Below are 53,116 nucleotides of genomic sequence, written 5' to 3'. Positions count from 1 at the left end.
CGTGGAAGACGACCACGTCGATAGGCCGGGGGTGCAAGCGCGGCGACGCGTTGAGCCGACCGGTACTAATCGCCCGATTGGCTTGATCGCTCTCGTGATCCGTGTCCGGACTGGTTCGGCAGCCGCAAAGGCTGGCGAAGCCAGAGACACACGAAACAGAAAGACCCGCAGCGGATCCGCTGCCTGCTTGCCGAACTGAGCACTCGCCGGCGCAGCACCCTGCGCCGCCCAGTGCCAAACACTTGCGTTGCGCCGGTCTGGTGGCCTGAGCGGCGTGCCCAGAACCCGATCCCATCTCGAACTCGGCCGTTAAACACGCCAGCGCCCATGGTACTGTGTCTCAAGACACGGGAGAGTCGGTCGCCGCCAGACCCGCACAACGCAAGACACACATTCCCTCATCACCATCACCGATCCGACCCCGGATACCGCCTACGCTCACAAGAGCCGGCGCGCCCGGACCAGCCGAACACACTTGCGGATCATCCGCAGACACTTGGCGCGGGGTGGAGCAGCCCGGTAGCTCGTCAGGCTCATAACCTGAAGGTCACAGGTTCAAATCCTGTCCCCGCAACCAACGATCCTTGCGACAGCGAGTCATCCAGAACCCCGGCCTCCGACAGGAAGCCGGGGTTTTTCTTGTTGGCCGCAAACCGCAGGATGCCGGCGAGATCGCCGCGCAGCCCAATTCGTGGCGCTTGCTCTCGAGGTCGGTTCCGCGCTCGATCCGCATCCGGTTGACCTCGCGGGTGAACTCGGCACCGAATTCCTTGAACACCTCCGGCTCCATTAAATGCGTGCGCAGCCCGCTCAGGATCGACGTGACCAGATCTGGCTATCCGACTGCCCATGGCAGCGGACGTGCAGTAGCCTCTCAATCGGCGCGGTCCAAAAGACCGGTCAGGTCAGCGTGAAATCTCGAGGGCGTGGGTGATCGCTGTCGGCCCCTCCCGTGCTGCGTGGCGGCGGCAGTTCTCCTCCTGAGGCATGAAGCGCAGCCGGCCCTTGCCCGCGCAGACGCCGGCGGCCTTGACCGCCTCCATGCCGCCGCGCTGACGCTCCCGGATAAACTTTTGCTCCACCTCCGCGACCAAGCCGAGAGCGGTGACGACCAGGCCGACCGGTGCGCCCCCGGGTGGCCGACACGAGCCGAGCGCGCTCGGGTGTTTCCTGATCGATGAGCGCGGCCTGCGTTCCGGCGATCGTGCCGCCGACGGCGGAGACGAGCGTCGCGGTTTGCGCGTTCACGCGCACCTCGACACCCTGACACCTCTGAGCATGCGCCGGTCCAGGCAGCGCGGTCAGCACCAGTTCGGTGACGGTGGCAGCTCTCACGGCGCGGATCCCTCCTGGGTGCGGCGCGAGACGGTGGAGCATCCCTTCGGCACGCTCAGAGGCCAGATTGGGGTTGACGCACTTCCTGACGAAGAACCTGCCGCGCGTCTCGGGCGAGATCGCGCTGCACGTCCCGACCTATAACCTGACTCGGGTGCTCAACGCCCTGCGTGCCCGGACCCTGCTTGCCGCGATGAGGGCCTGAGACCCCGCTCGTCCATCGTCCTCAGCGCCGCTACTGCCTGTTCCTGCGCGACAGCGTTTCCGCACAGCCAGGACCCGACCAAGTCGTGCTCGGGCGATCGCACGATTCTCGAGAGAGGACATACCCGCCTTTGCCTCGTCAGCGCGGTGCCCATACCGGCCGTTCGACGGTCCCCGCCTCACTCTGAGAGTAGACGGGGCCTGGTTCGCTGGGCGACTGACTTTCGATCCTCGCGATAGTTCCGAATGGTCTCGATTCCAGGGCCGCCTTGCAAGCTTCCTCCGTGCGGGGATCCGCGCGGACGAGGGTTGTGCCTGTCCTGGAACGATGCGATAGCCCGCGCAGGGTGCGCGGTCCGGAGGTCGGACCGGCAGGTCGAGCGCTGGTCGGGCCGCCAGCGCCGGAGACCTGCGCCCGTGTCGTCCCCCTCCCGTGTCATTCCGCGGCCGCCTCGCCCGCGCCTGTCGGCTTTGCGCGACATGCTCGTCAGCGAGGCCAGCGGCGGCCTCGTCCTGATGGCCAGCGCCGCGCTCGCACTGGCCGTGGCAAACTCGCCTCTGGCGGACGCCTACTTCGCGGCCCTCAAGGCCTATCTGGGCCCGCTCTCCGTCCTGCACTGGATCAACGACGCGCTGATGGCCGTGTTCTTCCTGCTCGTCGGCTTGGAGATCAAGCGCGAAGTGCTCGACGGGCGCCTGCGCACATGGCCCGACAGGGTGCTGCCGGGCCTGGCTGCGCTCGGCGGCATGGCCATCCCGGCCCTCGTCTACGGCGCGGTGAACTGGAACTCCCCCGCGACGCTGCGGGGCTGGGCCATCCCGGCCGCCACCGACATCGCCTTCGCCCTCGGCGTGCTCGCGCTCCTCGGCCCGCGTGTGCCGGTCTCGCTCAAGATCTTCCTGACGGCGCTCGCCATCATCGACGACTTGGGGGCCGTGCTGATCATCGCCCTCTTCTATACTGCCGACCTGTCGCTCCCGATGCTGGGCGGGGCCGCGGCGACGCTCGCCGTGCTCTACGGCCTCAACAAGGCCGGCGTGGCGCGCCTGTGGCCCTACCTGCTCCTCGGCGTCGTCCTCTGGATGTTCGTGCTTGCGTCGGGCGTTCACGCGACCGTCGCCGGCGTGCTGCTCGCGCTCACCATCCCTCTGCGCCTCAGCGTCGGCAAGCCGGACGACCCGACCTCACCGCTGCACATCCTGGAGCACGCGGTCCATCCCTGGTCGTCCTTCCTCATCCTGCCGGTCTTCGGCTTCGCCAACGCGGGCGTGTCGCTATCGGGGATCACGCCGCGGATGCTCCTCGATCCGGTGACGCTCGGCGTGGCGCTCGGCCTGTTCGCCGGCAAGCAGGTCGGCGTGTTCGGCTTCCTCCTCGCCGCCGTGAAGCTCGGGCTGGCGCAGCGCCCGGCCCATGCCGGCTGGTGGCAGCTCTACGGCGTCTCGCTCCTGTGCGGGGTTGGCTTCACCATGAGCCTGTTCATCGGCCTGCTCGCCTTCGCGAACGCACCCGAGCTGGAGGCCGAGACCAAGGTCGGCGTGCTGCTCGGCTCGCTGGCCTGCATGGCCGCCGGCGCGCTGGTCCTGCGGCTCGCCCCGGCCCGTCCGTCCCATCGCTGAGCCGGGAACGGTCGCGCTCGATCAAGCTGCGGCGAGCACCTTCGGCCTGCCAGAACCGCGTGAAGTACCATGCCTCGTCAGTTCCCTAGGCGTCGTCCCGGCGCCATCGACGGCCGTCTCTCCGACCTCGTCCTCGCCCTCACCGGGGTCCTGCTCCTCGGAATGGGCGTGCTGATGCTGCTGTCGTGGCTGTCGGGTGATGCCGAAGGCGCCGTGGCGGGCTACGCCATCGCGCGGGATTCCTGAGATCCAGCCCCTTCCGGCCATACGACCGATGACGACGTTCACCGCGACGCTGCGCGAGCTCTACGAGGAGGACACCGGACGCGCGCACCGCTTCCGTTACGCCCTGCTGGTGTTCGACGTGGCGACCATCGCCTTCGTGGTCGTCACCTCGTTCCTGCCCCTGATACCGTGGGTCGTCGCCTGCGACGTGGCGGTGGGCCTGTGCGTCCTGCTCGACTTCGCCGCCCGCCTGTTCATCAGCCGCGCGCCGCTGCGCGAGTTCCGCCACCTCAGCACTTGGACGGACCTTGTGGCGGTGGCCTCGTTCCTCGCTCCCGTGCTGGTCGAGGGCGTCGGCTTCCTGCGCATCCTCCGCACGCTGCGCCTGCTTCGGACCTACCACTTGCTGGAGCGCCTGCGGCAGGACAGCGACCTGTTCCGACGCAACGAGGACGCGATCCTGGCCGCGACCAACCTCGTGGTGTTCGTGTTCACGATGACGGGCATCGTCTACGCCACGCAGCACGCTCACAACCCGGCCATCCAGACGCCGGTCGACGCGCTGTACTTCACGGTCACGTCTCTGACGACCACGGGCTACGGCGACATCACCCTGCCGGGGCCGACCGGCCGGCTGCTCTCGGTCTTCGTGATGATCTGCGGCGTGACGCTGTTCTTCCGCCTCGCCCAGGTGGTGTTCCGACCCTACAAGGTGCGTTTTCCCTGCCATGCCTGCGGGCTGCAGCGCCACGAGCCCGACGCCGTGCACTGCAAGGCCTGCGGCAACCTCCTGAACATCCCCGACGAGGGATCCGACTGACGGCGCGAGCGCGGCAAACCTTCCCGTTGGTCGCAGGCCTCGATGGCCCTCACGGGACGATGGCTGCAGGGGCCACGACGCGCCGCTCCAGGGCCGCGACGATCGTCGACGACAACAACTCCGCCGCCGGCGAGACTTGGCCCGGCGCTTGGTAGAGGACGATCTCCGTATCGGGCAGCTTAGGCAGTGCTAGGCGGCCGGAGACCGTCACCATGTCGGCAGGGATCATTTCCGTCGGCAACACCGTCACCCCGAGCCCGGCTTGCACGGCGGCCTGCAATCCGGCCAGGCTCGGGCTGGTGTAGACGATGCGCCAATCGCGTCCGGCGGCATCGAGGGCCGACAGCGCGCGCTTGCGATAGACGTCCGGTGCCGGTGAGAGGACGAGCGGGATCGGGCCACCGGCTTCCGCGACGAGACGCGGTGACGCGACCCAGTCGAGCACCTCCCTCCAGACCCTCGTCCCGCCGCCCGGACCCTGCGGCTCGCGCTTGAACAGGATCAAATCGTATTTGCCCCTCGAGAAATCGTCGAGCAGGTTGACGGTGAAGTCGCAATTCACTTGGAGCGCGACCTGCGGATGGGCGCGGGCGAAACGCGCCAGGACCTCCGACAGGTGGGTGGTCGCGAAATCCTCCGGCGTGCCCAGCCTGACAAGGCCCGTCAGTTCCGGCGTGACGATTCGGGTTAGGGCCTCGCCACCGAGCTTGAGCATCTGCCGCGCATAGGTGAGCAGAACCTCGCCTTCGGGCGTCAGCTTGAGCTCCCGGCCGTCCCGGTCGAACAGGCGGCGGGAGATACCGTCCTCCAAGCGCTTGATCTGCAGCGACACGGTCGACTGCGTCAGGCCCAGTCTACTGGCCGCGCGCGTGAAGCTCCCGTTGTCGACGATGGCGACGAAGGTGCGCAGCAGGTCGAGGTCGAATGGCAACGGCGGGCCCGGCATCGTCGTCACATCAGCTCACCGGGTTCGGATCTCAAGCTCCGGCTTAAAGCTCCCGCCAAATCGTCACGGGCGGCAGTGCAGGAATGTGACGGAACACACATCGGTGTTTGACGGCGTGTATCCGACAGGGATTAAATATCGACAGTCTTGATCGGTGCGTTTCTTCGCATTTATTTTCGCAATGGGCGCCATTGATCCCGCGAGATTGTCCATCGAACCGTCAGACTCCAAACTATCTGCGTGGATGAGGCGGAACTGCTCCGCAAAGCGGCGGTGTTCAGGCCAGCCTCGATCCACGGACAGGTCGTCACGACCGTAAATCTGATTGGAGAAAAGCGATGAAGGCGTCGAAGAAGTTATCCCTCGTGACGGTCGCGGCCGTGCTCTGTGTCGCGCCGCTCTCGAACGCATTCGCCGACCTGCGTGCGGGCACTCCGACGCGGTCCCTTCCGCAGACGACCTGGGACGGGCTGTCGACCGGCTCGACCTTCGCGCAGGACGTCCTGACCACCACCGTCGGCGGCTGCCGTCGAAGCTCGGCTCAGGAAGGCAACGCCGACCAGCAGCACTTCCCGGTGCAGCAGTACGGGCAGACGTCGGGCGGCTACCGCTGTTGAAGCGGGAGCATCGCCTCGACGCGACGGCCGGTCGGCTGGCTGTCCAGCAAACGTCGGCATCAACACGGTCCGCCGTGCACCTCTGTCATGGCGGACCGCGCGTGCGATCTCGGACCTGAGTGCATCTCGCCGGCATCCGCCACACGCCCTTCATCGGACCGCCGGTCGCTTCGATCCAACCCCATGAGGCTCGAGCCCGCATGAGCCGGGTGTTCCGGGTCGGCCCCGCGCTCCTGCGCCATCCGCGCCGCGAGGGTTTCCCGCGTCTTCAAGCCATGCCCCGCACCCTGTCGGAGCCGTGCCCCTTCTCGCCTGCCCGCGATCCGAATTGGAGAATCCTCGCCCCATGGATGCGAAACAGACGCCCCTGACGCTCGCGGAAGCCTGCAGGCTCATCACTCGCCTTCTGAAACCGGAGGCGGGCTTCGTCTGGACGGCGGCCGTCTACGGGGTCGCCGTGGCGCTCCTGGGCCTCGCCGTGCCGGTGTCGGTGCAGCTCCTGATCAACTCGGTGGCCAACACGGCCCTGCCGGCGCCCCTTTTCGTCCTGTCCGGGCTTCTGCTCGGGCTTCTGCTCGCCGCCGCCATGCTCAGCGCCGCGCGGCTCTACGTGCTTGCGCTGTTCGAGCGACGCGTCTTCGCGAGGATCGTCGCGGAAATCACCCTGCGTGCCCTCCACGCCAGAAACCCGCACTTCGACGACGCAGGGCGCCGCGACCTGTTCAACCGCTTCTTCGATCTCATGACGGTCCAGAAAGCGGTCCCGCATCTTCTGGTCGGCGGCTTCGCGATCCTTCTACAAGCCGGGATCGGACTCGTCCTGACGAGTTTCTATCATCCGTTCTTTCTCGCCTTCAATCTCGTCGTCGCCGCCGTGCTGCTCGGCATCGGGTTCCTCTGGGCAGGGCCGGCGGTCCGGTCCGGCGCGGCGTTGAGCCATGCGAAGCACGAGACGGCTCGCTGGCTGGAGAGCGTCGGCACCTCGAACGGCTTCTACAAGCGCGCTGGTCAACGCTCGACCGCGATGGCGCGTTCTGAAGCGACGACAGCCGCCTACCTGCGCGCGCATCGCCGTCACTTCCGCCACACCTTCGCGCAGGCCGTCGGCTTCCTCGTTGTCTACGCGGTCGCGAGCGCCGCCCTGCTGGCGATGGGTGGATGGCTCATCTTGCAGGGGCAGCTGTCGCTCGGACAACTCGTGGCGGCGGAACTCGTCCTGTCGGGGGCCTTCTACGGAATCTCGCAGCTGGGCTCCCATGCGAGGACCTTCTACGACCTCGTCGCGGCGCTCCACGAACTGTCGCTGTTCGAAGGGATCGAGCCGGCGGACGGGGATGGGTGGACCGGCCCTGGCCCCGCCAATGGAAACCTGTGCCTGCGCGATGTCGAGGCTGATGGCTGCCGCTTCGATTTCTCGGTCGAGAGCGGTGAGATCGTCGCCGTGGCTGCCGGAGACGGGGTTGAGCGGACGATCGCGGCGCTCCTCGAACGGGGGATCCGGCCTCAGCGCGGGTTGATCATGATCGGCGGAGCCGACGTCGCGGCGTTCGCTCCGGAAGGATTGCGGTCGGAGATCATCATTCTGGATCGGCCGACGCTCGTCGAGACGACCATCCGCAAGTACCTGTCGCCGGTCGATGGGCCGTGTCCCGCTCAGATCCACGAGTGCCTGGAGCGTGTCGGACTGGCCGAGCGCATCCGGCGCCTGCCCTCCGGCCTCGACACGCCGCTGTCCGCCTCCGGCTCGCCGCTTTCGGCAGGTGAGGCCGTCGCGCTGAAGCTGGCCGCCACGCTTCTGCACCCGCCGAAACTCGTCGTCCTGTCGACGCTGCTCGATCTGCTGCCACCAGATCGCGTCGCGGCGGCGCTCGCGAGGTTCCGGAAGGCAGGCACGACGGTGCTGCATGTCACCCGGCGCCCCCCACAGCCGGTCCACGACGACCAGATCCGGCTGGGCCCGCACGGCTATGTGCGCGCCACCGAGCGTGAGGACCGGCTCGACAATGCCAAGCTGCAGGAGGGGACCCGTGCTGTCGCGGCCTGAATATATCCATCACTTCCCGACCCTGACCTCGATCCGGCCTCCCCGAGTGGCGGCCGTCCTGGCCTGGATCATCGGCATCGGGATTTGCCTCGCGGTCCTAGTCCTCCTGTACGTGCCCTGGGTGCAGACCTCGGCCGGGACGGGGCGCGTCATCGCCCCCAACCCCGCCGACCGCGTGCAGACGGTCACGGCCCTGGTCCAGGGTCGTGTGGAGCATTGGTACGTCGAGGATGGCCAGCGGGTTCGCGCGGGGGATCCGATCGCCCGTCTCGTCGACAACGATCCGTTTCTGCTGAAGCGGCTCGCCGCCGAGCGGGAGCAGATCGAGGCCGAGATCGCGGCGGCGGAGCAGGCGGTGAAGGTTGCGGAGAGCCAGGTCAGCCAGACGCGCGAGGCCGCCGACAAGGGCTTCGTGACGCGGCGCAACTTCGAGGCCGCGCAGATCCGCGTGGCGGAGCAGCGCGCGAAGCTGGCCGACGCCAAGGTCAAGCTCACCCGGCTCGAAGTGGCCGTGAACCGCCAATCGGCGCAGCTCGTTCGCGCGCCGAGGGACGGCCGGATCCTGCACATCAACGCGGCGGCCGCCGGCACGCTGGTCAATGCAGGGGACACTCTGGCCACCCTCGCGCCGCTCGCGCCGAACCGCGTCGTCGAGCTGATGGTCGACGGGCGCGACGTCGCCCTGATCCGGCCCGGCCAGAGCGTGCGACTCGCCTTCGAGGGCTGGCCGGCCATCCAGTTTAGCGGCTGGCCGTCGGTGGCCCACGGCATGTTCGATGGGCGGGTGCGTGCCGTCGACCCCTCGGCGCAACAGAGCGGCCTGTTCCGCGTGCTGGTCGAACAAGACCCCGACCGGTCCGCGTGGCCCGACGCCGATTTTATCCCGCTGGGCGCAAAGGTGCGGGGCTGGATCCGGATGGAGACCGTCTCTATCGGCTACGAGCTCTGGCGCGTGCTCAACAACTTCCCGCTGGAGTTCCCGAAGCCACGCTTGAATTCACCCTGAAAGATCGGGTTGTGCGCGACGACGGAGAGGCAGACGACCGCTTCGCCGATACTCTTCTCTGAAGCAGACCGGCCGCTTTCGGCCAGACTACGTCACGCCGGATCGTCAGCTCGCGCAGGACCGGACGTTCGGCTTGGCGCCCAATCCGGCCATTCGGGGCACACCACCGTGTTCTCCGAAGCGGACGCTCCGGCCGCGCCACGCGTAAGACCGAGGATCGCGCGCACCTCCTCCTGATTGTCGAGCAGATCCAGGCCAGGAATGCCGCCCCGCTGATCCGCGCTGAGGCCGTCGCGGCGGATGCGTCTTCGTCCAGGCCTGCCTGAACAAGGTGGAGAACCACCTCGAACGCGTTCGCACCGAGGCGTTCTGGGACCGCGTCATGCAGGAAATCGCCCAACATCGGCTACGGTATCGCCTTCGGTCGGGCGATAATCGCTCTCCCGAGGAGCGACGTGGCGCAGGTCAGCCCATCGCATTGCGGAGTTTGCCTACGTGGATGTCGTCGAGATCCATCGCTCGCCGTGGCGGACCATCGGCCTCTTCCTGGCCTCCGTCGGTTTCACGGCCTTCGCCGGCTGGCTGATCTATGCGCACCCGACAATCGGGCGCACGGCCGTGACGCCCGGAAGCTTCGCCGAGTTCGAGGCCTATGCCGGCGTCGCGTTCTTCGGCCTCTGCGCGGTGCTGATCTTCCCCAAGCTGTTCCAGTCGAAACCGGTGGTGTCCGTCGGGCCGCGGGGGATCTACGATCGCAGGCTGTCGACCGACTGGATCCCCTGGGAGACGATCCGTAGCGTGATGCCGATGCAGATCCAGCGGCAGCGCATGCTGGTGCTGGAGATCGACCCGGCGGCCGACGCGCATCTTCCCTGGACGAAGGGGGCGCGCCGCAAGGCCAAACTGAACCGGGTCTTCGGGCGGTCCGGGTACTGGATGACGGCGGCCGATCTGCGCGGCGGCTTCCCGGCATTGGCCGAGGCGGTGTCCGCGGCCCGGCGCGGCGCGTAGCCTGGGGTCCGCCGGCTATTCCATCGCCGCCCGGTCGTTCGTCCAAGAACTGACCCGGTGATCGCGGCTCTACAGCCCGGCTGTCGACGAAATCACGACGTCGGACAGGCCGAGCCACGAGGCCATCAATCGCAATTCCGCGAGCATCCGCTCCATCGTAGCCGCCGGCGCACTTGGCTCTCGATGCGCGCGTAGGACGATCAGCGCCCCGGCCCGTCGGTCCGCCTTCAGGTCGACCCTGGCGACGAGCGCGCCGTCCATGAGGAACGGCAGCACGTAGTAGCCATGCTCGCGCTTATGCGCTGGCGTGTAGATCTCCGACCGATACCGAAAGCCGAAGAGCCGCTCCGTCCTCTGGCGGTGCCAGACGACCGAGTCGAACGGCGAGAGGAGGGCCGCGCCAGCGTGCCGGCGTCCGGGCCGGGCATCCTTGTGCAGGTAGGCCTGCTGCTGCCAGCCGCGGACGTGCACCGGCACGAGGACGCCGGCCTCGACGAGCTGCTCGATGGGCAGGCGGGCATCGGCCGGCGAGAGGCGGTAGTAGTCGCGCAGGTCGTTCGCGGTCGCCACGCCGAGCGCCGCCGCGGACCGTGCGACAAGTTCGCGCCGGGCGTCCACCGGATCCGGGGTCGGTCGTGCGAGGGTGGCCCGGGGCAGCACCCGCTCGGGCAGGTCATACACGCGCTCGAAGCTGCCCCGTCGATGCGTCGACGCGACCAGGCCCGCCCAGAACAGCCATTCGAGCGCGTGCTTGGCATCGCTCCAGTTCCACATGCCCTTGGATGCCTTCGGGCCCGACACGTCGGACGCCGCCAGGGGGCCCCCGCTCTCGATGCGGGTGAGCAGAGCGTCGGCCTCCGCGCGCCGCGCGCCCGCGAACGGTTCGAGCCGGCTCCAGACGCCGCGGCCGCCGCGGGCGCGTTCCATGCGCCAACGCAGCAGGGGATGCAGGCCGATGGGCAGGAGGGACGCCTCGTGGCCCCAGTACTCGAAGAAGCACTCCGACTGGGCGATCGCCAGGGTGTCGAGCGCGCCGCGATCGTACGGGCCCAGGCGCGAAAACAGCGGCATGTAGTGGGCGCGGACGAGGACGTTCACACTGTCGATCTGGAGAAGGCCCAGCCGGCCGATCTCGCGGCGCATGGCGGCGGCACCGACCGCCGGCGGACGGCGACGCGAATCGAAGCCCTGAGCCATCAGCGCGATACGGCGCGCCTCCAGATCGGAAAGTTCGGGGATCAGATCCAGTCTCCGGAGCGCGGGCGGAACGTGGCGGGCTTGCGTAGCGATGCGAAGCGCGGCAGGGCGCTTGCCCCGATCGCGCGATGGTAGCCTGATCCCAAGCGCCTCAAGAACGATCGAGGTATCTGCGCGAGGTATATAATTCCGCGACGCAGATTGCGGAGCAGTGACGGCATCAACGATGACCCGGCAGATCCCTGACAGAATAGATTTTAATTCCAAGTCGTATTTTCTATATCCAATGGTTTCCTTGCTGCCACCCGGGCACCCGTGCTGGGATTGCTGCGAATTCAGCCGGACGACCAGCACCGCAAACTACAGAGGCAACACGGCAGAGTGGGCGATCGTAGGAGAGAATCTCTACCTCCACGGGTTCGGCGGAGAGGCGGAAGACGATTTTGGCCCGAGCATCAAGAGCAAGCGACCGAGGCGGCAGATCGGGATGCTCGACGTCCATGAGGTCGACACGCCTGTGCCGGCCTCCTGGTTCTCCGGCGATCTCTACTGTCCGTCGGGCAACGCCCCAGGCACCCGATGGGATGATTTCACCCCCGAGGAATTCCTCCTGTTCAGGATCGTGCGAGGCAGGTTGGTCGCGCACCTGACGGTGCCGAACGCCGGGGAGGTCGCGGACGGGAGTTTCGGTGACGCGACCGCCTTGCTGGATCGGTTCATCGACGTCGGCACCGGGCCGGAGATCGCCCCTGGACCGGTCGCAGGGCTTGGGGAAGCGTTGCACGATGCCGGAGAAGCGGTCGACCATCGACGGCTCGCCGGCCTGCTATGGCATGCGGGCGCGGCAGATCTGGAAGTCTTGGCAGCCGCCCTGACAGCGGTCCGGGATCCCGACGTCCTCCGGTGGGGCGGATATGCTCTGAACAGGATCGGACCCGACGCTGCGGTCGCGATCCCCGGCCTCATGCGCGTGCTGACCGCGGCCGACGATGCGGAAGTCGCGAGGTCCATGGCGTACGCGCTATCCCAGGCGGCGGCGATGAAGGCCTCCTTGCTCAGCGCGGTGATGCAGGCGGGCGTGGGGAAGCGATCTAGGCAGGCGAAGAACCAGTCCGAGCGGCTGTTGTGGCGGAAGCGGTCGACCTCCGGAAAGTATAGCGGCAGGTAGTGGGTCAGGATCCGATGCAGCACCTCGGTCTTGGCCCGCGAAACGGCGTCGTGCGTCTTGGACAGTTCCTGCACGTCGTTGATGCCGGCGGCGAGCGGGTCGTGGTACACCTGCGAGGCGCCGATGCGGATCATGTGCAGCATGACCTGGGCGTCCTTCGGGTCGTTCTTGTCCCAGCCGTTGTGCAGGGCCTCGCGGGTGCGGGCGAGCCCCACGGAGGAGATCAGGCGCACGGCAAAGCCGGCCTGGAGCAGGCGCCAGGCGATCGGGCGGTGATAGTTGCCGGTGGCCTCGAAGCCGCAGGTCACCGGCTGACCGAGGTTCGACAGCAGCGCGATCAGACGGTCGTGCTCGGCGCGGGTGTTGAGGACGCTCAACCGGCGTCGTCGGCCGGAGCCGGGCACCTCGATCAGGACCTCGTTGCGGGCCTTGGCGATGTCGATGGCTACGAGAACGCCGGCCGGCGGCGTAAGCTTTGGTCTGGTCATGGTCGATCCGTCTCCGGAATGAGGCTTCGAACACCGTCACTCTAGAGACCTGCCGGTCGGCCATGACCGCCCAGGGCGGCGCGCTGCGCTCAGCATGGCTTCGCGCGCCGCCCCAGAACCGTCGAGCCATCTTCCCGATGTGCTATGGACCGGAGTTTGCCGGGCGCATGCTCGACCAGTGGGCGTACCTGAACGGGGTCGAGATCGACTTCTCCCGACCGGGCAAGCCGACCGACAACGCCTACATCGAGTCGTTCAACGGCCGCCTACGGGCAGAATGTCTGAACGCCTCGTGGTTCCTGTCGCTAGCCGATGCCCGCGAGCGTATTGAGGACTGGAGGTGCCACTACAACGAAGATCGACCTCATACGGCCCTGGGCGGCTTGACGCCCCCAGCCTTCGCCAACCAAGCTGTCGCAGCCCGAGAACTTGTATAGGCCGTGGACCACAAACAGGGTCAACTCCAGATGCCCGAAAAACTTGCGCTCAGCGCGGACCAGTTTGCTGGGTCAAGGTCAGCCCCGTCACCGGGCGGGCTGGCCAAGATAGGCTGCGACGCTGGCGACGCGGGAGCCGACCATCCGCACGGCCTTGCGCAGGCGTTCCTCTGTCACCCCAAAGCGGAGCGCCCAATGCTCACGGGCGGCGCGGTCGAAGACATCAATGTGGGCCTTATCGTGCAGCTCGGTCGGCATGGCTAAATCCAAGGGTGCTCTCGCGACGCTCCTCCAACTCCGAAGCGTCTCCCTGGTTTTGGCTATCCTCCGTAGTTCACCTCATTCTGTGTGTTGCTCAGAACCGCTCCCAAGGACAAGAGAACAGGGCCCTGCTACAGGACGGCCTCTTACCGCGCGCGCGCCCGAGTTACCGCGCGCGCGCCCGAGGCGTTTGCGACACCGCACGGCACGCAGCGGGTGAGCACGTGACGACAGGCGTTCCTGGTCCAGTTCCCCGGGGCTTGCCCGTGAAGCCTTGGCCGGGCTGTTGCGTGAGGGTCGGCGCGGTGCAGCGGGACTGGAGACCGCGGAGCGCCGGCCAAGGTCAGTTATTGTAGGTGACACGATCCGGTGTTGGCCCGGATCCAGCCAGGCGCCAGGATGTCGCCGGCCTCGGTGATGATCCAGGGCTTGGCATCCTCCGCGTCGATCGCCTCGGCTGCTGCAGGCAGCGCTGCGCGCAGGGTCGAGAAGCTACGCGCCTCCGCGATTTGGGCCGGCGCATGCCCAGGCCACACGGTGAGTTCGGCAGGCTTGTCGAGGTCGGACAGCGTCATCGGTTCGCTGGGGTTCGTGGCGGGGCGGGGCTTATGCCGCGGGGCCGTGGCTGCTGGTACCCGGTCGCACACTTGCGACCGGAGGAATGGCTATGCGCGGGCTCGCATTACCAGGAGGATCAGGCGGTCCTCGGCCCCGGCCGGGGAACACGAACCTCGACCATCTGTCCGGTGAGCGGATTGAGGATCTGCATGGCTGCGTATCTCCGGTGGATGTGCCGGTAGAACGTCGTCACATCGCGGAAGGATCGAGGCGATCCGAGCAATTGCGCTAAGTTGGTGAACCATTCGTTTACTCTCATGACGCGGCGGTCAGGGCGCGGGTGGCATCTCTCTACACGCAGGGCCAGCCGAACAGGTCTCCGATGCAAAAGGACAATCCGGTTGTAGCATGGCCCGACTGGGTCACATGACGCGTTGCGACGGTCGTGGTACCAAGCAGATCTATCCCGATGAGCAGACAATCCAATCGCCTAGATATTGTTGTGGTTGGGGCTGGCCTCGCCGGGAGCTGCCTTGCCGGGGCTCTAACTCGCCGTGGGATCCAAGTCGCCCTGATCGACGCTCAGGCCGGACACGTCGGCGAGCGTCGCGATTTCCGTGCGGAGAAGTTTGGGGCCGACCAGATGGCGTTGTTCGAGGGCCTCGGCTTCGGCCCCGCGCTGGTAGCCCACACCACCGCCACTGAGGAGGTTGCGGTCATTCGATACGGCCACCTCGCCTATCGAGAGGCTGCCTGCGAGTGGGGCGCACACTACCCTGTGCTGGTCCGCGCCGTCCGGGACGCTCTGCCCGAGGGGCTTCTGAGGCCTGGACGGGTCGCGGATCTCGACCTTGGTCCGGAACGCCAAGTGCTGTCCCTGAGCGATGGGCGCCAGATTGAGGCACGTCTCGTGGTGCTCGCCACCGGGCTGGGGCAGGCTCTGCATGCCAAGGCTGGCCTCAGCCGGCGCGTTCTCAGCCCGCGACATTCACTCGCGATCGGCTTCGACATGACGGCGCCGCGAGACAGCTTTTCCTTCCCGGCGCTCACCTACTTCTCCGAGCGGTTCGGTGGTCGCGATGCCTACCTGACCCTGTTCCCGCTCGGCAGCGTCATGCGGGCCAACCTGTTCTGCTACCGCGATCCCGGCGAAGTCTGGGTCGCGGACCTGCGGCGGGATCCGGCGGCCACCCTGCGGACGATGATGCCCCGCCTTCCCGCCGCCTGCCCCGATCTCGAGGTTGCCGGACCCCTCGAGGTTCGGCCTATCGACCTCGTCCGGACGGAGGGAGTGGAGCGCGACGGATTGGTAGTGATCGGCGACGCCTTCCAGACGGCTTGCCCGATCCCCGGGACCGGGGTCGGCAAGCTCCTCACCGATGTCGACCGGCTCACCCGCATCCACGTGCCGGCTTGGCTCGCTACGCCGGGCATGGGCCGGGACAAGATCGCGACCTTCTACGGCGATCCAATCAAGAAGGCCTGCGACGCGGAAAGCCTACGCCTCAGCCACTACGCTCGCAGCCTCGCTGTCGAAAGCGGTGCGGTCTGGCGGGCTCGGCGGCTGCGCAACCGCGTCGCCCGTACTGCAGCCTATGCCGCACGGGATGGATGGAAGGCTGTAGCGTCCGTGGCTCAGGCCTTGATGCTGGCTGGTGGTTGAAGACCCAGTTCGTGTCTCCCATGACACGTATGGGCCGCCGAACAGGTCGCCCAGCGCCTTACGCCGGAACAGTGTGCGCCAACGCCGTCGCTGATGCTCGGGCCGGTCGTGGATCATGTGGCACCGCTGACAGAAGGCCGCGAGGTTGCCGTCCGCGTTGTTTGAGGTGTTGTGGTCCCGGTGGGCAGCGGCGAGCACAACCCGGGTTCGACGGGCACGGCCGAGGATGTCAGCTTCCGCAGCGATCCGGATCCGCCTGCCCCACCCGTCGCGCCAGCAGCCGGCATCCGCATCCCACCAACGCCCGTCTCCAAGGTGGTGGACCATCCGCTCGTGCGGCCGCCCGCAGCCCTTGCAGCAGCCTTTCGCCCGCCTGAACCGGATCGCGGCCGAAAGCTGCAATCAATGGGATAGAAGAAACGGTGCTCGGGCCGGATCGGCATGGCGGGGCTGAAAACCCAGTGGGGGTCCTACTCTGCAGCGAACCGCCTACCCCATCCTGTAGCCATTCGGCCACAGCTGTCAGGCGACGTGGCGGCGGACTGAAACCAAAACGCTTCTGAGATGTTGTGGCGGCCGGCTGAGTGTCAGGCGATGTGTTTTTCCGATTTCTGGTGCGTTCATAGTCGATTTACTAAGCCGCCCCACCCCGTCGCCGAATGGTGTGTCCGTAAAACTACAGCCTTTTCTATCACGGACCGGTAGTCATACCTCCAGATCGAAATTTGGACCTTCCGTTATGACCAAACTCCTGGCCTCGCTGGCCGCCTTCACGGCCCTCACCGCTGCCGCTTCGGCCGCCGACCTACCGCGTCGCGCCGCCCCGCCGCCGATCTTCACCCCTGTCCCGGTGTTCACCTGGACCGGCGCCTACTTCGGTATCAACGCCGGCTACGCCTTCGACGCCAGCAGCCGCACCAACAACACCTTCTCGGTGCCCTTCCCCTACGCCACTCCGGGCACCGTCGCCTCCTTCCGTAACCGCAGCCAGGACGGCTTCTCCGGCGGTGCGCAGATCGGCTACAACTGGCAGATCACCCCGGGTTCGGGTGTCGTGATCGGCTTCGAGGCCGACGCCCAGTACCTCGACTTCGGCCGCAGCCGGAACAACGCCTTCGTCTCCGGCGCCGTCGCCCCCGGCTACTACGTCACCGACCCGCGCGGCCTCTCCAGTCTCGACTACTTCGGAACCGTGCGCGGCCGCCTCGGCTACGCCTTCGACCGCACCCTCGTGTACGGCACCGGCGGCTTCGCCTACGGCTCGGGCAGCGCCGACCGCTCGTTCGGCGGTTACGCCGGCAACGACAGCTTCCGCACCGGCTACGCCGTCGGCGGCGGTGTCGAGTACGCCCTGCCCACCGACTCGTTCCTGAACTTCTTCCGTTCCTCGGCCGTGACGCTCAAGGTCGAAGGCCTGTACGTGAACCTGGAGCGCGGCACCCGCAACCAGGGCGCCCTGGTGGTCAACGCCGCCAACCTCGTCCCAGTCGCCTACAGCGCCATCGGTCGCCGCGACGATGAGTTCGCCGTCGTCCGCGCCGGCCTGAACTACAAGTTCGGCTCGTATTAAGATCCGGTCGAGCTGCTCCCGGCTCTGTGCCGGGAGCTGCGGCGGCGGGCGAGGGGTAGTTGGTCCTCCTCATCGCCTTCCGTCGCCGAAGAGCAGCCGATCGGCTGACCTTCGCATCCCCAGCCCGATCAAACTGGCCGCGAGGTCGGCAGCACCCTGGGAGCGCAAGCTCCTGGGGTGTTTCTTGTTTTGGGGACCCGGCCCGGGGACGAGCCAGCTACGTCTCTCCATGACGGCACCATGATCTTTGTCGCGAGTTGGATCCCCAGTGCCCTAATGGGTGTCCGAAGTGGATTCTCGGTGCGCTGAAGGGTAAGCCTCCCGCCCTGAACAACGGGATCGCGCCAGCGCCGACTAGGATGGATACAACCGTAACGGTCTGTGCCGGCTTGGGGCGCACCGCCAAGTCAACGTCTTGGGGGGGGCATCTGAGATGGGGAGGGAGGCGCGACAACCGCAATCGCGGGTAGCGTTAGCCGTGACTGTCGCTTTGGTCATCGCCTTGGCTGGCGCAGGTACGATCGGCTGGCGTTGGTACAACTACGTCACAGCCGGCGACACGCCCTACGACGAGGTCGGGATCGAGGTGAACCGCCGCCTGCCGGAGCCGCTCCGCTCGTGGGGTTGCCAGCGCATCAGAGAGCGCTTCCCCCGCGCCGTACCGCCCTACGGCTGCCAGCCTGGACAGGTCTGAGAGCCGCCCAGTCGCCAGGCGATCCTGGGCTGTCATCGATCCTGTTCAAAGCTGTGATAGCAATCCGGACCGGCCGCGCGGCCTTCTGGATCGCGCGGCCCTCATGAACGAGGTCTCCATGCGCGTCTCTGCACTTGTCGTCGGTTTGTGCCTGGCCTCCGTGTCGCTCGGAGCGGCACTGGCACAACCGGCGCCTGCGCCCACGACGGCGCCGGATCCGACGCTGCTGAAAGCTGCCCGGGAGACCGTCGCGCAGATGCAGGGCGACCGCACCGCAACGCTCGGCTCAATGGCGGCCCCCATGGTCGGCATGATGCAGCAGATCGGGATCAAGGAGCCCGACAAGGCGCAAGCGCTTGTGCAGGAAGTCGTCATGCCGACGCTGACGGCGCACTACGACGAGTTGCTCGACATCCAGGCGCGCGGTTTCGCCACCGTACTGAACAAGGACGAGTTGCAGGCCATCGCGGCCTTCTACGCAACGCCCGCCGGGAAGCGCCTCGCCGCAGCCCAGCCGCAACTTGCTCAGATACAGCTCGCAGGCATGCAGCAATGGATGCAGTCCGTGATGCCCGAGATGCAGGGCAAGCTGACTAAGGCCATTCAAGCCCACGGATGGTCGCCAACTGGGCAGGCGAAGCCGCGCTAAGCAGGGACGCCTCGGCATTTTGGTAGGCGTGAACGGTCAGCTGATGGCCAACAACAGCGGTAGCGCGCCTGCCAGGAACAGGGCCGACGAGAGAAGCACGGCAAGGGGCTCGCGATGGTGCAGAACGAAGGCGTGAGGGCTGGCGAACATGGCAAAGCCGGATCGGGAGAGAGGTCACCACGCTGGCTCCTGAAACTTGACGGATCGGGGGCACTTCGCGCTGGCCACAAGTGATGGCCGATCCCTGTCGCTACCGAGCCACATCCTTTCGGATGTGCTCAGGCGCACCTCGCGGAGGCGGCGTCGAGCGTAACCCTTCTTCAAGGCCGCTATCGCCCCCTCGGCGGCCCGATCCAGCGGCGCAGTGACCTCACGGGTTGCTGCGCCGTTGTCGTTGGGTCTAACCGAACGCAGGTCACGCCGCCCGTACGGTGGCAAGGAAGCGTCTGACCTCGGCGGACAGGTGCTCGGACTGGCGCGACAGCTCCGAGGCGGCGCCCAGAACCTGGCTCGCCGCCGCCCCGGTCTCTTCGGCAGCGCCGGCCACGCCGGCGATGTTGCTCGTCACCTCGCCGGTGCCCTGCGCGGCCTGGGTGACGTTGCGGACGATCTCCTGCGTCGCCGCACCCTGTTCCTCGACGGCGGCCGCGATCGAGGTGGCGACGCTGTTGATCTCGCGGATGCGGCCCGTGATCGTCCCGATCGCTGAGACCGCCTGCCCGGTCACGCCCTGGATCCGACCGATCTGGGTCGAGATCTCTCCGGTCGCCCGGGCGGTCTGCTCCGCCAGTGCCTTCACCTCGGAGGCGACCACCGCGAAGCCCCGTCCCGCCGCACCCGCGCGGGCGGCCTCGATCGTGGCGTTAAGCGCCAGAAGGTTGGTCTGACNCGGGCGGTCTGCTCCGCCAGTGCCTTCACCTCGGAGGCGACCACCGCGAAGCCCCGTCCCGCCGCACCCGCGCGGGCGGCCTCGATCGTGGCGTTAAGCGCCAGAAGGTTGGTCTGACCGGCGATCGAGGAGATCAGGCCCACCACGTCGCCGATCTTGGCGACGGCGCTGCTGAGTTCCTGCACCAGGGCGCCGGTCTCGTCGGCCTCGCCGGCGGCCGAGCGGGCCAGTTCGGCCGAGCCCTGAACCTGACGGCCGATCTCCTGGACCGAGGCGCCGAGCTCCTCGGCCGCCGCCGCGACGGTGCTGACGTTCGACGCGGCCTCCTCGGCGGCGGCCGCGACCGCCCCCGACTGCGCCGAGGTCTGGCCCGCCATGGCCGACATGGAGCCGGCGGTGGCCTGCAGTTCCGTCGCGGAGGCGGAGACCTGTCCGACGATGCCCCCGACCGCGGCCTCGAAGCTGTCGGCCAGCTGGCGCATGCCGATCCGGCGCTGCTCCTCGGCGGCGAGGCGCGCCTCGGCGGTCTCGGCTTCGAGCTGACGGGTTTGGATCAGGTTGTCTTTGAACACTTGAACGGCGCCCGCCATTGCGCCGATCTCGTCGTGGCGCGCCGTCTCCGACACCTCAACCGCCACATTGCCGGATGCTAGATGCCGCATGATGCTTCCAAGGCGCTTCAGCGGCTTGAGGCTCCGGCGCACGAGGAACCAGAACGCGACGCTACAGCCAGAAGCCAGCAGCACTCCAATCAGGGCTGCTTCTGTCCGTACCCGACTGACGACAGCGAGATAATCTGATTGTTTGACCCCCGTGTAGAGGACGCCGATCGTGCTTCCGTCAGCCGCGGCGATCGGATCGTAGGCAGTGAAATACGGAACCCCGAGGATCTCAGCCTTGCCTCTAAACGGGCGCCCCTGCTTAAGCACGGCGTCGTAGACCGGGCCCGTAGCCAACCGTGTACCGACGGCGCGTGCCCCATCTGGCTTGGTGATGTTGGTGGCGATGCGTGTATCGCCGAGGAAGACGGTCGCGGTGCCGCCAATGATGGCTTGAACACGGTCGACGGCAGGATCGTCCTGGCTGATGCGGTGAGATCCGATCTGCAGATGCCCGTCTACGAGGCTGAAGCGCTCTGAGCCGCCCTCGTCGACCAGGGTTTGACGCAGCAGGCGCATGTTGCTCTCCAGCACGGTGGACGCGTGCTGAGTCATGTCGGCTTCGATCTCGCGGAGGATCAGACCAACCGTACAGATGGAGGCGAGGCTGAGTAGACCGGCTCCGACGAGGCTCAGACGAGCCGGCAAAGATACGCTAGGCCAAGCGATACGGTAAGACATCCAACGGCTCTCATGGCGGGAGGCCGATCTCATCGTGGCGAACCGACACGTCGCACCCACTTAATGTCCAGGTACCTGCCGGCCGCGACAAAGGATCGCGTAGTCGAAGTAAGAGAACTGTCGGGGGCCAATTTGCCCTAGACAATCTAGCTGTGTCCCTACCTGTGTCCGGGTTAAATACCTATTAAATCTGCGGTGATTAGGTGTTTTGTCGTTTAGAGCGCTTGTTTAGATCTAGATATCAACCTGGAATTGCTTGTTGCGCTGCTGCGCGCACCGAGAAGATGTAAAACGAACAGCGACCTATCAGTTCTGAAAAATATGCGCCTAACTGCCACCGCCTCAACCGCGGCTATGACGTTCTCCAGATCGGCGGCCTGACGTATCGCGCTCTGTGCCGTCATGCTCGGCCATAGCTAGGATCAGGGTGCGCTGCTGCGCCTTCAGGCGTTCAAGGAGGGCGTCGAGCTCTCCGGACATCGGGCGGGCTGTAGCCGCGAGAGTAAGGCTCGACAATCATTGCCTTTTGTCTGCGAAACCTCTCGCTGAAGCTGACTCTGGTTACCTCCACTCACAAAGAAGGCCAGGCCGCGGAAGGATCAAGGGCGTTCACGTCGATGCAGACGTCCTCCGGCGTAAGGACAAGCAGCAACCCTGCGAGTAGGAGAGCGGTCGCACCCACGAGCACTAAGCCGACCCGCTCCGGATCTAGCCAGCGCTCCCGTAACACTGCGCATCCGAAAGTGAAGGCAGCCGCCTCTGTCAAAGGTACGGGCTGGCTAGCCCCATGATGGTCCTCTCACTTCTGCATCGACCTCGAAGAGTCCGAATTCAGAAGGCATCGGAGGGCTGTCCATCCTCAAGATGGGCCTTCAGCGTGAGTTCTCGGGTGTCTATCCGCGTCTGGACAGCCGCCTCCAGCTTCGGCGGGCTTGTGAGCATAGTGACCCAGAATGCCCCCGTTGCCAGAGCAAAAGCGGCCGTGAATAGCCCAAGCTTCCGCATCCTGGTTCTCCCAGATCAGTGGTTTCGGGACAGACGGAAACGCGAGAGATGCGCCCCGGAGCTGAAGCCAGAGGATGCGCACAAAAATAAAATATAGACAACCAATCAAATCAATAAAATCTCGACGTCACTGTGATAGGTCAGCATTCCTGGCGGACCTAATCTATTTAGATGATCTGATGTGACAAATATGTGATCGCCGCGCACTGCATGTCGTGGACGCGTACTTCAGTCGATGATGCGTCAAGCGCACGCCCGACGGCTACAGCTCAATCTAAGATCCGCAAAGCTGGCGGCAGTATTTGCGGGCTGCCTCCATCTACCGGTCGAGGTAGGCAGCGAGATCCCGTAAACCGACACCCTTCGCGCACTTCGAACTTGCTTCGATCCGCACGACCGGCAGCGCGATCTCACCGGCCGAGACCTTCCGCAGGAGCTTTTCAGGCGTCACGTGGCTGCAGAAATCTCGGCAGACCACATCCAACGGAATGATTGGCTTTGGGCCATACTGCTCCTTTAGGAGTGAGGCCGTAGCCAGCGGATCCGTTTCACTCCGCTTGGCTCTCACGCCTCACCCCCGCTGCCGAGGTGCTTCGGTCTCGGTCCGCCTCCTCAGCGACGATGGCCTCAACCGCGGCGATCACGTTCTCCAATTCAGCGACCTGACGAAGCAGGTTTCCAGACGGCATCCCATCGTGCTCGGCCATCGCAAAGATGAGCGTGCGCTGGTGCGCCTTCAGGCGTTCGAGGAGGAAGTCGAGTTTTTCGAACATCGGACGGGCTGTAGCAACGGATCCGGGGTCCAGCAATCGCGATCGTCAGCGACGCGTTGCAGCGCTCTGTGGCTATCAAATGATAATCTGAACTAGATACTCGACTGTGGCTAATCCGCTCTCGTTCAGCTGGCTCAGACTGGTTTAGCTCGTGCGAAACGAGGGTTATAGCCATGAACCGTCATGCCGCCGAGATCTTTATGATCGCGATTGGGCTTGGTGCCTGCCAGACGGGCGCCTCAGGACCACAGCAAGCCGCCATAGAACCGAGGGGTTCGGCAGCTCTCCGGGAGGAAGTGGCTCGGCTCAAGGCTGAGCGCGACGCGCACCGCATCAGCTGCATGGAATGGGCCGAACGTACCCAGGCAGCCGCGCGAGCAAGCGTCCCCCTGAGCCCTCGGGAAGAGGAAGCGTTGGCGTATCGCAAGCAGCTGGCGCGCCATGTCGATGCCAGTGAAATGACGGAAGCGCAGTTCGAACGTGCGAGCCAGCAAGCTCTGCAGCAGTTGAAGGCCCAGCGTCGCGGAGCCTGAGGTCCGCCAGCGCGGCTGCAACAGACACGGGATGGCGGGTAGGGTCGAGATCGCCTCCAATAGGCTGGACGCCTCGACACCTATCCCGTCACTCGCCATCTTGAGCGTATGCCTGAGCAGCGCGGCCGAACCCACGAGCGACGGAAGACGCTGGCCCCGCGAAAGAGCTTGGCTGCGCACGCTCGATCTCTCGCGCTCGGTCGCCACTCTGTCGCGCGCTACGCGCTAGCCATGTTCGCGCTCGCGAGCTGCGATGTGGTCGCTGGACCGACCAAGGCGCCTGAAGCTGTGCTATCTCAAGATGCTGTTCGCCTCGATCAAGCCGCACGGATGATCGTCCGTGTGACCCTCATCGGCCGGAACTGCGCGCCGTTCTACGCTGTCGATCAAGCTCAACTGCAGGAGATCGGAACCACGCTTTTCTCGCAGTCGCTCGACCGCTTCGGCCAGGACCGGCTGCTGAAGGCGATGAATGTCGCCGAGACTGAAGACGCAGCGGCGCTCCGCGAGAGCGGTGCCGCGTTCTGGTGTCCTCTTCAGCGAGCCTACCTCAACAGCCTGAGAATGCGAGGCCTGATCGGGCGACAGAGGTAAGGGTTCGGTCCATCCGAGGCGCTTTGCGCAGCTCATCTGACGCTCGGATCCCGGCGGCAACGGCTCAGACGCCGCGCAACCCCGCATCGCGCAGCACCCGGTAGAACCTGCCCGGGTCGAACATGGCTTTGGCCTGCTGCAACCCAATGGGGCTTGGCCGCCCCGGCTGGGCGAGCTGCATCATGCCGCCCTTCTGCCCCTGCTTCTGCTGGCCTGCTGCCGCGGCTTTCAGAGCGTTGCCGATCTGGGCGTACTGGTTGCTCGGCTGCTGGGGCTGGGCGGCAGGGTCTGACGAGAACCCAGCCGGATCGGGTGCGAGCGCCGTCGGCTGGGCGGACAGCGAGGCCACGCTCGGCATAGGCGACGTCTGCCCCGGCATGGCCGCGCCCTGGCCGACGATGCCGTTCAATCCGAAGCCGCCGCGCTGCGCGGTCGACCCCATCGAGCCTTCACGAGAGGCCGCCAGCGCCGGGAAGGCTCCCCCACCACCGTCACCGAAGCTGTTCGCATAAGCCTGCGTCGTCGCCAGCCGGGGAGCGTTCTCACCGCCAGGGCGGTTGTAGCCCGCGAACTTCCACGCGTCCGCCATCAGGCGGTTGGCCTCCTGCGGGCTCTGGGCGTTCTGCAGGGCCCGCGTGAGCTGCGGGTTCTCCTGCAGCAGGAAGTTGGCCTGTGCCACTACCGGGTCGGCGGCGCCCCGGAGTGAACGCCCGCATATTGGCCAGGCGGTTAGCACGCCACGACAGGTTGCTGCCCGACCTGCCGGACTGTCCGCTCTCGCTTGGATCCGACCATGAGCCCGTGATGTTCGAGGGGCTGTAGCGGCTCTCATGCTGCGTATAGGCTGCGACGGCGCCGAGGCTGTTCGGGTTCGTTAGACCGCCCTGCTGCAGCGTCGAGATGAACCGGCTGCGGATGTCGCTCTGATCCGGGGTTGCCGCCTGCGCGCTCGAGGGCCCCAGTGCGTTCATGGCCGCGGAGGCGAAGCCCTGCGCTTCCGGTGGCACGACTGCCGTAGGGGCGCCCGTCGGAGGCCCCTGTGGCGCATACCCCGTGAAGCCAGGGGGCGTGGCCTGAGGCACGTCCTGGCTCTGCATCTGAGGCTGTGCTTGGGCCTGAGACTGCGCGAGCTGCTGCGCCTGAGCCTGCTGCAGAAGCCAGTCCTGAATGGAGGGGCTTAGTCCGAGGTCGCCGCCCGCGAGAGACGGCAGGCCGCTGTATCCACCGTCGCTCATCCGAAGTGTCCCATAGTTGCGAAATCCGGCCTGCTGACGGCGTTCGAGGGTGTGCAGCGCGGCCTAGCTGCGGATCGGCAGACGGCCCCTGAAGGTCGCTCCTGCGCCTATCGACAGAACGGAGGGGCGAGGCCACATTCTCCGGCATGCGCCGCACGGCCGAGATCCTGACCACCCTCATCCTGTTCGCCGTCGTGATGTCGGCGCTCGGGTGGGCAGCAAATGCGGCCGCTCCCTCCATCCAGGGAGGGATGGTCGACCATCTCGGTCAAGGCGGGTTCTGGGCGTTCTTCGTGGCGCTCTGGATCACGGCCGGCGTGCTCCTCTACCGCGAGAAGGCCGACAGGGCGGCCGGGAAGTAGGGCCGCACGCCCTCTGACTGAGACAGGAGCGCTGCCTGCACGCCGCGCCCTGCGGTGTTCCCGAGAGCCGCCGCCCGCTGCTGCATCGCCCCGCGCGTCTCGATGGCGTTCAACAGCATGTTCAGCCGGTCGCCCTGGATCAGGGTGACGGCATCTGCGAGCTGACGGTTTCGAGCGATGTCCGCGGCCTGTCCGGCGGCATTGATGCCGAACCGCGCTAGCCGACCGCCCTGCGCAGCCAGCCACCCGGCAGGGCCGCCGATCGCGCCCGCGACGGTGCCGACGATGTCGTTGCCAAGTGTCGTGCGCGGCGCCACCCGGTCAGCCGCCTGAGCGCGCAGAGGCCCAAGCCCAAGAGGCACCGCGGCAGAGCACCAGCGAGCGGGCGTCGACGAGCCCCCGCGAGCGCGGCCCGCGCGACGGATCCGACTTCTGGCGCACGGTCAACGACCGCGCATTGGCGAACCTGCGCGCGTGGGTGTGGGAGAAATCCGCGCTCGTGTGGTGTGGGTAGCCGCTCGGTTCTGGAGCCCGCCTATTGATCCCGCCGTTTGATCGCTGGGAGCTGTTCGCCCCGGCCATGAAGGCGGCCGAGCGCCTCGCCATCCTACTCCCGCACGCCCTGTCTCATTCTCAGGCGCCGTGCGGCCTTTCAGGCCCGCTGCATCTCTTTGTCGGTGCTCGACAGCAGGAGCTCAGCCCGACGGGCGTAGGCGATGCCACCAAGCAGGATCAGGAGCACGAAGGCGGGGAGCGGCATCAGAACCGGATCGCCGGCGAGCAGGTGGCTGCCGACCGCACCGGCCATGAGCAGCGCGAGCAGGCCCGCGCCGAGGGCGACGCACCCGCGGGTCCAGAGCAGCACCGCACCGAGCAGCTGCAGAGCGCCGACCACGTACATGAACCACAGCGGGTAGCCGAAGCGGGCGAAGCCCGCGACCTCGAACGGCACGGCGGCGAACTTCATGCCGGCCGCTGTCAAGAACATCACCGTCAGCAGGCCGCGCAGTACCGTGCCGCCGACGCGTCGCCGATCCCAGACCCTCGTCATCGCTTCCCCCTCATCATCGCCGCTTCGGGTCGATCTGGCCGGTTCACACGAAGTGAGCGGGCAGCGCCGCAGTCTGCGCGACCTGGAGAAGGGCGAGGGCCAAGCCCGACATCATCGCCCAAGCCACGATGTGGTCGGTCACGGTCATGCCCTGGGTTATCATCTTGGTGGCCATCGTTCGTCCCCTTGTCTGCGCAGCCGTGGGCCGGCTGTCCTGGGGCGGCCTTATGGTTAAGCTCCGTTGCGCTAATATTGCTTCGATTGTTGCGTTGAGTGCGCCCAAATCAGTCAATCGGTCGCACGCGATGGGCAGGCCCTCGCCTCTCTAGTTATTTGCCGCAGCATTCCAGACTGATCCGCAGCCTAATACTACAGTTGCATTTTTCGCCGGGATCGAACGTGAGCAGCCCTGGCGGCTGTCTGATGCCGTCGTCGCCAGACAGACCAAGCCAATAGCAAGGCGCGCACCGGTGCGATGGCAAGAACGAGACGGGCGAGCAGGTGCCTGATCTCTGGGACGGAGAGCGGCAACATGTGCTCGGACAATTGTCGGGGCGCACGTCGCTTCAGGCGGCCTCGACGACGGCGTCCGGACTCGTTTCGTTCGGTTTACCAGTTGCAAGGCGCACCAACTCGGCGCGCAGCCGCGCGAGGAAGGCGAGNTGCTGCGCCTGCAGGTACGCGCCGAGATCGCGTCCCCGCGCCACGATCGCCCCGCCGTAGGCGCGTCGGCGCGCGTCGAAGGACGTGAGCGCCGCGTCGACGTCGCCGCCGGCCGCGTCCAGTGCGTCCGCGAGGGCGGCGGCGTCCTCCATGGCCTTGGTCACGCCCATCCCGACGTGGGGCCGGGCCACGAAGGCGGCGTCGCCGATCAGGGCGACGCCGCGCGCCGGGATCATGGTCGGCGTCTCGATGTCCAGGATCGCCTGCAGGAACGGCTGCTGGGCGCGCAGCATGACCTCGGCGAAGGGCGGCGCGAGGATCCGCTCCGCGTCGGAGCGCATCGCCGCCAGCACCTCGGCCTTGATCCGGCCCGGCGGGATGGAGAGGGCGTGGCGGATGCCGCCGGTATCGGTCAGCAGCGCGGCGAGCGCGGTCTCCTCGGTCGGCCTGTACCAGACCGCGTTGAAGTCCCGCGCGGCCGCGGCCCCGTCCGCGCGCCCGGGAACGGGATAGCCGAGGATCTGCTCGCCGGGGGGCAGGCAGAACGCGAAGTGCCCGCCGATCGCCTCCCGTGTCGCCGGCGAGAGGGCCGCCTGGTCCACGACGGCGCGCCACGCCACGTAGCCGGCGTAGCGCGGCGCGACGGCGCTCAGGAACTGGGCCCGCACCGTCGAGAACTGCCCGTCGGCGCCGACGAGGAGATCCGCGGTGATCCGGCAGCCGTCCTCGAAACACGCGACGACGCGCTCGCCGTCGGGCTCGACCGCGGCGAGCGCCGCGCCGAAGCGGACGCCGTCGGCGGGGAGGGCGTCCAGGAGCAGGCCGTAGAGCCGGCCCCAGCTCGCGAGCACCTGCGGCAGGCTCCGTTCCGCGATCACGGCCCCGTCCCGGTCGAGGACCCTGCGGCCCTCGACCGTCACACCTAGATCCGCCGCGGCGGCCGGGCTGCCGCAGCGCGCCAGCACCGCCCGGAGGCCGGGATGCGTGACGATCCCCGCACCGCGGCCCGTGAGCGCGGCCGCCGACCGCTCGAACACCGTGACGGCGTGGCCGCTCCGCGCGAGCAGGCACGCCGTGGTCAGTCCGGCAATCGAGCCGCCGATTACGGCCACGTCCAGTCGCTTCATGCAGCCCTCGGATCGGCACGGCGGCCCCGACCGGGCCCAGAATGGACGCGCCCGGCGGGCCGGCCAAGATCGAAATCGCCGCGGAGCGCCGCCCTAGGCCGGCCGCACCAGCCGGTCGAGCCGCATCCGGGTGATCGCGCCGATCTCCTCCAGGGCCGTCGCCTCCTCGTCCGCGACCGCGCGCGCGAGGCGTTCCTCGAACAGCACGCGGATCTCGCGCAGGTCCCGGCCGCGCACGGCGACGATGAACGGGAAGCCGAACCGGCGCCGGTAGGCGGCGTTCAGCCGGTCGAACGCCGCGGCGTCCGCGTCCGTCAGCCGGTCGAGGCCGGCGCTGCCCTGCTCCTGCGCGGAATCGGCGGTCATCGCCCGGGCCCGGGCCTCCGGGCCAGCGAGTTCCGGATGGCCGTTGAGGAAGGCCAGGCGCACCTCCGGCGGCGCCGCGCGCACGGCCGCCATCATCGCCCCGTGGAGATCGGCGAGGCTGGCGAACGGCGCCGCGCCGTGGGCGGCCCGGGCGACCCAGGGCGCGTGCTCGAAGACGCCGCCGAGATGCGCCACGAAGGCGTCGCGATCGAGGGCGTTCAGGCGGTCGAGGTCGATCATGCCGCTCAGCTTCCGCGATAGGTGGTGAAGCTCGACGGGGCGCACAGCATCGGCACGTGGTAATGCTGCTTGGCGTCGGAGACGGCGAACCGCACGACCGGGTTGTCGATGAAGATGTCGGCCTCCGCGGTACCGGCGCGGCCCTGAAAATACGCGTCGACGAAGAATTCCAGCTGATACTGGCCGGTCTCGGCCTTGTCGGCCGGGAGGATCGGCGCGTCGGTCCGGCCGTCGGCGTTGGTGACGACGCTCTTCACGAGCCGCCACTGGCCGTTCTCGAGGACGGAGAAGTCGATCCGGACCCCCGCGACGGGGCGGCCGCGGTCGGTGTCGAGGACGTGTGTGGTGATGCCCGCCATGCCGGGTCTCCTTGTCGCGTCGGGGATCGGACGGGTCAGCTGCCGCGGTAGTAGGAATAGCCCCAGGGCGTGAACAGCACCGGCAGGTGGTAGCGCTGGCTCGCGTCGCGGATCCGGAAGCGGATCGGCACGAGGCCGAGGAAGTTCGGGGTCGGGAGCTTCACGCCGAGGGCCGCGAAATATTCCTCGACATGCATCACCAGCTCGTAGCGGCCCGCCTTGAAGGCCTCGTCGACCAGGAGCGGCTCGGCGGTCCGGCCGTTCGGCGCGGTGGTGACCGTCCGGATCGGCCGGTAGCCGGTGCCGTCATGCATCGCGAGGTTGCAGACCATCCCGGCGCCGGGCGTGCCGTGGAAATTGTCGATGGCGTGCAGGGTCAGCCGCGGCGAGAGGCCCGCCTGCGAGACGGGCGCGGTGCTCAGCGTGCCGGGCTTGGTCGGGGAACCGGCCGGAGCATTGGCCGGAGCCGCCGTCGAAGCGGGCGTGCCCTGCGCCCGCGCCGGGCCCGCGGAGACCGCGGCCGCGGCGCCGAGTCCGGTCGCGACGAGGCCGCGCCGCGTCAGAGCGTGTCGGTCGGATTCGTATTCCAAGACGGCCTCCCTCTCTTGCTTCGGTTCACGCCGGCTCGTGCGCCGCGCGAGCCCGGGCGCGGCGCCCCATCTCCGGCGTCGCCGGCGGAACGAAGGCCAGGATCAGGACGAGCGCCGCGGCCTCGACGGCGGCGACCAGCCACAGGCCGGTCGCGACCGAGCCGGTATGCTCGCGCAGGTAGCCCATCGCCGCCGGCGCCCCGAATCCCGCGAGGTTGGCCACCGAGTTGATCAGCGCGATGCCGGCGGCGGCCGCCGACCCGGCGAGGAAGCGGCCGGGGATCTGCCAGAAGACCGGGATCGCGCTCATGGTGCCGACGATCGCCACCCCGAGCATGATCAGCGCGAGGATCGGGGCGCCCACGATGAAGACACCCGTGAGCGCGATGGCCAGCGCCCCGACGAAGGCCGGGACACCGCAATGCAGCCGCGCCTCGCCGGTCCGGTCCGAGTGGCGGCCGTTGAGGATCATCCCGGCGCCGCCGCAGAGATAGGCCGCCGACATGATCCAGCCGACCGTGAGCGGGTCGGTGAAGCCGGCATCGCGCACCACGCTCGGTCCGAAGAAGGTCAGGGCCGAGTTCGCCGTGACGATGCAGAAGAAGATCGCGATGCATTGCCAGACGCGCGCGTCCTTCAGCGAGGCGAGGACCCGGTGCTCGCGGTGGCCGAGGGCCGCGGTGTCGCGCGCGAGGTCGGCCTCGACCAGCGCCTTCTGCTCCGGCGTCAGCCAGCCGGCCTTGGCGGGCCGGTCGGTCAGGTAGAGCAGCGTGACGAGCCCGGCCAGGATCGACGGGATGCCCTCGAGCAGGAACACCCACTGCCAGCCGGACCAGCCGTTGACGCCGTGCATCCCCGACATGATCGCGCCCGCGAGCGGCCCCCCTATGACGCCCGCCAGCGCCGAGGCCGACATGAACAGCCCGAACACCTTGGCCCGGCGCTCGCTCGGATACCAGTAGGTCAGGAACAGGATGACGCCGGGATAGAATCCAGCCTCGAAGACGCCGAGCAGGAAGCGGAGGACGTAGAAGAACGCCGGCGTGGTCACGAACATCATCGCCACGCAGCAGATCCCCCACAGCAGGGTGATCCGCGCGATCGTCTTGCGGGCGCCGATATGCTCCAGCAGAAGGTTGCTCGGCACCTCGCAGAGGAAGTAGCCGATGAAGAAGATCCCGGCGCCGATGCCGTAGACGGTCTCGCTGAACCGGAGCTCGGCCAGCATCTGCAGCTTGGCGAAGCCGATATTCACCCGATCAATCCAGGACAGGATCCAGAGGACCATCAGGAACGGCAGCAGCCGCCACGTGATCCGCCGGTAGGTGTCGTCCAGACGCGCGGTCGCCGCGATGGCCGGCACGTCGGTCGCGTGGTGCGCCTGGATCGTCATGGCTGGCCCCACATGGCTTGCCCCACATGGCTTGCCCCATCCGGGATGCGGCGTTGGACTCTGAGCGATGCAGGACGGCTGCCAGTCTCGCACCGGCGGCCGCCCGTCCCGTCTCAATCTATAGCTTGGCGCGGCGCGAGCAGCGCTCCGAGCGCGGGGCCGAGACCGACATTGTCCGCGCTGACGGCGGGCGGCCGCCGGTAGGGCGCGGAGGCGGCGGCCAGGACCGCCGTCACCCCCGACGTGACCGAGCAGAGGACCGGGACCGGCACGTGCGGCTGCACGCGGGCGGCGAGGCCGACCAGGGCGGCGCCGCCGAGGATCACCGCCTCGGCGCGATCCTCCTCGGCGCAGGCCCGGCAGGCGGCCGCGAGGTCGCACAGCGCGGCGTCCGGGTCCTTCGCGATCTCGCCGCCGGTGCGCGCGATCGTCCGGATGCCCACGAGGCCGTCACCGACGCCGAGGCCCGCGACGATCTCGCGGAGCATCGGCTTCCACAGGGCCCCGCCGGTCACGATGGCGTAGCGCGCGGCGGCCCGCCGGGCCTCGCGGCACGACGCTTCGAGCATCCCCACGACCGGGACCGGCGAGACCTCCCGCAGGGCCAGCAGGCCGGGATCGCCGAAGCAGGCGAGGAAGACCGCGTCGCAGCCTTGGCCGTGCTCCGCGAAGGCGTCGAGGGCCGCGTGGCCGGCGATGGCCAGGGCCGCCCGGCTGGCGATGTAGGCGGCGCCGAACCGCGCCGTGATCGGGACGAAGGTCGCCGGCGCGCCCGCCATCGTCCCGACCTGCGCGGCCAGGAGGTCGGTCACAGACGTGCTGGTGTTCGGATTGAGCAGCAGGATCCGCATGGCGCCCTCGCGTGGCGGGAGCCGGCCGGATGGCCGGAGACGGGCCGGCACGAGGCCGGCCGGAAGCGGGAATGTCGGGGGAGGCCCGTCGGCGCGGGGCCCCGGACCAGGGCTGGGCCCGGTCACCCCGGTTCAGGCCGGACGGACCGCGCCCGCGGGGCGGCGGCGCATGAGGGCGCTGTAGAGCACGAAGCCGAGGGCGCAGCCGATGAACCACGTGAAGTTCGCCACGCCCTCCAGGCCCGGCAGGATCACGCAGAGCACGGGGATGAGGGCCGAGGGGATCATGGCGGTCACCGCGGCGCGGTTGTAGCCGCCATTGTACCAGTACGTCCCGGCGGGGCTCATCGTGTAGAGGTCGTCGAGGACCACCTTCTGCTTCTTCACGAAGTAGAAATCGGCGATCAGGATCCCGAACAGCGGGCCGATGAAGGCGCCGAGGACGTCGAGCGTGTAGTGGATCACGGCGGGATTGTTGTAGAGGTTCCAGGGCGTGATGAAGATCGAGCCCACGGCCGCGATCATCCCGCCCATCCGCCACGAGATCCGCCGCGGCGACACGTTCGAGAAGTCGAACGCGGGCGAGACGAAGTTCGCGACGATGTTGATCCCGATGGTCGCCGTCATGAAGGTGAAGGCGCCGAGCACGACCGCGAAGGTGCTGTCGATGCGGCTCACCGTCTCCACCGGATCGGTGATCAGGTGGCCGAAGACCGGCACCGTCGCCGAGGCGGTGACGACCGTCAGGAGCGAGAAGCCGAGGAAGTTCACCGGAAGGCCCCAGAAATTGCCCTTCCTCACCGCCTCGAAACTCGCGCCGTAGCGCGAGAAGTCGCCGAAGTTCAGCATCGGCCCGGAGAAGTAGGAGACCACGAGGGCGACGGCGTTGATCATCACCGGCAGGGCGTCCCAGCCGGTGTACCTCACGGTGCCCAGGGTCAGCCCGATCTCGCCGATCCCGGCCTTGGCGACGAGGTACGCCGCGAGCGCGATCATCACGACGTAGACCGCCGGCCCCGCCCAGTCGATGAACACGCGGATCGCGTCCATCCCGCGCCAGAAGACCAGCGCCTGCAGGACCCAGAGCGTCATGAAGGCGGCCCAGCCCAGGCCCGACAGGCCGACGAAGCCGTACTGCTTGAGGTCGGCGTAGACGGCGAGTTCGGGCAGGAAGCGCAGCGCCACCACCGTCAGCGCCGCCGAGGCGAGATAGGTCTGGATGCCGTACCACGCGACCGCGATCAGCCCGCGGATGATCGCCGGGATGTTGGCACCCCTGACGCCGAAGGAGGCGCGGCAGATCACCGGATACGGCGTGCCGGTCTGCTGGCTCGGCTTGGCGACGAGGTTGCAGAAGACCTGGACGATCACGATGCCGACCAGCAGGGCGATCAGCACCTGCCAGCTCACGAGGCCCAGCGAGAACAGGGAGCCGGCGGTCACGTATCCGCCGACGCTGTGCACGTCCGACATCCAGAAGGCGAAGATGTTGTAGGTGCCCCAGGTCTGCTCGCGCAGCGGGGCCAGATCCTCGTTCACGAGATCCGGATCGTAGCTCGGCTTGATGAGGACGGCGTCCCGCTCGTCCGACACGGCCGTGCTGGTGCCGGCGGCCTCGACCTGTGCGTACATGGCGTTTCTCCCAGACTGGCGCAGCCCTGTTGCCGGGCTTTTTCCGTGACCCTGACGGCCTCTCGCGGCCGGTCAAGCAAAACCTGCGACTCTCCGTCTCCTCATCGTGAAAACGCTGCTCGAATACAGACTTCGGCCGAGTTTGGAATTCCGTGTCCCGTCCGCGGCGTCGTCCCTATCCCCCGATGATCGCTTCGAGCCGGCTCCGAGCGGCGGGCGCGGCGTCCGGGACGCAAGCGGCTTCCGCGAGGAGCCGGGCCAGGCCGGACGGGTCGTCCGCCTCGGCGGGGAGGCCGCCCGCGTGGACCCGATCCGCCATCGCCGCGCCCGCTGCGGGCGACGCGCCGGACAGCCCGGCGCAGACCGGGCCGAAGACCTCGCCGAACAGGGCCCGGCCCATGCGGGTCGGACGGTAGCCGCCGCGCGGCGGGTGGGCGGCGATCCAGTGACGGGCGATGTCCAGCCGGGTGGTCACCCAGGCGTCGGGATGATCGCCCACGTAATCGAGGAACCGCTCCAGCGCGGCCATCCGCCCCGGACGCCCGACCAGGCGGCAGTGAAGCCCCACCGACATGATGCCGCCCGATCCCGCCTCGCCCTCGCGGTACAGGACATCGAACGTGTCCTTGAGGTAGCCGAAGAACTGGTCGCCGTTGTTGAAGCCCTGGGCGGTGGCGAACCGCATGTCGTTGGCGTCGAGGGTGTACGGGACGACGAGTTGCTGGCGCCCCCCGATCCGCAGCCAGTAGGGCAGGTCGTCGGCGTAGGAATCGGCGAGGTACAGGAACCCGCCCTCGGCGGCGCCGATGGCCAGCGTGTTCTCGGAGGTCCGTCCCTGGTACAGGCCGAGAGGCCTGCTGCCCGTCAGCGCCGCCTGGATCGCGACGGCCGCGTCGATGTCGGCGCGCTCGGCCTCCGGGCTGTGGTCGCGATAGTCGATCCAGCGGAGGCCGTGGCTGGCGATCTCCCAGCCGGACTCGACCATGGCGGCGACGGCCTCGGGGTTGCGCTGCATCGCGGAGGCGACGCCGAAGACCGTGACCGGGAGGTTGCGCCGCGTGAACGCGCGCCAGAGGCGCCAGAAGCCGGCGCGGGCGCCGTACTCGTAGATCGACTCCATGTTGGCGTGGCGCTTCCCCGGCCAGGGCAGGGCCCCGACGATCTCGGAGAGGAAGGCCTCGGATGCCGCGTCGCCGTGGAGGATGCAGTTCTCGCCGCCCTCCTCGTAGTTGATGACGCACTGGACGGCGACGCGCTTCCCCCCGGGCCAGGCCGGGTCCGGTCGATGCCGACCGTATCCGACCATGTCGCGGGGATAGTCCTGGTCGAGGTCGAACATGGCGTGATCCCTCGTTCCGACGCGAGATAGACGCACGGCCGTCCGGTGGTCCAATATCTTGTTTGGCTTGATTGATAGGTTGCGCGTTTGGATGGCGCGACAAGGGCCGCGGTTCTCCGGGCGACGCCGCGCGGCGCGATGCCGGCCCGTCGCCGGTTTCGGAAGCGTGTGCGTTGTCCGTCGAGAGCGGAGCGGTTCCCGGGCCGCGCGAAGCGCATCCTCTTCACGCCGACCACGCGTGAGGACGGCGACGACCGGACCTGCACGGGCATGGCGATTCAGCTTCGGCCGTCGATGCGCTCGAGCCGACGGAAGTGGCGCTCGGCACCCGGTCGCTCATCGCCGCGAGCGCGTTCAAGAGCGGCCCGTGCCCGCGTTCAGGGCGCGGATCCGGGACTCGCTCGGCTGGCAGCCGCGATCCGGGCTGGAGAAAGCCGGGCACGGGCCACGCGCGCTGCCGGCAGAGTTGCTCGGCGACAGTCCATCCCACCCAAACGCGCTGCCCTTCGACGGACTGCTGTGCCCGCGCCGGGGGGGCGCCAGGACTGGTGCGGAACCGCTGCCGCGGCGAGGTGTCAGGCATGGACCTCGGCGATGATGCAGCCAGGGTCGACAACGTCGTTGACGGACGCGAGGACCGTCAGGCGGCCATCGGCCGGCGTGAGAATGTCGTGCAGCGCCTCGCCGATGCGCACGGCGGCAACGGCCTCGCCGGCCCGCACGCGCGCTCCGTCCGCCACGAACCATCGCTCCAGGATCCCCTCGGGCAGCATGCCCGTCGACCAGAGCTTCTCGGCTACATGCACGTCGGCCATCCTCGCCTCCCGCGTTGGGGCGTCCGTCACAGGGCCCTGCGGCAAGAAAGGGCCGTCCGGTGGATGGCCGCTTTGATCTGGATCACCGGACGGCGTCGGAGCTTCTTGAGCTTGGTCAATGAGACCCGCTCCGCCTCGGGCAGATTCAACGGGGTCACCTGCCCGGTCCAACGCCATGCTCCTCGCCATGATGGCCAGCGTCATCCTCGTCATGTCCACGATCCTGGTGCTCTACGAGACGCTGCGATTGACCTCGGAGCACCTGTCCGAGCTGCCGGTTCCGCCGCGGATCCGCATCCTGGCCGTGGTTCTCATGAGCTTCGTCGGGCACACCGTCGCGGTCTGGATCTACGCCGGTGCCTACTGGCTGCTCGTGCTCAGGCTCGGCGTGGGCGCCTTCGCGGGCGTTCCGGTCGAGACCTTCGAGGACTGCCTGTACTTCTCCGTGGTGGCCTATACCTCCCTCGGGTTCGGTGACCACTTTCCGACCTCGCATACCCGGCTGCTGGCGGGTATCGAGGCGCTCAACGGCCTGCTTCTGATCGGGTGGTCGGCTTCGTTCACCTATCTCGCCATGGAGCGATACTGGCCGCTGCACGGGGCTGCGAACGCGCGCCGGACCGAACGGGCGGCCGGCATCGACGCCGAGCCGGGCCGCGAGCGTCTCTTCCCGCCGACCTCGAAGACCTGAATGCGGCCTCATCCTTGCGCTGGATCAAGGCCGCCGGTCTCCGTCGGCGCCAGGTTGCGCGGTATCACGAAGCCGGAGGCGCAGAATGCGCCAGTACCTCGTGACCTTTCACAAGGTTGTGCCGGACGATAGCGGCCACGACCACTGCGTCCTGCAGCACCACGTCGTCGTTCCTGCCGAGTCCGATGTCTCCGCGGCCTGCGCGGCCAAGGCGGATTTCTGTGAGGCGGCCGGCATCGTCGACTGGCGCCTGCGCGCCGACACCTGCCTGGTCGAGGAACTGACCGGGCTCACGGCATGAGGAGGCACCCATGGGCCATGATCTCACCGACCCCGTTCACTGGCAGGGGCGGCAATGGGCCGTCACCGGCTACGGCATCGAGGCGCTCGACGGCATGTATCACGTGCCGTTCGCCGAGATCCCCGACGCCGAGGCCGAACGTCCGGACTGGTTGGCGGATCTCTGGAACCGGTACGGCACCGACCGCGATGACTTGGCCGCGGCGCTTCGGGTCGCCCGGTCGAAGCTTCGCGAGGCGAAGCCGTCCCTGGCGCGGCCCGCGGCGTGAGGCCCACAGATGCGGGGCCGAGACCTGGCAACGTCCATGCGCGGAGCGCGGCCGTCGGATGGTCCACGACGGAGATGAGGTTCGACGAAGCGAAGCGCGGGGCGTTCCGCCGATGCCGCGGCGTTCAGGGGCTCAGGGCCGCGAGTTCCGGGACAGATCCGGGCTGCCGACCTCGACCTGTCTCAGGGCCGCGTCAGGCGAGGCCGGCCAGGACTGCCCAGCGCACCAGTTCCTGCAGGTTCTCCGCCTCCGTCTTGGCCATCAGCTTGGCCCGGTAGATCTCGACGGTGCGGGGGCTGATCTCGAGCGCGCGTCCGATCTCCTTGCTGGTGCTGCCGGCGACCAACTGGTCCAGCACCTGCCGCTCACGCGCGCTCAGGGTCTCCACGCGCCGGACGAAGTCCTGAAGCCCCGGGTCCTCCGCGGCGGCCGGGCCGCCGCGCTCCAGGGCTGAGCGGAGCGCCTGGAACAGGGTCTCGTCGTCGAACGGCTTCTCGATGAAGTCGCAGGCGCCGAGCTTCATGGCCTCGACCGCGAGCGGCACGTCGCCGTGTCCCGTCATCATGACGACGGGCAGCCTGTACCCGGCACCCCGGAGGCGGCGGAGCAGCTCCAGCCCGTCGATGCCGGGCATGCGAATGTCGGTCAGGACGCAGCCCGTGGCCGGCTTGGCCAGCCGGTTCAGCAGGTCCGATCCGGCCTCGTAGAGCTGCACCGCGAAGCCTTCAGTCCCGAGCAGGAAGGCGACGGAGTCCCGCATGGCGGGATCGTCGTCCACGACGTGCACGAGGTCAGTTGCCATCGAGCCAGTCCTCCTCGCGCGTCGCCTGGAGCGTCAGCCGGAAGGTCGCTCCGCCCGCGCTGTTGCGTTCGACGTTCAGGCGGCCGCCATGCGCCTCGACGATGGTCCGGCAGATCGAGAGCCCGACGCCCATGCCGCTTCTCTTGGTCGTCACGAACGGCTGGAACAACCTGTCGGCGATGGTGTCCGCGATGCCCGGACCTGTGTCGGATACGGCGATCTCGACGGCGTCCGGCCCGACAGGCCTGGCCGCGACGGTGAGTTCGCGACGGTCGCTGTGCTGCATGGCCTCGCGGGCGTTACGCATCAGGTTCACCAGCACCTGCTGCACCTGCACCCGATCGGCCAGGACCGAGCCGACCCGCGAGTCCACGGTGACACGCGCCACGATGCCCTGCTCGCGCGCCCCGACCAGGGCCAGCGCGCTCGCCTCCTCGATCAGCCGCGCGACGGGTTCGGCCCGCTTCTCCGCCTCGCCCCGGGCCACGAACTCGCGCAGGCGCCGGATGATCTGTCCCGCGCGCAACGCCTGCTCGGCGGCCTTGTCGAACACCTCCAGGGCCTTGCTGATGTTCTCGGGATCGGGGCGCGCCAGGAGTCGCTTGCAGCCCTTGGCGTAGTTGCTGATGGCCCCGAGCGGCTGGTTCAGCTCGTGCGCGAGGGTCGACGCCATCTCGCCCATCTCGTTGAGGCGCGACATGTGGACCAGCTCGGACTGGAGTTCGTGAAGGCGCGCCTCGGTGTGATGACGCTCGGTCAGGTCGTTGATGAAGCCGGTGAAGTAGACCTGCTCGCCCGAGCGCATCTCGCCGATGGCGAGTTCCATCGGGAAGGTCGATCCGTCCTGCCTGCGACCGGTCACGACCCTGCTGGTGCCGATGATGTGCCGCTCTCGCGTGCGCCGATAGTTTTCGAGGTAGCCGTCGTGCTCGCCCCGCATCGGTTCGGGCATCAGGATGCGGACGTTCTGTCCGACAGCTTCGCCGGCCGCGTAGCCGAACAGGCGCTCGGCCGCAGCGCTGAACGACTGGATGAGGCCTGCCTCGTCGATGACGATCATGGCCTCGGGCACCGTGTCGAGGATCGAGCGCAGGTGCGCCTCGCGGGCGCGGAGGTCCTGCTCGGCCCGCTTCTGGGCGTCGATGCTCAGGACGACCCCGCGGTGCCGCGCCGGCTGTCCGTCCCCGGCAAGGCTCACCCGTCCGCGGGAGCGCAACCAGCAGACGTGCCCGTCCGGCCGGACAACGCGGTAGTCGACCTCGTAGCTCCCGCCGTCGCGCAAGGCGCGGTGGATCGCCTCGGCACGGGCCGAGCGATCGTCCGGATGCAGCAGCGCCTGGGAAGCCGCGAAGGTGGTCAGCTGCTCGAGCGGAACGCCGAACAGCCGCGCGCAGGTCGGCGAGACGGTGGCCAGACCGGTCGGGATATCCAGCGACCAGATCCCGATGCCCACGTCGTCGAGCGTCTGCCAAAGCTCGTCCTTCACCGCGGTGGCGATACGATTTCGGTCTGCGTCGGGCATGTCGACGGGCTTCGTCATCGGTCGTCTCTGGAAGGTCCAGCGAGCCGCGATGCCGCACGTCGCTCGGGGCCGCGTCCCAAACCCCGAGCGTCAGGCGCTTGTGAAACTACAGCGCTTTCGCAACCTGCAAAAGGCATTCGGCAGCTACGCCTGCGGTTCTCGGGGAGTTCTGCGACCGATGCGCGAGATCATCACGTTCTGAATACGGCCCTTGAGCTGGATCAAGGCCGGCCGGCCGCGACGGGAGGAACCATGCGGGCGGCGCAAATCGGAGATGCTCGATGTCCAGATCCTCCCCATCGCAGATCGCGGGCATCCGCGACGTCCTCGTCGGAACCGCCGTCGAGGGCGAGCGCGAAGAAACCTCGTCGGCCATCGGCTATGGCCTGACCTTGGCCAAGGCTGCCGGCGCCCACCTGACGGTCCAGTCGGCCTCCTGGCGCCTCTCGGGCGACGACGCGTGGGTCGGCGACTTCGACGACGAAGGGGTGTCGGTCATGGACCGCCGCCTCGACGCCCTGGCCCGCTCCATCGCGGAGCGCTCGGCCGGGGACGCGGTCCAGGCCGGGGTGGTCTGCACGACGGAGGTGCCGAGCCTGCCCTATCCGGAGATCGTGAACCGGCTGGCCGGGCGGGCGCGCCTCTACGATCTGACAGTCCTGGATGTCGGGCCGCGGACCTACGACCTGGACCGCGAGATGATCGAGATGGCGCTGTTCCAGAGCGGTCGGCCGGTCATCGCCGTGCCGCCCGGACACGACGTGTTCGCCGCACGGCGGATCATGGTGGCCTGGGATGGCAGCGCCCAGGCCGCGCGCGCCGCCAACGACGCCCTGCCGTTCCTGCGCGCGGCCGACGCGGTGGAGATCGTCTCGGTCGGCACCGAGGCGGAGATTCACGGGGCCGTCCCGGGCGCGGAGTTCGCGCCGCACCTCGCGCGCCACGGAGTCACCGTCAGCGTCAACGACCTGCCGAAGGGCGACAGCGTGGCCGACACGCTTCGCGCGCAAGCCGGTTTGTACCGGGCCGACATGATCGTGATGGGCGCCTACCGGCATTCGCCCACCCGCGAATACTTCTTCGGTGGCGTCACGCGGTCCTTCCTGAGGGGCAGCCCGGCACCGCTCTTTCTCGCCCGCTGAAGCCGGGGGTCCACGATGCTCAAGCGGAGATCCCTACGCAAAGGCGGAGGCGACGAACCCGTGGCGGCCCGCCTCCGCGCCCGCCCGCCGAGCCGATCCGCACCGGCAGAACCGGAAGCCGAGGAGGTGCCGGCTCAGGTGCGGGCTCCGAACCGGGTGGAGCGGCTCGGCCCGCTCAACGAGGAAGAGCTCGCCGCCTTGGAGGTCGGCTGGGGCTTCGTCGAGTGACGGGGCTCTGCCGAAGCCTCAACGGCCCACGAGACCGGCCCGTCAAAGTCCGGCTCGTGCGAGCTCCTCGATGCCGCGAACCAGGCGGCGCAGGTCGGAAGGATGCGGCTGAGCCTGCGCGCGTTCGGTCAGCGCGCTGATCAGGCCGTCGACGTACACGGAGGCGCCGGAATAGGCCAGCGTCCAGTCCGCGAAGCGCCGACGCTCGATGTCATCGTAGAGTAGAACCTCGACGCCCGTATGGCGCACGTCCCGGCGAATACTGTCCATCAGCGCATCCACGCCGGCGCGCGGTCCCTCCAGGATCTGCGCGAACCGGCTTCGCGATGCGACCAGCGCTCCCGTGACTTGGAGTCGGGCGTTCCTGGTCCGCGAGGTCTCGACGATGAGCCGGACGTCGGAAGGACTCGCCAAACTACGGCTGACGTAGAGAAGCGACCCTTCCATGCCACAATCCTCCGATCCGGTTCATCGAAACAGCGACCGCGCGTTCACCTGCGAATCCGGCCTCAAGGCTTCAGGGTCTTGAGATAAGCGGCGAGGTCGTCGGCGTCATCGGGGTCGAGCCGGAAGTCGGGCATGGCCGGATGGCGCCGGTCGACGCCTTCGTTCAGCACGTCCGCGAGGTCGTCGACGGGAAAGCGTTCGGCGAGCCCGCGGAACGGTGGCGCCCGTCGCATCGGGCTCGTGCCCGTCGCGCGGACCGCGTGGCATCGGCTGCAGACCGCGGCGCGATCGCCGCGCCGCGCGCCGCCGCGGCCTCGTGCGCCGCGGCCGGCAGGGCGAGCATGGGGAGCGCGGCGACCGTTCGGAGGAGGCGGCTGCGGAACATCAGTGACACATCAGGCTGCAGATCGGCGAGCGATCGAGGATGTCGCGCGTGACGCCGCCGAACATCCACTCCCGCAGACGGGAGCGCCCGTAGGCCCCCATGACGATCAGGTCCGCGTCCTGCAGCAGGGCGAAGCGCAGGATCTCCGACCCGTCGTCGTCCGAACTCTGCAGCCGGTGCGCGGTGACCTTGGCGCCATGCCGTCCGAGGTGACGGGCCACGTCTTCCGCGCTCCCATCCCGGACGCCCGAACCCGCGGTCGCCACGAACACCTGATCCGCAGCGCGTATGAAGGGCAGCGCGGCCGACACTGCCCGCCGCGCCTCGGGGCTGTCCTTCCAGGCGACGACGATTCGCGCCCCCTTCAGACTGGCGGTCCCGGGCGGTACGACCAGAATCGGTCTGCCACCGTCCATCAGGATGGGTCCGGGTTCGACACCCAGCGGCCCGGGATCCTCGTCGCCCGGTCCGCGACGGCTCACGACGACGAGGTCCGCCGCCCGCGCCTGCTGGACCAGATGCGTGGTCGCGTCGCCGAATTCCGAGCACCAGTCGGTACGAACGCCGTCACCGGCCGCGCGCTCGAAGCTGGTGCGAGCCTGTTCCAGGATGGCGTGAATCTGTGCCTTGTTGCGATCTTCCTGTTCGATGGCGTCGCAGACGTCCCGCACCAAGATGGGTGCGGGTACCGTGTGGGCGGCCGCGCCCGTGAGCGCGGCCCCGAACCGCCGGGCGAGGCCCGCGGCGACGCGTATCCGGTCCGGCGCCCGCTCGCCGAGATCGGCGGAAACGAGGATGTTCGCGTAGTCCATGTCCACCTCCGTCGCCCGTCGTGCCGACGGAGCGAGCCTGTGCTTCGGCAGCCCCGAGGACCTTGATCCATCGCAAGCTCCGCCGCGCGCGGCGTCAGGATGGAACCGGATCGGTCAGCGGGGTCTCGCCGCCGTCCGGTTGGCCGACGAGCACGCGCATGGCGTTGAGGATGACGGCAACGTCGATGAACTCCTGGAGCAGCGCTCCCTGAATGGGCGAGAGCAGGCCCAGCGCCGCCGCGACCATGCCGCCGAGCGAGAGCCCGAGGCCGGCCCACACGCTCTGTAGCGCGATCGCGCGAGCGCGCCTGGCGATCCGGATCGCGGCGGGTAACGGCGCTAGGCTGTCGACCAGCAGGACGACGTCGGCGGCCTCGGCCGCCGCCGCCGCGCCGCGGGCACCGAGGGCCACACCGAGATCGGCCGCCGCCAGGGCGGGCGCGTCGTTGACCCCATCGCCGACCATCATCACCGGCCCGAACCGCTGCTCGGCCGCGACAATCTCGGTCTTGGCCGCCGGGTCGAGGTCGGCGGCGACGGAATCGATGGGGAGCCCCGCGCCGAGCGCCTGCGCGACGTCGCGCCGGTCACCGGTCGCGAGCACCACTCGCGCGATCCCGCACGCACGCAGCCTCACAAGGGTGCTGCCGCCATCCGTTCGGAGCGGATCGGCGAAGTCCAGGATGGCAGCCGGCGCACCGTCGACGGCGACAAGGACCGTCGCTGCGGCTGCCGCGAGGCCTCCTGCCCCGCCCGCCGGCTCGAAGCAGAGCCCCTGCCTCCGCATGAGACCCGCTCCTCCGACGACGACGTGCCGTTCGTCCACTCGGCCGGTCACGCCTTCCCCGGGCATCTCCGTGACGTCCTGCGGCTGCGCGAGCGTCAGTCCGCGCCGGCGCGCTTCCTCGACGAGGGCGCGCGCCACCGGATGACCCGAGGCTTGGTCCAGGGACGCCGCGAGCCGCAGGACCTCCTCCTCGCCGAGGGCGCCGAGAATCCGCGTGGACACGAGCCGGGCGCTGCCGTGGGTCAAGGTGCCGGTCTTGTCGACGACCAGGACGCGGATCTTGGCCAGCGTCTCCAGCGCGCCTCCGCCCTTGATGAGGACGCCGATCTGAGCCGCGCGCGAGAGGCCGGAGACCAGGGCGACGGGCACCGCCAGGATCAGCGGGCACGGCGTGGCGACGACCAGCACGGCGAGCGCCCGCACGGGGTCGCCGGTGGCGAGCCAAGCGCCGCCGGCGAGGAGCAGCGTCAGTCCGAGGAAGGCGAGCCCGTAGCGGTCCGCCAAGCGCGCCATCGGCGCCTTCCGGGCCTGCGCCGCCGCGACGAGCCGGACGATGCCGGCATAGGTGCTCTCGGCCGCGCGCCGATCCGCGATCAAGGCGAACGGCGTGCCGACATTCACCGTGCCGCTCAGCACGGGTTCGTTGACACCGAGGATGGCGGGCAGCGCCTCGCCGGTCAGGCTGGAGCGATCGAGGACGGCACGGCCCGAGGCGACCCGCCCGTCGACGGGCACGACGTCGCCGACGCGGACCAGGATGCGGTCACCCGGGACCAGCTGCGCGAGGGGCACGTCTCGCAGGGCGCCGCCTTCCTCCCGCAGGGCGGTGCGCGGCTGGCGCGCGATCAGCGACGTCATGGTGCGGCCGGCGCGGCCGGCGGCGTAGGCTTCCAGCGACTGGCCGCCGGCATACATCAAAGCGATGACGGCGCCGGCGAGCGGCTGCGACAGGGCAAGAGCACCGCTCATCGAGAGGAGCGCGACGAGGTCGAGCCCGACATCTCCCCGTGCCAAGCTGGTCACGATCTGGGACGCCAGGATGGCGAGCACCAGCAGGGTCGCGAGCGTCCACGCCCAGGCGGCGGCCTCAGGATGCCCGAGCGCCTGTGCCGACAGGCCGGCACAGAGACCAGTCAGCGGCAGGACCGCCAGCCACACCCGCAGTCGCGGCCCCCGACCCGCGACAGCCGGCAATCGTGTCTCGGTCGATTCTACGGCCGCCGCAATCATCGTCGACGTCGATCTCGGCTTTTGGTGCGGCCTCTCTGCACCCAGGTCGATCAGCGGGCTTTGCGCTGGATCAACGCGCTCGTGAAAGCACTCCGAGCCGAACCGGGCCGCACGTGCGGCCGTCAGGGTCGCCCTGAAGCAGTCGCAGATAAAGCTGCGCCCGAGGCGCTTTCACGATCAGCGAGTCCGGGTGCCGCGTACAAGCGCTTCTCTACCGTCGGCGCGCGATACTGCTGCTGCACGCAGACGGATGCACGGCCCGGCTAGGCCACGCGAAGGTCTTTCACGTGAACGACGAGCCCGCGATAGGCGGCAATCGGCTGAGGTTTGCCGCACAAGTAGCCCTGGATCTCCGCGCAGCGGTGCTGCCGCAGAAACGCGAGCTGCTCCTCCGTCTCGATGCCCTCGGCGATCACCGGAATGTCCAGGCTCTCGCCCAGGCTGATGATCGCGCGGACGATCGCGCCACCTTTGCTCGTGACACCGATCTGCCCAACGAACGACCGATCGATCTTGATCTTGTCGAAGGGGAACGCCTGCAAAGTTGCCAGTGACGAGTAACCCGTCCCGAAATCATCCATCGAGATGCGCACGCCGAGCGCCTTCAGGTCGCGCAACATCTCTTGTGACCGGGCCGATCCTTTCAGGAACAGGCTCTCTGTCACCTCGAGTTCGAGGCGATCGGGCGTCAGTCCCGTCTCCTCGAGCACCGAACGGACCGTGCCGCACAGATCGGGTTGTTCGAGCTGCGCGATCGAGAGGTTGACCGCGATGCCGAGCGGCAGGGCCCAGGCCGCTGCCTCGCGGCAGGCCTCGCGCAACACCCACTCGCCGAGCGGGAGGATCAATCCTGTCTCCTCTGCGAGCGGTATGAACTGCGCCGGCGAGATCGGCCCGTGGGCAGGATGTGTCCAGCGCAGGAGCGCCTCGAAGCCGCTCGCACGGCCCGAAGCGACCTCGAACTGGGGCTGGTAGTGCAGTTCGAACTGCGCGGTGCCGATGGCCGCGCGCAGGTCCAGCGCCAATTGGTGCCGTTCGCGCGCCGCCGCATCCATGATCGACTCGAAGAAGCGGTAGATCCCTTTGCCCTCCTTCTTGGCGCGCACGAGCGCCATATCGGAGCCGGAGAGGAGCTTCTCGTAGGTGTCGCCGTCGCGCGGAAACGACGCGATCCCGACGCTGCAGCTGATATCGATCCGCCGCTTGTCGCCCGTGTAGGGCGCGGACAGCGCGTCGATGATGGCCTGTGCGGCCATGGCAGGCGTCTTGAAGCCCCCGAGACCCGTCGCCAGCACGGCGAACTCGTCGCCGCCGAGGCGCGCGGCAAGGCAGCGTTCACCGAGCAACCCGCGCAGGCGCTCGGCAACCTCGATCAGCAGGCGATCTCCGGTGGGGTGCCCGAACAGATCGTTGACCTGCTTGAAGCCGTCCAGGTCGAGACAGAGGAGGGCGACTTCCGCACCCGTCCGGGCGCCGATCGCTAACTCACGTTCGACGACCTCCTCGAACTGGAGGCGGTTGGGAAGCTTGGTCAGAACGTCGTGCCGGGCGAGGAAGCGCAGGCGCTCCTCGCTCCGGCGGCGCTCCGTGACATCCTCGTGCGTGCAGATCCAACCGCCGTCGGGGAGGAGCACACGGAGGATGCCGATGTCGCGGTCGTCGGCCAGGCGAACGACGCCCGTGGATTCCAGGGGGCCGTTCAGCGGTGGAGGGGTCATGACGATGTCCCAGTCCCCGGCCGCGGCTCCCCGTTGTTGCAGCACACATCCGCGCAGCTCCCCGGCTGTCGTTCCGGGCTGCCGGAGGCGATCGGGGATGGCGTAGAGCCCGGCAAAGCGCTCGTTCATGACGACGAGCTGCTCGCTCGCGTCGAACAGACACAGCCCGTGAACCATGTTGTCGAGCGCGACGCCGAAGCGCTCGTAGTGGGCGCGGAGATCGCGCTCACTGCGAACACGTTCCTCGGCGCTCAGAATGCGCCGCTCGGCCCGCGCCTGCCGAAGAAAAAGCAGGAACAGGGCCGCGATGCAGACCACGAGAAGCATCGCCGCGGCAGCGACGGCGAGCGCCTGCCGGCGGAAAAGGGCGAGGCTCTCCTGCTCGGTGCGGCTGATGCTGAGGATGAGGGGATAGCGAGCGAGAGCCCTCGTCGCGATGACGCGCGCTTGGCCGTCGATCGGGCTGACGTTGCGCAGCACGCCGCCCTTCGGGCTTCTGGAGGCGATCAGCGCGGCCCCCGTTGTCGGCAGGATCCTGCCGATCGCGTCCTCTCGCTGGGGCCAGCGAACGAGCAGCATGCCGTCATCGCGGAACATCGAGACCACGGTGTCGTCGGTCGGCGTGATCTCCCGATAAAGGCGTTCGAAATAGCCGAGTTCGACAGCGCCGAGCACGAGGCCGAGGAACGTCCCATCAGGGGCCGAGACCTTGCGTGCCACGTAGATCGTCCATACGCCGTCACCGCGGTTTCGCACGGGTTGACTGACGAAGCGCTGCCGCTGAGGATCGGCGGCGAGCACCTCGAAGTAGTCGCGATCCGCGATGTTGACTTCGGGAATCGGCCAGAAGCGGCTGAAGTTCAGAAGCTTGCCGGTGTGATCGATGATCGTGATCGCGTTGACCTGTGGCAGGGCGGCGATGCGGGTTCTGAGCGCCACGTGCAGTTCGTGCCGGCTCGCGGCCGCGGCGTAGTCTGCGGGAGTCGCGACCTTCGCCTCCGCCATATCCCGAATGACGGCTTCCTGGACCATCTCGATGGCCTGCAGCGACCGATCAGCCTGATCAGCGAGGACTGTCGACAGCCCGATCAAGCCGCGCTCGACGTCCCGCACAGCTTGCTGGTGCATGTCGACGATGAAGATTGTCGCGCTCGCTGCGATCAGCAGAGCCAGTACGACAAACGATGCGACGAGCACCGCGGCTGGTCCGACGGCGAACGCGAGCGGCGAACGAGCTCTCAGCACCGGTATACCGCTCCCTCACGTCGCGCCGCGCTCTGGATAGCTCCTTGATGTAAGGTGTTCGCGGAGTCTTCTATGCAGTCGGTACATCTCACAAGAAACGGCAGGTAGGATGAACCTAAGATTACGGAAACGGAGGATCGCGGCCTGCACGCGGCTGTGGCGTCGCGGCGTTCATCCCCGGCAACGGGCGAGCACCGCACGACCGTGGCGCCCTTGGCTGCCCCTTCCCTGACCGCGCGGAAGCGCCGGAAGTCACGATCGCGGAGGAAGAGGGCGGTGTGAGCGGCTCGGTCGCGTCGCGAACGCCGTCAGCTGCACCGTTCGAACGCCCCGAACCGCGTGAGCCGCGATGTTGCTCTCTCGGCGCCGGGCGGCCCGCACCGGGTCCTCCGGTCAGGCTCTTGGACAGGACGTCACGGCGCGCTCGGCCGTGACCTCGGCGCGGCCACGCACAGGACTCGTCCAGGGCCACGCGGAAGGCGACGCGGCGCGCTGCTACGACCTCGCGATGCGGCGCGGAGCAGCCGAAATGCGGTTCCGCCGCCGATCAGGGCACGATCTCGGGCGCGGCATCCCGCAAGGAATGCCGAGCGGCTCGTTCGCCGGCGGCGCGCCGTCCGGCTCGGTCGCGGGCATACCTGAGGGTTCCGCGAGCGGGGTCTGCCCAGGCTCCGGCGTCCGCGCGGGAGAGGGCAGGGGGAAAGCCGCGGTCGCGATCGCCGGGGTTGCCTGGATCGGCCGCAGGTGTCCCCATCAATGGCTCATCAAGCAGCAGGCCGATGCTTCCGCCAGGAGATCGCGGGTAACCCCGCCGAAGAACCATTCCCGCACGCGGCTGTAGCCGTAGGCGCCGGTCACGATCAGGTCCGCATCGGCCTCGACCGCCGCCCTCTGGAGTTCCTCGGCAGCCGTCCAGCCGGAGGGCGCGATCCGGCGCGGCGTCGCCTTCACATCGTGGAGTGCGAGATACCGGGCGACGTCCGCGATCTCGGCCGCGTCGTCTTCCTCGCCGACCCGCAGCACCTGGACCGTCTCGGCACGCCTGAGCAGCGGCATCGCGTCCGACACCGCCCGGCGCGTCTGCGGCGTGTTCTTCCACCCGATGACGACCCGCTTCGCCTCCACCCGTTCGATGCCGGGCGGGGCGATCAGCACCGGACGGCCCAGCCGCATCAGCGCGTCGCCGAGATCGACCGCCGCACCGAGAGAGACGCCCTCGTTCCTGGCGTAGCGGCCGACGACGACGAGGTCTGCGGCTCGCGCCTGCTGCGCCAGGAATCGCACGGGATGGTCGAGTTCCGACCGCCACTCGATTCGGTCGCTCAGAGACCCGGCATCGCGGAATACCTGCTCGCAGCTCGCGAGTTTGGTAAGGGCGGCCTGGCGGATCTCCTCGATGACCATGCCCATGGGCACGGCCGTCTCGCCGTAACCCCGGGGATAGTCCGGCTGGTAAGCGGCAACGCCGAGGAGCCGCGCTCCGAGGCGATGCGCGAGGTCCGCGGCGAGCCGCACCCGCAACGCGGCGTGGAGGCCGTCGTCAACCGCGACCATGAGGCTGGCATAAGTCATCGGAAGGTCCTGCGACGGGAACGATGAAGTCTGCCCACCGTGCGTCTGCCGCGGGTGCGGAACCTTGATCCATCTCAAGTCCGGCCCGGAGCCCCGAGGGAGCGAGCGGACGAGGTCCTCGAAGGCGACACTCCTGCGGGCGGGCGCATCGGCGGTGACGCGGCCGCTCGCCGGGCGGGCGAAGCCCGATGCGCGCAGCGCCGACGTCCCGCTCGATCGACCGGCCGGGCGCGGCCTCGGCGGCGCCCCTCGGTTGATCTAGCTCAAGGTATCGCGAGGGCCCCTGCAACACAGTTGCGATGGCAACGGTGCCGCCCGCCTCGCGCCTGCGGAGGCAGCGGAGCGGGCCCAGGATCGAGGTCCGGATGATCGTCGCACCGTCCGAGGTAACCCGGTCGCTGTCATGGGTGCAGCGCCTTCGATGGCCGCTCCGCCCGGCGCGCGCCGACAATCACCACGTCCCAGACCCGGTCCCGACTTTCTGGACAGCGACTCCGGAGTCGCTGGCGGCGACGCTCGGCTGCGCGACCGGCGGCCTCTCGACCGAGGAGGCCCGACGCCGCTTGGCCCGATACGGCGCCAATGTCGACGCGCCCGCCGCCGCCGTGACCCATTTCGGTGCGATCCTGCGGCGGATCCTCGAGCCGCTCTCGTTGATCCTCCTGGTGGCCGCACTGGTCTCCGCCGCGTCCGGAGACTGGGTCGACGGCGCGATCATCGCGGCCATTCTCGCGCTGTCGACCGGACTCGACACCGTTCAGGAGGGACACGCGCTCAGGGCCGCGGAGGCCCTGCGCCGCTCGGTCGCCCTCAGGGCGGACGTGCGCCGCGACGGCGTCTATACGACGATTCCGGTGGAGGACGTGGTGCCGGGCGACCTCATCCGCGTCCGGGCCGGCGACATCGTGCCGGCCGACGCCCTCGTCGTCGCGAGCGACGCCTTCACGGCCGCGGAAGCCGCGCTGACCGGCGAGCCCTATCCGGTCGAGAAGCGGCCCGGCGGCGGCGCCGCCGCGAGCCCCGCGGAGGCTTCCAACGCACTGTTCCGCGGCGCGGTGGCGCAGACCGGGGAAGCGGTCGCGCTGGTCGCGGCCACCGGCCGGGACACGGTGTTCGGCGCGGCCGCCGCGGCCCTGGGGGAGGAACCGGAGGCGTCGCCGTTCCAGAGGGACCTGCGCGCGTTCGGTCTGGTCGTCGCCCGGATGACGATCGCCCTCGTCGTCGCGGTCCTGGCCCTCCGCGTCGCCTTCGGCCGCCCCGTTCTCGACTCCCTGCTCTTCTCCGTGGCGCTGGCAGTCGGGCTCACCCCCGAACTTCTGCCGATGATCACCACCGTGACCCTGTCCCGCGGCGCCCTGCGCATGGCCAAGCGGAAGGTGATCGTGAAGCGCCTCGCGGCCATCCACGACCTCGGCGCGATGACGATCCTGTGCACCGACAAGACCGGGACCCTGACCGCCGCGGAGATCGCCCTGAGCCGCAGCCTCGACGGGGTCGGTCGCGACGATCTGCGGGCGTCCCAACTCGCCGCGGTCGCGGCCGATCTCGGCGGCGACCGCGGCTCCCTCGACGCCGCCCTCGTCCGTGCCGCTCCGAACGCCGCCGCCGGGTGGCGGCTCACGGGCCGCCGCGCCTTCGACTTCGCCCGGCGCTCCGGCTCAGTCCGGGCGGAGGGGCCGGAGGGCGCGGTCCTGATCGTGAAGGGCGCGCCGGAGGCGGTGCTGGCGCTCTGCACGCGTCGACGCGCGGGCGACGCCCACTGGCCGATGACGGAGGCGGAGCGCGCGGAGGCGCTCGACCGCGTCCGGGCGCTCGCCCGGGACGGCCTGCGCAGCATCGCGGTGGCCTCGCGCAGCGGCTCGACCGGCGCGGCCGATACGGACGAGGCGGATCTGGTCCTGGAAGGCTTCTGCGCCTTCGCGGACCCGCCCAAGGCGACCGCCGCGGCGGCCGTCGCCCGCCTCGCGGCGGCGGGCGTGCGCGTGAAGATCCTGTCCGGGGACGATCCGGTCGTGGTGCACCGCCTCGCCGGACTCGTCGGCCTCGCGGGCGAGACCACGCTGTCCGGGGCCGAGGTCGCCGTGCTCAGCGACGAGGCTCTCGCCGTGCGCGTGCGCGCGGTCGACGCGTTCGGGCGCCTAACCCCCGACCAGAAGGTGCGGGTGGTGCGCGCGCTCAAGGCCGACGGCGCCGTGGTGGGTTTCCTGGGAGACGGGATCAACGATGCGCCGGCCCTGCGGCAGGCCGATATCGGCCTGTCGGTGGAGGGCGCCACCGGCGTCGCCCAGGCGGCGGCCGACATGATCCTGCTCGCGCCCGACCTGGAGGTCGTGGCCGACGGCGTGGCGGAAGGGCGCCGGACCTTCGCCAACATCCTGAAATACGTCCGCATGGGCGCGAGCTCGAACTTCGGCAACATGCTGTCCATGGCCGCGGCCTCGGTGGCCCTGCCGTTCCTGCCGATGTTGCCGACCCAGATCCTGCTGAACAATCTGCTCTACGACCTCTCCGAGGTCGGCATCCCCTTCGACGGGGTGCGGCCGCAGGCCACCGCCGAGCCGCAGGTCTGGGACATGGGGCGCCTCGTGCGTTTCGCCTCCGTGATGGGCCCCCTGTCGTCCCTGTTCGACCTGCTGACCTTCGCGCTCCTGCTGGTCGTCTTCGGCGCGACGCCGGAGATATTCCGCACGGCCTGGTTCCTGGAATCGATGGCGACGCAGATCCTCGTGATCTTCGTCATCCGCACCGGCGGGCGGCCCTGGCGCGACTGGCCCGGCGCCGCGCTCGCGATCTCTTCGCTCGCCGCCCTCGCGGTCGCCGTCGCGCTGCCGTTCACGCCTGCGGGACCCTGGCTCGGCCTCACGCCGCCGACAGGGCCCGTCCTCCTGGCGATCCTGGCGATCACGGTGACCTATCTGGTCCTGGCCGAGCTGGTGAAACCCTTCGCGCTCGGCGGCCGCGTCGCGCGCGGACCGGGTCCCATCCTGCCGGGACCGCGGCATCGATCCGGATTGGCATGACCCAGCAGCGAGCCGCGCCGATGCCGTACGAAGACCAGAAGCCGGTCGTGACGTTCCTGAAGCAAGCGCTGGCTGCGGCGGGCGCGGCGGAGACCGTCACCACCCACATCTCCCGCCTCTTCCTGGCGGGGGACCGCGTGCTCAAGCTGAAGCGCGCCGTGCGCTTTCCCTATCTCGATTTTTCCACCCCGGAACAGCGCCTTGCCGCCTGCGCGGCCGAGATCGCGCTCAACAGCCGGACCGCGCCGACGCTCTACCGCGGCGTCCGCCGGATCACGCGCGAACCGGATGGCGCCCTGGCCTTCGACGGGGCCGGGGACCTCGTGGACGCCGTCGTGGAGATGCGCCGCTTCCCGGAAGCCGACCTGTTCGACGCGATGGCCCGGGACGGGCGTCTCGAAGCGAACCACATCGCGGTTCTCGCGCAGGCGCTGGCGTCGTTCCATGCCGAGGCGGCGATCGACCGCGAGCGCGGCGGGATCGCCGCCATGGCGGCCCTGGTCGACATGAACGACGCCGCGCTCCGGGCGACCGGCCTCGTCCCGGCGGACGCCGCGGGGGCCCTCGCGGCGCGGTTCCGGGCCGTCCTGGCGCGGAACGGCCCGCTGCTCGAGGCCCGCCGCGCCGCGGGCAAGGTCCGCCGCTGCCACGGCGATCTGACCCTGCGCAACATCTGCCTGTTCGAGGGCAAGCCGACGCCGTTCGACGGGATCGAGTTCAGCGAGACCATCGCGACCATCGATGTGCTCTACGACCTCGCCTTCGTGCTGATGGATCTCTGGCACCGCGAACGCGCCGACCTCGCCAACCTGCTGATGAACCGCTACCTCGACGCCGCGGACGAGGCGGACGGGATCGGCCTGCTGCCGTTCTTCATGGCGACGCGCGCCGTGATCCGCGCCCACGTCACGGCGGCCCAGGCGGAGGGCGCCGACGACGCGCACGTCAAGGTGGCGGAGGCGCGGGCCTATCTCGACCTCGCGCGGGGCCTGCTCGCGGACGCCCCCGCGGCCCTGCTGGCGGTGGGCGGCTTCAGCGGGTCGGGCAAGTCGAGCGCCGCCGCGGCGGCCGCGCCCTGGATCGGGCCGGCACCGGGGGCGCGGATCCTGTCGAGCGACCGGATCCGCAAGCGCCTGCACGGAGTCGGCGCCCTCACGCGCCTGCCGGACGGCACGCGCTGCGAGCGGCTGTTCTCGAGGTGATGGACCGTGATCATCGTGGGCAAGTCCGGGCCGGCGCCGGGACGCGCCGGCGGCCCTGTTACCCGAGTCCCGCC

At 68.7% G+C, this 53,116-nt stretch carries 48 protein-coding genes, 1 tRNA gene, 2 rRNA genes and 8 pseudogenes; 26 read left to right on the top strand and 33 right to left on the bottom strand.

What is annotated here, in order from left to right:
• The 3 genes from MOTC310_RS09770 to MOTC310_RS09760 all read left to right on the top strand — a co-directional run.
• Positions 1-90: ribosomal RNA gene (locus MOTC310_RS09770) — 23S ribosomal RNA — on the top strand; the annotation flags it as partial.
• Positions 91-256: 166 nt separating this feature from the next.
• A 5S ribosomal RNA gene (gene rrf / locus MOTC310_RS09765) occupies positions 257-372 on the top strand.
• A gap of 128 nt (positions 373-500) precedes the next feature.
• Positions 501-577, top strand: a tRNA-Met gene (locus MOTC310_RS09760).
• Here MOTC310_RS09760 and MOTC310_RS09755 read toward each other — a convergent pair.
• Complete coding sequence (locus tag MOTC310_RS09755) at positions 548-778, bottom strand: hypothetical protein (RefSeq protein ID WP_331301623.1); 231 nt, start codon at positions 776-778, stop codon at positions 548-550. The two genes, MOTC310_RS09760 and MOTC310_RS09755, sit on opposite strands and share 30 nt — an antisense overlap.
• Positions 779-905: 127 nt before the next feature.
• Positions 906-1,082, bottom strand: a complete 177-nt coding sequence (locus MOTC310_RS09750) for a hypothetical protein (protein ID WP_331294231.1) — start codon at positions 1,080-1,082, stop codon at positions 906-908.
• A gap of 271 nt (positions 1,083-1,353) precedes the next feature.
• Here MOTC310_RS09750 and MOTC310_RS09745 point away from each other — a divergent pair.
• The 4 genes and pseudogenes from MOTC310_RS09745 to MOTC310_RS09730 all read left to right on the top strand — a co-directional run.
• Positions 1,354-1,540, top strand: a pseudogene (locus MOTC310_RS09745) (IS5/IS1182 family transposase); the annotation flags it as partial.
• 416 nt (positions 1,541-1,956) lie between these two features.
• Complete coding sequence (gene nhaA / locus MOTC310_RS09740; protein WP_331294230.1) at positions 1,957-3,159, top strand: Na+/H+ antiporter NhaA; 1,203 nt, start codon at positions 1,957-1,959, stop codon at positions 3,157-3,159.
• Positions 3,160-3,228: 69 nt separating this feature from the next.
• A complete protein-coding gene (locus MOTC310_RS09735) occupies positions 3,229-3,405 on the top strand; it encodes a hypothetical protein (RefSeq protein ID WP_331294229.1) in 177 nt (58 codons plus the stop codon).
• A 28-nt stretch (positions 3,406-3,433) separates the two neighbouring features.
• Positions 3,434-4,204, top strand: a complete 771-nt coding sequence (locus MOTC310_RS09730; protein WP_331301622.1) for a potassium channel family protein — start codon at positions 3,434-3,436, stop codon at positions 4,202-4,204.
• Between the two features lie 49 nt (positions 4,205-4,253).
• On the opposite strand, the gene MOTC310_RS09725 is transcribed toward MOTC310_RS09730, so the two are convergent.
• Positions 4,254-5,150: a LysR substrate-binding domain-containing protein gene (locus MOTC310_RS09725; protein WP_331294237.1), complete on the bottom strand. Its 897-nt coding sequence runs from the start codon at positions 5,148-5,150 to the stop codon at positions 4,254-4,256.
• Between the two features lie 338 nt (positions 5,151-5,488).
• Between MOTC310_RS09725 and MOTC310_RS09720 the strand changes: the two genes are divergently transcribed.
• The 4 genes from MOTC310_RS09720 to MOTC310_RS09705 all read left to right on the top strand — a co-directional run bounded on the left by MOTC310_RS09720 (position 5,489) and on the right by MOTC310_RS09705 (position 9,828).
• Positions 5,489-5,767: a hypothetical protein gene (locus MOTC310_RS09720; protein ID WP_331294227.1), complete on the top strand. Its 279-nt coding sequence runs from the start codon at positions 5,489-5,491 to the stop codon at positions 5,765-5,767.
• Between the two features lie 346 nt (positions 5,768-6,113).
• Positions 6,114-7,811, top strand: coding sequence for an ABC transporter ATP-binding protein (locus MOTC310_RS09715; protein ID WP_331301621.1), 1,698 nt, complete (start codon positions 6,114-6,116; stop codon positions 7,809-7,811).
• Positions 7,812-7,857: 46 nt separating this feature from the next.
• Positions 7,858-8,817, top strand: a complete 960-nt coding sequence (locus tag MOTC310_RS09710) for an efflux RND transporter periplasmic adaptor subunit (RefSeq protein WP_331301620.1) — start codon at positions 7,858-7,860, stop codon at positions 8,815-8,817.
• Positions 8,818-9,312: 495 nt separating this feature from the next.
• Positions 9,313-9,828, top strand: a complete 516-nt coding sequence (locus tag MOTC310_RS09705) for an STM3941 family protein (RefSeq protein ID WP_331294215.1) — start codon at positions 9,313-9,315, stop codon at positions 9,826-9,828.
• Between the two features lie 69 nt (positions 9,829-9,897).
• On the opposite strand, the gene MOTC310_RS09700 is transcribed toward MOTC310_RS09705, so the two are convergent.
• Positions 9,898-11,379, bottom strand: coding sequence for a winged helix-turn-helix domain-containing protein (locus MOTC310_RS09700; RefSeq protein ID WP_331301619.1), 1,482 nt, complete (start codon positions 11,377-11,379; stop codon positions 9,898-9,900).
• 669 nt (positions 11,380-12,048) lie between these two features.
• Positions 12,049-12,681, bottom strand: a pseudogene (locus tag MOTC310_RS09695) (IS110 family transposase); the annotation flags it as partial.
• Positions 12,682-12,827: 146 nt separating this feature from the next.
• Here MOTC310_RS09695 and MOTC310_RS09690 point away from each other — a divergent pair.
• Positions 12,828-13,118, top strand: a pseudogene (locus MOTC310_RS09690) (integrase core domain-containing protein); the annotation flags it as partial.
• 87 nt (positions 13,119-13,205) lie between these two features.
• On the opposite strand, the gene MOTC310_RS09685 reads toward MOTC310_RS09690, so the two are convergent.
• Both MOTC310_RS09685 and MOTC310_RS09680 read right to left on the bottom strand, forming a co-directional pair.
• Positions 13,206-13,376, bottom strand: coding sequence for a DUF3606 domain-containing protein (locus tag MOTC310_RS09685; RefSeq protein WP_132369300.1), 171 nt, complete (start codon positions 13,374-13,376; stop codon positions 13,206-13,208).
• Between the two features lie 350 nt (positions 13,377-13,726).
• Entirely contained in the window at positions 13,727-13,954 is a 228-nt protein-coding gene (locus tag MOTC310_RS09680; RefSeq protein WP_331291424.1) for a hypothetical protein, read from the bottom strand.
• A 452-nt stretch (positions 13,955-14,406) separates the two neighbouring features.
• Here MOTC310_RS09680 and MOTC310_RS09675 point away from each other — a divergent pair, with 452 nt between their 5' ends.
• Entirely contained in the window at positions 14,407-15,600 is a 1,194-nt protein-coding gene (locus tag MOTC310_RS09675) for an FAD-dependent oxidoreductase (RefSeq protein WP_331291425.1), read from the top strand.
• Positions 15,601-15,627: 27 nt separating this feature from the next.
• Here MOTC310_RS09675 and MOTC310_RS09670 read toward each other — a convergent pair.
• A pseudogene (locus MOTC310_RS09670) lies at positions 15,628-16,043 on the bottom strand (hypothetical protein); the annotation flags it as partial.
• A 296-nt stretch (positions 16,044-16,339) separates the two neighbouring features.
• Between MOTC310_RS09670 and MOTC310_RS09665 the strand changes: the two are divergent.
• The 3 genes from MOTC310_RS09665 to MOTC310_RS09655 all read left to right on the top strand — a co-directional run bounded on the left by MOTC310_RS09665 (position 16,340) and on the right by MOTC310_RS09655 (position 18,513).
• Positions 16,340-17,170 (top strand): outer membrane protein, encoded by an 831-nt coding sequence (locus MOTC310_RS09665; protein WP_331301618.1) that lies wholly within the window; start codon positions 16,340-16,342, stop codon positions 17,168-17,170.
• A gap of 502 nt (positions 17,171-17,672) precedes the next feature.
• On the top strand, positions 17,673-17,864 hold the full coding sequence (locus MOTC310_RS09660) for a hypothetical protein (protein ID WP_331291427.1): 192 nt from the start codon (positions 17,673-17,675) through the stop codon (positions 17,862-17,864).
• 103 nt (positions 17,865-17,967) lie between these two features.
• Positions 17,968-18,513 (top strand): DUF2059 domain-containing protein, encoded by a 546-nt coding sequence (locus MOTC310_RS09655; protein WP_331291428.1) that lies wholly within the window; start codon positions 17,968-17,970, stop codon positions 18,511-18,513.
• 415 nt (positions 18,514-18,928) lie between these two features.
• Here the strand turns inward: MOTC310_RS09655 and MOTC310_RS09650 are convergent.
• The 4 genes and pseudogenes from MOTC310_RS09650 to MOTC310_RS09635 form a co-directional block, all read right to left on the bottom strand.
• Positions 18,929-19,399: pseudogene (locus MOTC310_RS09650) on the bottom strand (methyl-accepting chemotaxis protein); the annotation flags it as partial.
• A gap of 17 nt (positions 19,400-19,416) precedes the next feature.
• A pseudogene (locus MOTC310_RS09645) lies at positions 19,417-20,742 on the bottom strand (methyl-accepting chemotaxis protein); the annotation flags it as partial.
• A gap of 1,324 nt (positions 20,743-22,066) precedes the next feature.
• A complete protein-coding gene (locus tag MOTC310_RS09640; RefSeq protein WP_419539146.1) occupies positions 22,067-22,315 on the bottom strand; it encodes a pyocin activator PrtN family protein in 249 nt (82 codons plus the stop codon).
• A complete protein-coding gene (locus MOTC310_RS09635; protein WP_331291970.1) occupies positions 22,296-22,520 on the bottom strand; it encodes a hypothetical protein in 225 nt (74 codons plus the stop codon). The genes MOTC310_RS09640 and MOTC310_RS09635 overlap by 20 nt, the downstream gene beginning before the upstream one ends.
• Positions 22,521-22,693: 173 nt before the next feature.
• Here MOTC310_RS09635 and MOTC310_RS09630 point away from each other — a divergent pair, with 173 nt between their 5' ends.
• Together MOTC310_RS09630 and MOTC310_RS09625 are read left to right on the top strand one after the other, a co-directional pair.
• Positions 22,694-23,053 (top strand): hypothetical protein, encoded by a 360-nt coding sequence (locus tag MOTC310_RS09630; protein ID WP_331301616.1) that lies wholly within the window; start codon positions 22,694-22,696, stop codon positions 23,051-23,053.
• 231 nt (positions 23,054-23,284) lie between these two features.
• Positions 23,285-23,647, top strand: a complete 363-nt coding sequence (locus MOTC310_RS09625; RefSeq protein WP_331301615.1) for a hypothetical protein — start codon at positions 23,285-23,287, stop codon at positions 23,645-23,647.
• A 64-nt stretch (positions 23,648-23,711) separates the two neighbouring features.
• On the opposite strand, the gene MOTC310_RS09620 is transcribed toward MOTC310_RS09625, so the two are convergent.
• Positions 23,712-24,326, bottom strand: coding sequence for a hypothetical protein (locus MOTC310_RS09620; RefSeq protein ID WP_331301614.1), 615 nt, complete (start codon positions 24,324-24,326; stop codon positions 23,712-23,714).
• A gap of 702 nt (positions 24,327-25,028) precedes the next feature.
• Here MOTC310_RS09620 and MOTC310_RS09615 point away from each other — a divergent pair.
• Positions 25,029-25,244, top strand: coding sequence for a hypothetical protein (locus tag MOTC310_RS09615; protein ID WP_331301613.1), 216 nt, complete (start codon positions 25,029-25,031; stop codon positions 25,242-25,244).
• On the opposite strand, the gene MOTC310_RS09610 is transcribed toward MOTC310_RS09615, so the two are convergent.
• From MOTC310_RS09610 to MOTC310_RS09555, 12 genes and pseudogenes are all read right to left on the bottom strand, one after another.
• Positions 25,208-25,561 carry a hypothetical protein gene (locus MOTC310_RS09610; RefSeq protein ID WP_331301612.1) on the bottom strand — a complete coding sequence of 118 codons (354 nt, stop codon included), beginning with the start codon at positions 25,559-25,561 and terminating at the stop codon, positions 25,208-25,210. The two genes, MOTC310_RS09615 and MOTC310_RS09610, sit on opposite strands and share 37 nt — an antisense overlap.
• Before the next feature lie 335 nt (positions 25,562-25,896).
• A complete protein-coding gene (locus MOTC310_RS09605) occupies positions 25,897-26,295 on the bottom strand; it encodes a DoxX family protein (RefSeq protein WP_331301611.1) in 399 nt (132 codons plus the stop codon).
• 43 nt (positions 26,296-26,338) lie between these two features.
• Positions 26,339-26,470, bottom strand: a complete 132-nt coding sequence (locus MOTC310_RS09600; protein ID WP_331291963.1) for a hypothetical protein — start codon at positions 26,468-26,470, stop codon at positions 26,339-26,341.
• A 391-nt stretch (positions 26,471-26,861) separates the two neighbouring features.
• On the bottom strand, positions 26,862-28,085 hold the full coding sequence (locus tag MOTC310_RS09595; RefSeq protein WP_331301610.1) for an FAD-dependent oxidoreductase: 1,224 nt from the start codon (positions 28,083-28,085) through the stop codon (positions 26,862-26,864).
• Between the two features lie 93 nt (positions 28,086-28,178).
• Positions 28,179-28,691, bottom strand: coding sequence for a 2-oxo-4-hydroxy-4-carboxy-5-ureidoimidazoline decarboxylase (gene uraD / locus MOTC310_RS09590; protein WP_331301609.1), 513 nt, complete (start codon positions 28,689-28,691; stop codon positions 28,179-28,181).
• A gap of 5 nt (positions 28,692-28,696) precedes the next feature.
• Entirely contained in the window at positions 28,697-29,050 is a 354-nt protein-coding gene (gene uraH / locus MOTC310_RS09585; RefSeq protein WP_331301608.1) for a hydroxyisourate hydrolase, read from the bottom strand.
• A 35-nt stretch (positions 29,051-29,085) separates the two neighbouring features.
• Positions 29,086-29,640 carry a hydroxyisourate hydrolase gene (uraH, locus tag MOTC310_RS09580; protein WP_331301607.1) on the bottom strand — a complete coding sequence of 185 codons (555 nt, stop codon included), beginning with the start codon at positions 29,638-29,640 and terminating at the stop codon, positions 29,086-29,088.
• Positions 29,641-29,665: 25 nt separating this feature from the next.
• A complete protein-coding gene (locus tag MOTC310_RS09575) occupies positions 29,666-31,033 on the bottom strand; it encodes an MFS transporter (protein WP_331301606.1) in 1,368 nt (455 codons plus the stop codon).
• A 113-nt stretch (positions 31,034-31,146) separates the two neighbouring features.
• Positions 31,147-31,884, bottom strand: a complete 738-nt coding sequence (locus MOTC310_RS09570; protein ID WP_331301605.1) for an aspartate/glutamate racemase family protein — start codon at positions 31,882-31,884, stop codon at positions 31,147-31,149.
• A gap of 132 nt (positions 31,885-32,016) precedes the next feature.
• The gene (locus tag MOTC310_RS09565) at positions 32,017-33,516 is read right to left on the bottom strand and encodes an NCS1 family nucleobase:cation symporter-1 (RefSeq protein ID WP_331301604.1); all 1,500 of its coding nucleotides are present in this window, start codon (positions 33,514-33,516) and stop codon (positions 32,017-32,019) included.
• Between the two features lie 259 nt (positions 33,517-33,775).
• A pseudogene (gene puuE / locus MOTC310_RS09560) lies at positions 33,776-34,855 on the bottom strand (allantoinase PuuE); the annotation flags it as partial.
• 575 nt (positions 34,856-35,430) lie between these two features.
• Entirely contained in the window at positions 35,431-35,670 is a 240-nt protein-coding gene (locus tag MOTC310_RS09555; protein WP_331291933.1) for a biotin/lipoyl-containing protein, read from the bottom strand.
• 175 nt (positions 35,671-35,845) lie between these two features.
• Here MOTC310_RS09555 and MOTC310_RS09550 point away from each other — a divergent pair, with 175 nt between their 5' ends.
• The 3 genes from MOTC310_RS09550 (at position 35,846) to MOTC310_RS09540 (ending at position 36,930) form a co-directional block, all read left to right on the top strand.
• Positions 35,846-36,361 carry a potassium channel family protein gene (locus MOTC310_RS09550; protein ID WP_331301602.1) on the top strand — a complete coding sequence of 172 codons (516 nt, stop codon included), beginning with the start codon at positions 35,846-35,848 and terminating at the stop codon, positions 36,359-36,361.
• An 85-nt stretch (positions 36,362-36,446) separates the two neighbouring features.
• Positions 36,447-36,662 carry a hypothetical protein gene (locus MOTC310_RS09545; RefSeq protein ID WP_331291936.1) on the top strand — a complete coding sequence of 72 codons (216 nt, stop codon included), beginning with the start codon at positions 36,447-36,449 and terminating at the stop codon, positions 36,660-36,662.
• A gap of 10 nt (positions 36,663-36,672) precedes the next feature.
• Positions 36,673-36,930 (top strand): hypothetical protein, encoded by a 258-nt coding sequence (locus MOTC310_RS09540; protein ID WP_331291937.1) that lies wholly within the window; start codon positions 36,673-36,675, stop codon positions 36,928-36,930.
• A gap of 193 nt (positions 36,931-37,123) precedes the next feature.
• On the opposite strand, the gene fixJ is transcribed toward MOTC310_RS09540, so the two are convergent.
• Both fixJ and MOTC310_RS09530 read right to left on the bottom strand, forming a co-directional pair.
• The gene (fixJ, locus tag MOTC310_RS09535) at positions 37,124-37,732 is read right to left on the bottom strand and encodes a response regulator FixJ (RefSeq protein WP_331301601.1); all 609 of its coding nucleotides are present in this window, start codon (positions 37,730-37,732) and stop codon (positions 37,124-37,126) included.
• Positions 37,722-39,272 (bottom strand): PAS domain S-box protein, encoded by a 1,551-nt coding sequence (locus MOTC310_RS09530; RefSeq protein WP_331301600.1) that lies wholly within the window; start codon positions 39,270-39,272, stop codon positions 37,722-37,724. Before MOTC310_RS09530 ends, fixJ begins: the two co-directional genes overlap by 11 nt.
• A 263-nt stretch (positions 39,273-39,535) precedes the next feature.
• Here MOTC310_RS09530 and MOTC310_RS09525 point away from each other — a divergent pair, with 263 nt between their 5' ends.
• Both MOTC310_RS09525 and MOTC310_RS09520 read left to right on the top strand, forming a co-directional pair.
• The gene (locus MOTC310_RS09525; RefSeq protein ID WP_331291940.1) at positions 39,536-40,396 is read left to right on the top strand and encodes a universal stress protein; all 861 of its coding nucleotides are present in this window, start codon (positions 39,536-39,538) and stop codon (positions 40,394-40,396) included.
• 60 nt (positions 40,397-40,456) lie between these two features.
• A complete protein-coding gene (locus MOTC310_RS09520) occupies positions 40,457-40,624 on the top strand; it encodes a hypothetical protein (protein WP_331301599.1) in 168 nt (55 codons plus the stop codon).
• Positions 40,625-40,666: 42 nt separating this feature from the next.
• Here the strand turns inward: MOTC310_RS09520 and MOTC310_RS09515 are convergent, their stop codons facing one another.
• The 6 genes and pseudogenes from MOTC310_RS09515 to MOTC310_RS09490 form a co-directional block, all read right to left on the bottom strand.
• The gene (locus tag MOTC310_RS09515) at positions 40,667-41,071 is read right to left on the bottom strand and encodes a BLUF domain-containing protein (RefSeq protein ID WP_331301598.1); all 405 of its coding nucleotides are present in this window, start codon (positions 41,069-41,071) and stop codon (positions 40,667-40,669) included.
• A 62-nt stretch (positions 41,072-41,133) separates the two neighbouring features.
• A pseudogene (locus MOTC310_RS09510) lies at positions 41,134-41,456 on the bottom strand (c-type cytochrome).
• Positions 41,456-42,268, bottom strand: a complete 813-nt coding sequence (locus MOTC310_RS09505; protein ID WP_331301597.1) for a universal stress protein — start codon at positions 42,266-42,268, stop codon at positions 41,456-41,458. Before MOTC310_RS09505 ends, MOTC310_RS09510 begins: the two are co-directional and overlap by 1 nt.
• A 94-nt stretch (positions 42,269-42,362) precedes the next feature.
• On the bottom strand, positions 42,363-44,285 hold the full coding sequence (locus MOTC310_RS09500; protein WP_331301596.1) for a heavy metal translocating P-type ATPase: 1,923 nt from the start codon (positions 44,283-44,285) through the stop codon (positions 42,363-42,365).
• A 263-nt stretch (positions 44,286-44,548) separates the two neighbouring features.
• Positions 44,549-47,248: a bifunctional diguanylate cyclase/phosphodiesterase gene (locus tag MOTC310_RS09495; protein WP_331301595.1), complete on the bottom strand. Its 2,700-nt coding sequence runs from the start codon at positions 47,246-47,248 to the stop codon at positions 44,549-44,551.
• A 753-nt stretch (positions 47,249-48,001) separates the two neighbouring features.
• Positions 48,002-48,820, bottom strand: coding sequence for a universal stress protein (locus MOTC310_RS09490; RefSeq protein ID WP_331301594.1), 819 nt, complete (start codon positions 48,818-48,820; stop codon positions 48,002-48,004).
• A 365-nt stretch (positions 48,821-49,185) separates the two neighbouring features.
• Between MOTC310_RS09490 and mgtA the strand changes: the two genes are divergently transcribed.
• On the top strand, positions 49,186-51,840 hold the full coding sequence (mgtA, locus tag MOTC310_RS09485) for a magnesium-translocating P-type ATPase (protein ID WP_419539882.1): 2,655 nt from the start codon (positions 49,186-49,188) through the stop codon (positions 51,838-51,840).
• Positions 51,841-51,860: 20 nt separating this feature from the next.
• Positions 51,861-53,042, top strand: coding sequence for an aminoglycoside phosphotransferase (locus MOTC310_RS09480; protein ID WP_331301593.1), 1,182 nt, complete (start codon positions 51,861-51,863; stop codon positions 53,040-53,042).
• Positions 53,043-53,116: the final 74 nt, after the last annotated feature.

Origin of the sequence: Methylobacterium oryzae (assembly GCF_036441375.1) — a bacterium.
Classification (GTDB): Bacteria; Pseudomonadota; Alphaproteobacteria; order Rhizobiales; family Beijerinckiaceae; genus Methylobacterium; species Methylobacterium oryzae_A.
This window is presented reverse-complemented; position numbering and strand designations above follow the sequence as displayed.

What these genes read in the sequence shown, in the direction of transcription:
- MOTC310_RS09570 (WP_331301605.1), bottom strand. Translation starts at nt 31,884, where the DNA reads ATGCGGATCCTGCTGCTCAATCCGAACACCAGCACGTCTGTGACCGAC.
- MOTC310_RS09730 (WP_331301622.1), top strand. Translation starts at nt 3,434, where the DNA reads ATGACGACGTTCACCGCGACGCTGCGCGAGCTCTACGAGGAGGACACC.
- MOTC310_RS09630 (WP_331301616.1), top strand. Translation starts at nt 22,694, where the DNA reads ATGAACCGTCATGCCGCCGAGATCTTTATGATCGCGATTGGGCTTGGT.
- MOTC310_RS09530 (WP_331301600.1), bottom strand. Translation starts at nt 39,272, where the DNA reads ATGACGAAGCCCGTCGACATGCCCGACGCAGACCGAAATCGTATCGCC.
- MOTC310_RS09685 (WP_132369300.1), bottom strand. Translation starts at nt 13,376, where the DNA reads ATGCCGACCGAGCTGCACGATAAGGCCCACATTGATGTCTTCGACCGC.
- MOTC310_RS09615 (WP_331301613.1), top strand. Translation starts at nt 25,029, where the DNA reads ATGCGCCGCACGGCCGAGATCCTGACCACCCTCATCCTGTTCGCCGTC.
- MOTC310_RS09515 (WP_331301598.1), bottom strand. Translation starts at nt 41,071, where the DNA reads ATGGAAGGGTCGCTTCTCTACGTCAGCCGTAGTTTGGCGAGTCCTTCC.
- MOTC310_RS09550 (WP_331301602.1), top strand. Translation starts at nt 35,846, where the DNA reads ATGCTCCTCGCCATGATGGCCAGCGTCATCCTCGTCATGTCCACGATC.
- MOTC310_RS09605 (WP_331301611.1), bottom strand. Translation starts at nt 26,295, where the DNA reads ATGACGAGGGTCTGGGATCGGCGACGCGTCGGCGGCACGGTACTGCGC.
- MOTC310_RS09480 (WP_331301593.1), top strand. Translation starts at nt 51,861, where the DNA reads ATGCCGTACGAAGACCAGAAGCCGGTCGTGACGTTCCTGAAGCAAGCG.
- MOTC310_RS09600 (WP_331291963.1), bottom strand. Translation starts at nt 26,470, where the DNA reads ATGGCCACCAAGATGATAACCCAGGGCATGACCGTGACCGACCACATC.
- MOTC310_RS09540 (WP_331291937.1), top strand. Translation starts at nt 36,673, where the DNA reads ATGGGCCATGATCTCACCGACCCCGTTCACTGGCAGGGGCGGCAATGG.
- MOTC310_RS09675 (WP_331291425.1), top strand. Translation starts at nt 14,407, where the DNA reads ATGAGCAGACAATCCAATCGCCTAGATATTGTTGTGGTTGGGGCTGGC.
- MOTC310_RS09715 (WP_331301621.1), top strand. Translation starts at nt 6,114, where the DNA reads ATGGATGCGAAACAGACGCCCCTGACGCTCGCGGAAGCCTGCAGGCTC.
- MOTC310_RS09680 (WP_331291424.1), bottom strand. Translation starts at nt 13,954, where the DNA reads ATGACGCTGTCCGACCTCGACAAGCCTGCCGAACTCACCGTGTGGCCT.
- MOTC310_RS09505 (WP_331301597.1), bottom strand. Translation starts at nt 42,268, where the DNA reads ATGGACTACGCGAACATCCTCGTTTCCGCCGATCTCGGCGAGCGGGCG.
- uraH (WP_331301608.1), bottom strand. Translation starts at nt 29,050, where the DNA reads ATGGCGGGCATCACCACACACGTCCTCGACACCGACCGCGGCCGCCCC.
- MOTC310_RS09720 (WP_331294227.1), top strand. Translation starts at nt 5,489, where the DNA reads ATGAAGGCGTCGAAGAAGTTATCCCTCGTGACGGTCGCGGCCGTGCTC.
- MOTC310_RS09735 (WP_331294229.1), top strand. Translation starts at nt 3,229, where the DNA reads ATGCCTCGTCAGTTCCCTAGGCGTCGTCCCGGCGCCATCGACGGCCGT.
- MOTC310_RS09655 (WP_331291428.1), top strand. Translation starts at nt 17,968, where the DNA reads ATGAACGAGGTCTCCATGCGCGTCTCTGCACTTGTCGTCGGTTTGTGC.
- MOTC310_RS09625 (WP_331301615.1), top strand. Translation starts at nt 23,285, where the DNA reads ATGTTCGCGCTCGCGAGCTGCGATGTGGTCGCTGGACCGACCAAGGCG.
- fixJ (WP_331301601.1), bottom strand. Translation starts at nt 37,732, where the DNA reads ATGGCAACTGACCTCGTGCACGTCGTGGACGACGATCCCGCCATGCGG.
- MOTC310_RS09635 (WP_331291970.1), bottom strand. Translation starts at nt 22,520, where the DNA reads ATGTTCGAAAAACTCGACTTCCTCCTCGAACGCCTGAAGGCGCACCAG.
- uraD (WP_331301609.1), bottom strand. Translation starts at nt 28,691, where the DNA reads ATGATCGACCTCGACCGCCTGAACGCCCTCGATCGCGACGCCTTCGTG.
- MOTC310_RS09575 (WP_331301606.1), bottom strand. Translation starts at nt 31,033, where the DNA reads ATGACGATCCAGGCGCACCACGCGACCGACGTGCCGGCCATCGCGGCG.
- mgtA (WP_419539882.1), top strand. Translation starts at nt 49,186, where the DNA reads ATGATCGTCGCACCGTCCGAGGTAACCCGGTCGCTGTCATGGGTGCAG.
- MOTC310_RS09500 (WP_331301596.1), bottom strand. Translation starts at nt 44,285, where the DNA reads ATGATTGCGGCGGCCGTAGAATCGACCGAGACACGATTGCCGGCTGTC.
- MOTC310_RS09725 (WP_331294237.1), bottom strand. Translation starts at nt 5,150, where the DNA reads ATGCCGGGCCCGCCGTTGCCATTCGACCTCGACCTGCTGCGCACCTTC.
- MOTC310_RS09545 (WP_331291936.1), top strand. Translation starts at nt 36,447, where the DNA reads ATGCGCCAGTACCTCGTGACCTTTCACAAGGTTGTGCCGGACGATAGC.
- MOTC310_RS09525 (WP_331291940.1), top strand. Translation starts at nt 39,536, where the DNA reads ATGTCCAGATCCTCCCCATCGCAGATCGCGGGCATCCGCGACGTCCTC.
- MOTC310_RS09490 (WP_331301594.1), bottom strand. Translation starts at nt 48,820, where the DNA reads ATGACTTATGCCAGCCTCATGGTCGCGGTTGACGACGGCCTCCACGCC.
- MOTC310_RS09565 (WP_331301604.1), bottom strand. Translation starts at nt 33,516, where the DNA reads ATGTACGCACAGGTCGAGGCCGCCGGCACCAGCACGGCCGTGTCGGAC.
- MOTC310_RS09555 (WP_331291933.1), bottom strand. Translation starts at nt 35,670, where the DNA reads ATGGCCGACGTGCATGTAGCCGAGAAGCTCTGGTCGACGGGCATGCTG.
- MOTC310_RS09665 (WP_331301618.1), top strand. Translation starts at nt 16,340, where the DNA reads ATGACCAAACTCCTGGCCTCGCTGGCCGCCTTCACGGCCCTCACCGCT.